The sequence below is a fragment of the Bartonella sp. W8167 genome (genome assembly GCF_016100335.1).
Taxonomy (GTDB): domain Bacteria; phylum Pseudomonadota; class Alphaproteobacteria; order Rhizobiales; family Rhizobiaceae; genus Bartonella; species Bartonella apis.
In genome coordinates this window covers 1,268,773-1,326,443 of sequence record NZ_JACFSQ010000001.1, presented here as the reverse complement: position 1 = coordinate 1,326,443, position 57,671 = coordinate 1,268,773, and the positions used below count along the sequence as shown (strand labels likewise).

52 protein-coding genes, 1 pseudogene and 1 riboswitch (2 of these 54 only partly in view) are annotated in these 57,671 nt (G+C 44.7%); of the genes and pseudogenes, 35 read left to right on the top strand and 18 right to left on the bottom strand.

Going from position 1 to position 57,671, the window contains the following annotated elements:
- A riboswitch (cobalamin riboswitch) is annotated at positions 1–102 on the top strand (it extends 117 nt beyond the left edge of the window).
- Positions 103–332: 230 nt separating this feature from the next.
- Genes nrdH through nrdF form a run of 4 tightly spaced genes read left to right on the top strand, consistent with a single transcriptional unit; the run spans position 333 to position 4,098 of the window.
- Positions 333–554 carry a glutaredoxin-like protein NrdH gene (nrdH, locus tag H3V12_RS05560; RefSeq protein ID WP_075870203.1) on the top strand — a complete coding sequence of 74 codons (222 nt, stop codon included), beginning with the start codon at positions 333–335 and terminating at the stop codon, positions 552–554.
- 1 nt (position 555) lies between these two features.
- The gene (nrdI, locus tag H3V12_RS05555) at positions 556–972 is read left to right on the top strand and encodes a class Ib ribonucleoside-diphosphate reductase assembly flavoprotein NrdI (protein ID WP_198213384.1); all 417 of its coding nucleotides are present in this window, start codon (positions 556–558) and stop codon (positions 970–972) included.
- Entirely contained in the window at positions 936–3,116 is a 2,181-nt protein-coding gene (nrdE, locus tag H3V12_RS05550; RefSeq protein WP_198213382.1) for a class 1b ribonucleoside-diphosphate reductase subunit alpha, read from the top strand. Before nrdI ends, nrdE begins: the two co-directional genes overlap by 37 nt.
- 13 nt (positions 3,117–3,129) lie before the next feature.
- Positions 3,130–4,098 (top strand): class 1b ribonucleoside-diphosphate reductase subunit beta, encoded by a 969-nt coding sequence (gene nrdF / locus H3V12_RS05545; protein WP_198213380.1) that lies wholly within the window; start codon positions 3,130–3,132, stop codon positions 4,096–4,098.
- Between the two features lie 324 nt (positions 4,099–4,422).
- On the opposite strand, the gene H3V12_RS05540 is transcribed toward nrdF, so the two are convergent.
- The 9 genes from H3V12_RS05540 to H3V12_RS05500 all read right to left on the bottom strand — a co-directional run bounded on the left by H3V12_RS05540 (position 4,423) and on the right by H3V12_RS05500 (position 17,425).
- Positions 4,423–5,331, bottom strand: a complete 909-nt coding sequence (locus H3V12_RS05540) for a hypothetical protein (protein ID WP_198213378.1) — start codon at positions 5,329–5,331, stop codon at positions 4,423–4,425.
- 576 nt (positions 5,332–5,907) lie between these two features.
- A complete protein-coding gene (locus H3V12_RS05535) occupies positions 5,908–6,213 on the bottom strand; it encodes a hypothetical protein (protein WP_198213376.1) in 306 nt (101 codons plus the stop codon).
- 285 nt (positions 6,214–6,498) lie between these two features.
- The gene (locus H3V12_RS05530; RefSeq protein WP_198213374.1) at positions 6,499–7,974 is read right to left on the bottom strand and encodes a UdgX family uracil-DNA binding protein; all 1,476 of its coding nucleotides are present in this window, start codon (positions 7,972–7,974) and stop codon (positions 6,499–6,501) included.
- Positions 7,971–9,206 carry a putative DNA modification/repair radical SAM protein gene (locus H3V12_RS05525; RefSeq protein WP_198213372.1) on the bottom strand — a complete coding sequence of 412 codons (1,236 nt, stop codon included), beginning with the start codon at positions 9,204–9,206 and terminating at the stop codon, positions 7,971–7,973. Before H3V12_RS05525 ends, H3V12_RS05530 begins: the two co-directional genes overlap by 4 nt.
- A 300-nt stretch (positions 9,207–9,506) precedes the next feature.
- Entirely contained in the window at positions 9,507–10,865 is a 1,359-nt protein-coding gene (gene nhaA, locus H3V12_RS05520) for a Na+/H+ antiporter NhaA (protein WP_198213370.1), read from the bottom strand.
- 340 nt (positions 10,866–11,205) lie between these two features.
- Positions 11,206–12,903: a hypothetical protein gene (locus H3V12_RS05515; protein ID WP_198213368.1), complete on the bottom strand. Its 1,698-nt coding sequence runs from the start codon at positions 12,901–12,903 to the stop codon at positions 11,206–11,208.
- Between the two features lie 15 nt (positions 12,904–12,918).
- Positions 12,919–14,967, bottom strand: a complete 2,049-nt coding sequence (locus H3V12_RS05510) for a hypothetical protein (RefSeq protein ID WP_198213366.1) — start codon at positions 14,965–14,967, stop codon at positions 12,919–12,921.
- A 411-nt stretch (positions 14,968–15,378) separates the two neighbouring features.
- A complete protein-coding gene (locus H3V12_RS05505; protein ID WP_198213364.1) occupies positions 15,379–15,552 on the bottom strand; it encodes a hypothetical protein in 174 nt (57 codons plus the stop codon).
- Positions 15,553–15,709: 157 nt separating this feature from the next.
- Positions 15,710–17,425: a SulP family inorganic anion transporter gene (locus H3V12_RS05500; RefSeq protein ID WP_198213362.1), complete on the bottom strand. Its 1,716-nt coding sequence runs from the start codon at positions 17,423–17,425 to the stop codon at positions 15,710–15,712.
- Positions 17,426–17,588: 163 nt separating this feature from the next.
- Between H3V12_RS05500 and H3V12_RS05495 the strand changes: the two genes are divergently transcribed.
- From H3V12_RS05495 to H3V12_RS05435, 13 genes and pseudogenes are all read left to right on the top strand, one after another.
- The gene (locus H3V12_RS05495) at positions 17,589–19,040 is read left to right on the top strand and encodes a DHA2 family efflux MFS transporter permease subunit (RefSeq protein WP_246787486.1); all 1,452 of its coding nucleotides are present in this window, start codon (positions 17,589–17,591) and stop codon (positions 19,038–19,040) included.
- Positions 19,041–19,115: 75 nt separating this feature from the next.
- Positions 19,116–20,888: an SLC13 family permease gene (locus H3V12_RS05490; protein ID WP_198213844.1), complete on the top strand. Its 1,773-nt coding sequence runs from the start codon at positions 19,116–19,118 to the stop codon at positions 20,886–20,888.
- Positions 20,885–22,027, top strand: a complete 1,143-nt coding sequence (locus H3V12_RS05485) for an FUSC family protein (RefSeq protein ID WP_198213358.1) — start codon at positions 20,885–20,887, stop codon at positions 22,025–22,027. The genes H3V12_RS05490 and H3V12_RS05485 overlap by 4 nt, the downstream gene beginning before the upstream one ends.
- Before the next feature lie 110 nt (positions 22,028–22,137).
- Positions 22,138–22,809 (top strand): tetratricopeptide repeat protein, encoded by a 672-nt coding sequence (locus tag H3V12_RS05480; RefSeq protein ID WP_075870191.1) that lies wholly within the window; start codon positions 22,138–22,140, stop codon positions 22,807–22,809.
- A gap of 3 nt (positions 22,810–22,812) precedes the next feature.
- Positions 22,813–24,240, top strand: coding sequence for a ribosome biogenesis GTPase Der (gene der / locus H3V12_RS05475; protein WP_198213356.1), 1,428 nt, complete (start codon positions 22,813–22,815; stop codon positions 24,238–24,240).
- A 964-nt stretch (positions 24,241–25,204) separates the two neighbouring features.
- Positions 25,205–25,810: pseudogene (locus tag H3V12_RS11180) on the top strand (cell wall hydrolase); the annotation flags it as partial.
- 233 nt (positions 25,811–26,043) lie between these two features.
- Positions 26,044–26,463 (top strand): AtpZ/AtpI family protein, encoded by a 420-nt coding sequence (locus H3V12_RS05465; protein WP_075870189.1) that lies wholly within the window; start codon positions 26,044–26,046, stop codon positions 26,461–26,463.
- Between the two features lie 11 nt (positions 26,464–26,474).
- Positions 26,475–27,233 carry a F0F1 ATP synthase subunit A gene (locus H3V12_RS05460; protein WP_075870188.1) on the top strand — a complete coding sequence of 253 codons (759 nt, stop codon included), beginning with the start codon at positions 26,475–26,477 and terminating at the stop codon, positions 27,231–27,233.
- Positions 27,234–27,290: 57 nt separating this feature from the next.
- Positions 27,291–27,521: a F0F1 ATP synthase subunit C gene (locus H3V12_RS05455; protein ID WP_075870187.1), complete on the top strand. Its 231-nt coding sequence runs from the start codon at positions 27,291–27,293 to the stop codon at positions 27,519–27,521.
- A gap of 158 nt (positions 27,522–27,679) precedes the next feature.
- On the top strand, positions 27,680–28,252 hold the full coding sequence (locus H3V12_RS05450; RefSeq protein WP_075870186.1) for a F0F1 ATP synthase subunit B: 573 nt from the start codon (positions 27,680–27,682) through the stop codon (positions 28,250–28,252).
- 9 nt (positions 28,253–28,261) lie between these two features.
- The gene (locus H3V12_RS05445; RefSeq protein ID WP_198213840.1) at positions 28,262–28,741 is read left to right on the top strand and encodes a F0F1 ATP synthase subunit B; all 480 of its coding nucleotides are present in this window, start codon (positions 28,262–28,264) and stop codon (positions 28,739–28,741) included.
- Positions 28,742–29,939: 1,198 nt separating this feature from the next.
- Positions 29,940–30,083, top strand: coding sequence for a hypothetical protein (locus H3V12_RS05440; RefSeq protein WP_178391790.1), 144 nt, complete (start codon positions 29,940–29,942; stop codon positions 30,081–30,083).
- Positions 30,084–30,668: 585 nt separating this feature from the next.
- Positions 30,669–30,935, top strand: coding sequence for a DUF2158 domain-containing protein (locus tag H3V12_RS05435; protein ID WP_198213354.1), 267 nt, complete (start codon positions 30,669–30,671; stop codon positions 30,933–30,935).
- 1,033 nt (positions 30,936–31,968) lie between these two features.
- On the opposite strand, the gene H3V12_RS05430 is transcribed toward H3V12_RS05435, so the two are convergent.
- The 5 genes from H3V12_RS05430 to H3V12_RS05410 all read right to left on the bottom strand — a co-directional run bounded on the left by H3V12_RS05430 (position 31,969) and on the right by H3V12_RS05410 (position 39,435).
- Complete coding sequence (locus H3V12_RS05430) at positions 31,969–32,880, bottom strand: bestrophin family protein (RefSeq protein WP_075870429.1); 912 nt, start codon at positions 32,878–32,880, stop codon at positions 31,969–31,971.
- Positions 32,881–33,046: 166 nt separating this feature from the next.
- Positions 33,047–35,341, bottom strand: a complete 2,295-nt coding sequence (glyS, locus tag H3V12_RS05425; RefSeq protein ID WP_198213352.1) for a glycine--tRNA ligase subunit beta — start codon at positions 35,339–35,341, stop codon at positions 33,047–33,049.
- Entirely contained in the window at positions 35,341–36,285 is a 945-nt protein-coding gene (locus H3V12_RS05420; RefSeq protein WP_075870183.1) for a glycine--tRNA ligase subunit alpha, read from the bottom strand. Before H3V12_RS05420 ends, glyS begins: the two co-directional genes overlap by 1 nt.
- A gap of 251 nt (positions 36,286–36,536) precedes the next feature.
- Entirely contained in the window at positions 36,537–38,297 is a 1,761-nt protein-coding gene (locus tag H3V12_RS05415; RefSeq protein ID WP_198213350.1) for a tetratricopeptide repeat protein, read from the bottom strand.
- Between the two features lie 121 nt (positions 38,298–38,418).
- Positions 38,419–39,435, bottom strand: coding sequence for a polyprenyl synthetase family protein (locus tag H3V12_RS05410; protein WP_075870181.1), 1,017 nt, complete (start codon positions 39,433–39,435; stop codon positions 38,419–38,421).
- Between the two features lie 172 nt (positions 39,436–39,607).
- Here H3V12_RS05410 and H3V12_RS05405 point away from each other — a divergent pair, with 172 nt between their 5' ends.
- The 6 genes from H3V12_RS05405 (at position 39,608) to moaB (ending at position 43,304) form a co-directional block, all read left to right on the top strand.
- Complete coding sequence (locus H3V12_RS05405; protein WP_075870180.1) at positions 39,608–39,829, top strand: DUF2007 domain-containing protein; 222 nt, start codon at positions 39,608–39,610, stop codon at positions 39,827–39,829.
- Complete coding sequence (locus H3V12_RS05400) at positions 39,813–40,619, top strand: methyltransferase (RefSeq protein WP_246787485.1); 807 nt, start codon at positions 39,813–39,815, stop codon at positions 40,617–40,619. Before H3V12_RS05405 ends, H3V12_RS05400 begins: the two co-directional genes overlap by 17 nt.
- Positions 40,620–40,723: 104 nt before the next feature.
- Positions 40,724–41,572 (top strand): S49 family peptidase, encoded by an 849-nt coding sequence (locus H3V12_RS05395; protein ID WP_246787484.1) that lies wholly within the window; start codon positions 40,724–40,726, stop codon positions 41,570–41,572.
- 98 nt (positions 41,573–41,670) lie between these two features.
- Positions 41,671–41,856, top strand: coding sequence for a hypothetical protein (locus H3V12_RS05390; protein ID WP_077970738.1), 186 nt, complete (start codon positions 41,671–41,673; stop codon positions 41,854–41,856).
- A gap of 2 nt (positions 41,857–41,858) precedes the next feature.
- Entirely contained in the window at positions 41,859–42,758 is a 900-nt protein-coding gene (locus H3V12_RS05385) for a 4-(cytidine 5'-diphospho)-2-C-methyl-D-erythritol kinase (protein ID WP_198213348.1), read from the top strand.
- 15 nt (positions 42,759–42,773) lie between these two features.
- Positions 42,774–43,304 (top strand): molybdenum cofactor biosynthesis protein B, encoded by a 531-nt coding sequence (gene moaB, locus H3V12_RS05380; protein ID WP_078039214.1) that lies wholly within the window; start codon positions 42,774–42,776, stop codon positions 43,302–43,304.
- A 66-nt stretch (positions 43,305–43,370) separates the two neighbouring features.
- Here moaB and H3V12_RS05375 read toward each other — a convergent pair whose 3' ends face one another.
- The gene (locus H3V12_RS05375) at positions 43,371–43,880 is read right to left on the bottom strand and encodes a hypothetical protein (protein ID WP_198213346.1); all 510 of its coding nucleotides are present in this window, start codon (positions 43,878–43,880) and stop codon (positions 43,371–43,373) included.
- Positions 43,881–43,965: 85 nt separating this feature from the next.
- Between H3V12_RS05375 and H3V12_RS05370 the strand changes: the two genes are divergently transcribed.
- The 6 genes from H3V12_RS05370 to H3V12_RS05345 all read left to right on the top strand — a co-directional run bounded on the left by H3V12_RS05370 (position 43,966) and on the right by H3V12_RS05345 (position 49,856).
- The gene (locus tag H3V12_RS05370) at positions 43,966–45,165 is read left to right on the top strand and encodes a PA0069 family radical SAM protein (RefSeq protein ID WP_198213344.1); all 1,200 of its coding nucleotides are present in this window, start codon (positions 43,966–43,968) and stop codon (positions 45,163–45,165) included.
- 71 nt (positions 45,166–45,236) lie between these two features.
- On the top strand, positions 45,237–45,893 hold the full coding sequence (locus H3V12_RS05365; RefSeq protein ID WP_198213342.1) for a ribonuclease HII: 657 nt from the start codon (positions 45,237–45,239) through the stop codon (positions 45,891–45,893).
- Positions 45,894–45,905: 12 nt separating this feature from the next.
- Complete coding sequence (locus H3V12_RS05360; RefSeq protein WP_198213834.1) at positions 45,906–46,865, top strand: L-threonylcarbamoyladenylate synthase; 960 nt, start codon at positions 45,906–45,908, stop codon at positions 46,863–46,865.
- A gap of 4 nt (positions 46,866–46,869) precedes the next feature.
- Entirely contained in the window at positions 46,870–48,279 is a 1,410-nt protein-coding gene (locus tag H3V12_RS05355) for an FAD-binding oxidoreductase (RefSeq protein WP_198213340.1), read from the top strand.
- 152 nt (positions 48,280–48,431) lie between these two features.
- Entirely contained in the window at positions 48,432–48,968 is a 537-nt protein-coding gene (locus H3V12_RS05350) for a DUF6101 family protein (protein WP_075870173.1), read from the top strand.
- A 345-nt stretch (positions 48,969–49,313) separates the two neighbouring features.
- Positions 49,314–49,856, top strand: a complete 543-nt coding sequence (locus H3V12_RS05345; protein WP_075870172.1) for a YcxB family protein — start codon at positions 49,314–49,316, stop codon at positions 49,854–49,856.
- A 417-nt stretch (positions 49,857–50,273) separates the two neighbouring features.
- On the opposite strand, the gene purD is transcribed toward H3V12_RS05345, so the two are convergent.
- Positions 50,274–51,560 (bottom strand): phosphoribosylamine--glycine ligase, encoded by a 1,287-nt coding sequence (gene purD / locus H3V12_RS05340; RefSeq protein ID WP_198213338.1) that lies wholly within the window; start codon positions 51,558–51,560, stop codon positions 50,274–50,276.
- 92 nt (positions 51,561–51,652) lie between these two features.
- Here purD and ubiA point away from each other — a divergent pair, with 92 nt between their 5' ends.
- Positions 51,653–52,672 (top strand): 4-hydroxybenzoate octaprenyltransferase, encoded by a 1,020-nt coding sequence (gene ubiA / locus H3V12_RS05335; RefSeq protein WP_198213336.1) that lies wholly within the window; start codon positions 51,653–51,655, stop codon positions 52,670–52,672.
- Between the two features lie 90 nt (positions 52,673–52,762).
- Here the strand turns inward: ubiA and pdxH are convergent, their stop codons facing one another.
- Positions 52,763–53,386: a pyridoxamine 5'-phosphate oxidase gene (pdxH, locus tag H3V12_RS05330; protein WP_075914840.1), complete on the bottom strand. Its 624-nt coding sequence runs from the start codon at positions 53,384–53,386 to the stop codon at positions 52,763–52,765.
- Between the two features lie 76 nt (positions 53,387–53,462).
- On the opposite strand from pdxH, the gene H3V12_RS05325 reads away from it, so the two are divergent.
- From H3V12_RS05325 to H3V12_RS05305, 5 genes are all read left to right on the top strand, one after another.
- The gene (locus H3V12_RS05325) at positions 53,463–53,936 is read left to right on the top strand and encodes an RT0821/Lpp0805 family surface protein (protein ID WP_198213334.1); all 474 of its coding nucleotides are present in this window, start codon (positions 53,463–53,465) and stop codon (positions 53,934–53,936) included.
- 174 nt (positions 53,937–54,110) lie between these two features.
- Entirely contained in the window at positions 54,111–55,061 is a 951-nt protein-coding gene (locus tag H3V12_RS05320; protein ID WP_198213332.1) for a J domain-containing protein, read from the top strand.
- Positions 55,062–55,117: 56 nt separating this feature from the next.
- Positions 55,118–55,582, top strand: a complete 465-nt coding sequence (locus tag H3V12_RS05315) for a copper chaperone PCu(A)C (RefSeq protein ID WP_198213329.1) — start codon at positions 55,118–55,120, stop codon at positions 55,580–55,582.
- Positions 55,583–56,152: 570 nt separating this feature from the next.
- Positions 56,153–56,971 carry an enoyl-ACP reductase FabI gene (fabI, locus tag H3V12_RS05310; protein WP_075870166.1) on the top strand — a complete coding sequence of 273 codons (819 nt, stop codon included), beginning with the start codon at positions 56,153–56,155 and terminating at the stop codon, positions 56,969–56,971.
- 4 nt (positions 56,972–56,975) lie between these two features.
- Positions 56,976–57,569, top strand: coding sequence for a histidine phosphatase family protein (locus tag H3V12_RS05305; protein WP_075870165.1), 594 nt, complete (start codon positions 56,976–56,978; stop codon positions 57,567–57,569).
- A gap of 98 nt (positions 57,570–57,667) precedes the next feature.
- On the opposite strand, the gene H3V12_RS05300 is transcribed toward H3V12_RS05305, so the two are convergent.
- Positions 57,668–57,671 carry the 3' end of a DUF1344 domain-containing protein gene (locus H3V12_RS05300; RefSeq protein ID WP_198213327.1) on the bottom strand. Its footprint extends 251 nt past the window's final position, so the window shows 4 of its 255 coding nt (coding positions 252–255); the start codon falls outside the window, past its right edge; its stop codon occupies positions 57,668–57,670.

Below are 57,671 nucleotides of genomic sequence, written 5' to 3'. Positions count from 1 at the left end.
AAATGGTAAGTCAAAATCGTATGCCACTGGGGTCACCCGGGAAGGTGGTTTTGGCGCTTCAAGCCATGAGCCAGGAGACCTGCCTTGAATTGAATGTCAACAGACGGGGTGTTCTGGTTATGGCCTTTCCGGCCGTGTTTTGTGCGGATGTGGGCTTAGCCATATCCCCCACATTGCTTCGGGAAGGAAGTTTTATGTTCAAGATTCTTAATCATTTTTCCTGACCGGCTGAAGTTTGCCTTATCGGCGCAACTTTTAAAAAACGTCTCTTATGCTGCTTTCTCAAGGAAGAAAGCAGGCGGGACTTTGCAACCAAAAATCAGGAAAAAATCATGACAATTACAATTTACAGCCGACCATCTTGCGTACAATGCAAAGCAACATACAAGGCATTGGATAATAAACATATTTCTTACGATATTGTGGATATTTCCAAAGATGCGGAGGCTTTATCCTATATCGAAAGTTTGGGTTATAAAATGTTGCCGGTGGTTATTGCCGGAAACAATCACTGGGCCGGTTTCCAACCTGATAAAATAAACGGGCTCGAATGATATGGCACTTCTTGTTTATTATTCGAGTGCCACCGGCAATACCGATTATTTTGTGCAACAAATCGGTGAACCGTCTTTAAGACTTTTCAAAAAAACGGCAATTCCGAAAGTGGTTGAACCTTATGTTCTGGTGGTACCGACTTACGCCGGTGCCAAAGGCGATGGTGCAGTGCCTAAAACAATCATCAATTTTCTCAATGATCAAGAAAACCGGCAATTTCTTAAAGGCGTTATTGCTGGCGGCAATCGTAATTTCGGCTGGGCTTATGCGCTTGCCGGAAAAGTCATTTCTCAAAAGTGTCGTGTGCCCTGGCTTTATAGTTTCGAGCTCAGGGGGACAACAGAAGACGTGAACCTTGTCAGACAAGGATTAGGAAAATTATGGAAACAGATAGCGCAGAAAAAACAGAAACTTTAGATAGTGACAAAAATTATCATTCCCAAAATGATCATTCCCAAAATTATCACTCATTGAATGCAATGCTCAATCTTTTTGACGATAACGGGCTTATCCAGTTCGATAAAGACCGTGAAGCCGTGCGGCAATATTTTTTGCAGCACGTCAATCAGAATACGGTATTTTTCCATGATCTTGAAGAGAAGATCGATTACCTCGTGCGTGAAGGATATTACGAAAAAGCCGTTTTCGATTGTTACGACTTTGCTTTTATAAAAAAAGTTTTCAAACGTGCCTATGCGTTCAAATTCCGCTTTCCCACGTTTTTGGGTGCCTTCAAATATTATACGAGCTACACGCTCAAGACCTTCGACGGGAAAAGATATCTCGAACGTTACGAAGATCGTGTCGTTATGGTGGCGTTGACACTTGCACGAGGCGACAAGAAATTTTGTGAAAAACTTGTCGATGAAATGATGACCGGCCGCTTTCAACCTGCAACGCCAACATTTCTCAATGCCGGCAAAAAACAGCGCGGCGAACTTGTTTCCTGTTTTCTTCTGCGGGTTGAAGACAACATGGAATCTATCGGTCGCGCAATCAATTCTTCTTTGCAACTTTCAAAGCGCGGTGGTGGAGTTGCTTTGTGTCTCACCAATATCAGAGAACAAGGCGCGCCGATCAAAAAAATACAAAATCAGTCGTCCGGAATTGTGCCGGTCATGAAACTTCTTGAAGATGCATTTTCTTACGCCAATCAATTGGGCGCAAGGCAGGGGGCAGGGGCGGTTTATTTAAGTGCCCATCACCCCGATATTATGCGTTTTCTGGATACCAAGCGGGAAAATGCCGACGAAAAAATTCGCATTAAAACGCTCTCCCTTGGTGTGGTCATCCCTGATATTACTTTCGAGCTTGCGCGCAATAACGAGGATATGTACCTCTTTTCACCCTATGATGTAGAAAGGGTCACGGGCAAAGCTTTATCCGACATATCTTTGAGCGAATACTATCGCAAATTCGTTGATGACCCGCGCATAACCAAGAAAAAAATCAATGCCCGTGATTTTTTTCAAACTTTGGCTGAAATCCAGTTTGAATCGGGTTATCCCTATATTGTGTTCGAAGATGCGGTCAATCGCGCTAACCCCATTGCCGGACGCATCAATATGAGCAATCTTTGCTCCGAAATTCTTCAGGTCAATGAGCCGAGCACATTGAATGCCGATTTGAGCTATCGTCACATCGGTAACGATATTTCGTGCAATCTCGGTTCGCTCAATATCGCTCAAGCCTTCCAGTCCAACGATTTCGGAAAAACGGTTGAAACAGCGGTCCGGGCTTTAACAGCGGTTTCCGAAATGAGCGATATTGTCTGTGTACCATCCATTGAAAAGGGCAATCGCGAGGCGCACGCTATCGGCCTCGGTCAAATGAATTTGCATGGCTTTCTTGCCAAGGAGCATATTTATTATGGCTCTCCGGAAGCACTCGATTTCACCAATCTCTATTTTTATACAGTTGCCTATCATGCATTGAGAAGCTCGAACCTTATTGCCAAAGAAAAGGGCAAAACATTTCAAGGTTTTGAACAATCAGCCTATGCCGATGGGCGTGCGTTTAGAAAATATCTTACTCAAAAGTTCGAGCCGGAAACACAACGCATTAAAAAGCTTTTTGCCGATCGCCATTTCATAATTCCCAATGTGAAAGACTGGCAGGAGCTTGAGCAATCGGTAAAAAAATGGGGGCTTTACAACCGTTATTTACAGGCGGTTCCGCCCACCGGCTCGATTTCCTATATCAATAATGCCACAGCGTCCATTCACCCGATTGTTGCAAAAATAGAAATACGCAAAGAAGGCAAGATCGGTCGGGTTTATTATCCGGCACCTTATATGACCAATGATAATCTTGAATATTATCAGGACGCCTATGAAATAGGTCCTGAAAAGATCATTGATACTTATGCCGCAGCCGGTCAACATGTCGATCAGGGCTTGTCATTAACGCTGTTCTTTCCGGATACTGCCACGACGCGCGATATCAACAAAGCGCAAATCTACGCGTGGAAGAAAAAACTCAAAACCATCTATTATGTACGGCTACGCCAAAAGGCCTTGAGCGGGACCGAAGTCGAAACCTGTGTTTCCTGTAGCCTTTAAGGATAAATTTCTGATGCTAACAAACTATTTAAAAACCATTCCGGCTATCAACTGGAATAAGATTGAAGACGAAAAAGATCTCGAGGTCTGGAACAGATTGACAGGAAATTTCTGGCTTCCTGAAAAAGTACCGCTTTCCAATGATGTCTCGTCATGGGCAAGTTTGACACCAGAAGAACAGCAATTGACCATCCGCGTATTCACCGGACTTACTCTTCTTGACACAATGCAAAATTTTGTTGGCGCCATTTCGCTTTTGCCGGATGCAATCACTCCGCACGAGGAAGCGGTGCTCACCAACATTGCTTTTATGGAAGCAGTCCATGCCCGTTCCTATTCGTCAATTTTTTCGACGTTATGCCTGACAAAGGATGTCGACGAAGCCTATCGCTGGTCGGAAGACAATGCTTGTCTCCAGAAAAAGGCGGCACTCGTTCTTGATTATTATAATGGCAGTGATGCTTTGAAGCGAAAAATTGCTTCGGTTTTTCTGGAAAGCTTTTTGTTTTATTCCGGCTTTTATTTGCCGATGTATTGGTCAAGTCGGGCAAAACTTACCAATACTGCCGACCTTATCAGGCTGATCATTCGTGATGAGGCGGTGCATGGTTATTATATCGGTTACAAATTTCAAATCGGCTTCAACAAACTTCCTCAAAGCAAGCAGAATGAAATCAGGGATTTTACCTATACGCTTTTAATGGAGCTTTACGACATAGAAACAAAATATACCGAACAGCTTTATGACGGAGTAAATTTGAGCGAAGAAGTGAAGGTATTTTTACACTATAACGCGAATAAGGCATTAATGAATCTGGGATTTGAGCCTCTGTTTCCTCCAGATATTTGCAAAGTCAATCCGGCCATTCTTTCAGCTCTCTCACCAAATGCAGATGAAAACCATGATTTCTTTTCAGGCTCCGGTTCATCTTATGTGATCGGTAAAGCGGTAGCGACAGAAGACGCTGATTGGGATTTTTAAAACTTTAAAGAAAAATAGAAGAGAAGAGTGCTCCTCTTCTCTTCTTAAAGAAAATGCAACACGCAATTTGCCAAAACGTAATGCCCATTAAAATCTATGGACAACGAAACTAAACACTAGCGCCGCGGCAAATATTGGGCACCAAAGCTGCCGCCTCATCAGAGGGCTGGCGCTTGATCATGTAAAAAACCGATTGCTTGAAAACAGCTTAAAGCGCGGTTTGTTCAGTTTGTTCAATGGCATCAGAGGGGGTGAAACTATTGCGCATCAAACCATTGCAGACAACAGAGTTTTGACCATAAGTTATCTAATGGGGACGTCGCGTCATGAACGTGCAATCGGAAAACGGGAAAGCGAGATGACGCAGGACTCGATAATCTCTTGCCGATAACGATATAACTTAGCGGGTCTGCCACCGGTTTTTGTCTCGAATTCCCCGACTTCTTCAATAATACCTTGTTGTTCGGTCAAGCGACGGAAGTTCGGCTTATGAAGGCGCCTTCCAATAATGGCCTCAACTGTCTTTTGTAACTGCAATAAGGTAAATTTTTCAGGTAAAAGCTCGAATATAACAGCACGATATTTGATTTTTCTTCTAAGTCTTGCAATTGCTGTTGCCAAAATCCGGCGGTCATCAGCAAACATCGGCGTGCCAGCAAATAGGCTCCCACCTGCTTCGGCAATCAATCCTGCTTCATACAAAAGTTCGTATCTTTGAAGTATGAAATCTTCATTCCATGAAAAACCGTTACAGCCGAAGAGAAAAGAAATCCTACGCTTTTTAAAGGCGCATGTCTCCGGATCTTTTTCCGCCCACGCGTTAAGTGCATCGATAATTTTATCAACGCATGAATGTTTCCCGTTGCGACAATCATCCCACGGAAAATGTTCGTACCAGTCATGCCACTCGACTTCAGGCAAAAACCCGTCATGCTCGCGTACCAACCCCAAATAGCTAATCGAGACAGTAGGCATATTGCCTTCCGATATAATACGGTCGCGATTGGTAAAAGTATAAAGTTGTTCGAGAAAACCGACGGGATGCCCTGTTCGTGTGTTCACCCAATCGCGCAGAGTTGATTGTAAACTCTGTTTATAGTTTTTGAGCGGTCCTGACGGTAATTTTTGTTGAGGTCCGACGGTAATAACTTTCGGATTGTCATCAGTAACCGAGACTATGACTCCGATAAGTTCAATCTTGGAAAGAGCTGTCTGTTTGGTTGCAATTGTCATTTTTCAAATATTTAGCTTTAGTTTAGGGCCTAAAGAAATATAATTCGCGCCCGATGCCAGTTTTATATTCCTTCTTATTTTTGTCTCCAAGCAATTAGGGGCATGGATTTTCTGCCATATAGAGCAGCAAACTGAATAGCCAAGATTAAAAAACAGCGAAATAGCAATTTAAAGCCAATTGGAGATTATCCGGTTCTTGAAAGAGTTCGCATGCGAGGAGGAAGAATAATTTTCAAATCTCATTTTCGAGTGCTCTCCAACAATTTTATTTAATATTGTTGTGATTGTTCGATTGAATGCTTTCCGTTGGATACCATAAAATCCGGATTAAAAGGTAGTTTAAAATTTTTTTAAAAAATGCGCAAAATAAAAAATTATTTTTTCAGAATACAAAACTCTTTATCACTTCGGTTTAAAACATCCAAACAATTGGAATTAGTGAAAATTTCCGTTAAATAATCTTGAACAAAAATCTCGTTGGCATCGATTTTAAAATTTTAATACAACCTGAAGATGGTAAATAAAAACCGGCTTTAAAGCCGGTTTTTAATGAAGGGATATTATGCGATTATTTTATTAATGGTGGTTTACAGGCGAACCATCGCCAAAATGCGCTTCATTTGCCAAAACTCCGTGCGTTGCTTCACCGGATTTTTGCGCATGACCGATAATATAACTGTCTTCGACCGAACCATCGCCGAATCCATTTGCCCGTGTATAAGCACGTGAATTACCAGTGTAACCATGGTTGACACCTGATTGGGCACTTGCACCGATGACAAAAGTGTTGACCGGCGAACCATCGTCAAAAGCATAACCACTGGCATAGGCGCTGCTTACACCACATAAACTTGCAAGCGCAATAAACATTAATTTTTTCATTTCATTCACCGTTTTTATGAGCCCTTAGCTTTGGCTAACGGCTTTAATTGCAATTGGATTAATCTGGATAAATTTTCCAAACTCTCTATCGCTTATATCTTCATCACGGCAATCAATCTCAAATCACTTTAAAATGTGTTGATCACGGAAAAGTGATAATTTAAAATACAGCAAAAACAACAGGTTAATATTCATTAATCCCCGTCCAATAGAGGTTTATCAAGTCGGGATCACGGTTGTTGTGAAGTGGCTTTAAGAAGGGCTGAATGGTGTCTTTCTGGCCTATCAAAAGTTGATTTTTGCCTTCGCAAGTTGCAAGCTTTGTTCGAATCTTGCAGTCTCTTGTTTCTTCAATTCTTCCGATTTGATCCGGAGAAGATATGACGGGTGAAAAGTGACAAGAACCGGTATTTTTTCTTCTGTCTCGATTATTTTACCCACCAAACCGCTTAACGGCTCGTTCAAATCTGTGAGTGAAAACAGGGCGGTTTTCCCCATGGCAACGATAAGCTTCGGTTTGACGATGTCAATTTCTTTCATGAGCCACCAGCGACAATGCTCGATCTCGCAGCGATCAGCTCTTTTATGAAGGCGTTTACGACCTTTGAGTTCATATTTGAAATGCTTGACGGCGTTAGTGATGTAAACTTCGTTTCGTTGGATGTGGGCTTTGTAAGCCGCCTTTTCAAAGATTTGCCCTGCCGGACCGATAAATGGCCGACCAACAAGATCTTCACGGTCGCCCGGTTGTTCTCCAACAATCATAAGAGAAGCATTTTCAGGCCCCTCGCCACAGACGGCCTGCGTTGCTGAACAATGCAAAGGGCAACGTTTGCATGATCTGATGCTGTCATTGAGAATATCCGATGTTTCAGGTGTTGTTCTAGAACGAAAATTTGTTTGAACGCTATTTTGCGCATGCTTTTCCGATAAGCGGGAATGAAAGAGCGGAGGTTGAAGAACCGGTTGTCTTTCCATCGTTTCGATGCGCGTTTCCGCATCGCCTATGAGACTATCGATAATTTCTGCTTCCGGAAGGTTGCTCCAGTATTTTTTCGGCATATGACTTTGCATGGTTTTGACTTTCAGTCTTGCCGGATTGAAAATACTGGAAAAGTAGGTTTTCCACAGCTCTTCGATTTCATCTTTATTTTGTGGCTTTTTAAATATCGGTTCGCCAAAAAACAGTCTTTTGTTAAAATAAAACGCACTGCCTTTCGGTGTAAGAATTTGCCAATCCATGTCGGTAAAACGCCGGCAGAAAAACGGTATAGCTTCTGCGATAATGAAATGCTGAGGTTCATACCAGGCAGTAAAACAACGCCTGAAGTTATCATTGCCGAGACTGCAAATTTCTTTGAACCGTAAAAATGCATGCATATGATGGATATCATGGCAAACAGCCTTTTGCCGTGATAAAGCTGTGGCGGTATCAATGTCGTAAATTTTTTCAAGAAGCGTTTTGTCCCGCTGCAAGCGGTAAAGAAGGCGGTATAAAAGGGCTGCCGAACCTTTGCCTTCATGGCAGATGACATTTTTCGCAAGATTGATGAACTGCTTTGGCACCAGAAATTCTTGGCTTTGTTGTGCAGGTGAATATTTTTCTGAAGGCGAAGAGGCAGGTTCTCCGTCAAATAAAGTTGGAGCCGAAAGGTAATGCCAAAAAACATCTTCCGGACGCATTTCGTCTTGCAATAGCAAACGTGCCGTTGTTCGCCACTCGTCGAAATCCCCCTGTTTTTTCAAAATAATCGTTTTCATGATGAAAAAAGATCAAGTTGGGTCGGTCGCGCACGAAAACGGTCGGCAAGGTGTGAACTATCGAGAAGGTTTTTAGGCGTCCAACGTTCGGCAGTCACGAACGGTTTTATTTTTTCAAGGCTGATATGAAAGGTTTTCAAATCTGAAAAATCAAGCCGTTTGAACCGGCGCGCTACCAATATCCGTTTCACATTGCGCACTCCAAGGCCTGGAACACGTAACAACATTTCTTTGTCGGCCCTGTTGATGTCAACCGGAAAAAGATGCCGGTTTTGTAATGCCCAAGCAAGTTTCGGGTCAAATTCAAGTTCGAGCATGCCGCCATTTGTTTTCGTAGTCAGCTCTTCCATTGCAAATCCGTAAAACCGGAAAAGCCAATCAGCTTGATAAAGCCTGTGTTCTCTTAAAAGCGGCGGGCGCTTGACAGGAAGCAGGTTCGATGCATCCGGAATCGGACTGAACGCCGAATAATAAACGCGTTTCAGCCGATAGCCTGAATAAAGCTCGGCGCTTGATTGCAAGATTGTTGCATCATTGGCGTCGTCGGCACCGATGATCATTTGGGTGGATTGGCCTGCGGGCGCAAAACGTTGCGTCTTTTTCGTCTGCAATGTCGCGTCCTTCGAGGCTTCAATATCAATCCTTACATTTGCCATAGCTTGTTTGATTGTCAGGATCTTTTTTTGCGGAGCAAAGCGGTTAATGCTTTTTTCTGTTGGCAGTTCGACATTGATTGAAAGTCGATCTGCATAACGTCCCGCCTCCTTGATAAGCGCTTCCGAAGCATCCGGAATGGTTTTCAAATGGATATAACCGCCAAAATGGTGAATGGTTCGCAAATCGCGGGCAATTTTAACCAATTCCTCCATTGTTTGGTCCGGAGAACGGATAATGCCGGAAGAAAGAAACAAGCCTTCAATGTAATTTCTGCGGTAAAATTCGAGCGTCAAAAACACCACCTCGTCAGTGGTGAAACGCGCCCGCTCGACATTGCTCGAAGACCGGTTGACACAATAGGCGCAGTCAAAGATACAAAAATTGGTGAGTAGAATTTTTAACAAAGAAACGCAGCGCCCGTCAGGCGTGAAGGAATGGCAAATTCCCATATTTTCCGTTGTCCCCAAGCCAATTTTTGTGGGTGACTGGCGCGTCGAACCGCTTGATGCACAGGAGGCATCATATTTGGCAGCATCAGCCAGAATTGCCAATTTTTGTTTAAGCGTTTTGACCATTATGTTCACTATTTGTTCTATTTTGGAATATAGACATGGAACCGAGGAAGTAAAGGAAAAATAGCGTTTCACCACGAGCTGAAATTAACAATTCTGCTAAATATCAGTGTCATTCCGGATAAAGCCGGCTTAATCGGTCAAATTGTTCCTCATTGTGTTCCACTTTGTAACGTTACCGCTGCAAATGATCTGAGCCAAACGTTAATAATAAGCCCTGAATGAACAATCTATCGAATAAAAATGCTGTCGCCTGAACTTCCATAAAACAAATAGTCCTTTGATAATTCGGGTGAGGAGACCTCATAAGGTTTTGCGTGGCTTATGTGTTGCGCGCCATTTTTGCGATAAGCCGTAAGCCAGTCCGAAGATAGCCGACACCAGAGATCCGCAAAGAATCGCGCATTTTGCTGCTTCCAATTGTTCAGGATGGCTGAACGCTAATGTCGCTGTAAAAATAGCCATAGTAAAACCGATCCCGCCCAGTAAACCGACAAGAATCATTCCGCGCCAGTTTACACCCGAAGGGAGATTGCAAAGGCCAAAACGTACGGCAATGAAACTTATAAGCACAATGCCTAGCGGCTTACCGATAATGAGACCAAGTCCAGTTCCAATCATGATAATGAAGGAAGAATGATCTGCAAAATCGACATTGGAAATATTGATACCCGCATTGGCCAGAGCAAAGAGTGGCATAATGACAAACAATACCCAAGGACTAAAGGCGGCAACGAGTCGGGATACGGGAGCGTCAACCGCAGCTTCGCTCTTCTTTATTTCAAGAAGAGCAAAACGGTGCTTTGAAGCGCTATCTTCAGGCTTTTCATTTTTCAATATCTCCAAAGCGTAAGACATACGGTCGATAGGCGAAATCAATGAGCGGGGCGGAAGCGCCGGCGTCAATAGTCCCAATATAACGCCTGAAAGGGAAGGATGGATTCCGCATATCATCAGTCCAAGCCAGAGGAGAGCAGCAGGAAGGACGTAAATCAGAGCCGAATTAATTCCTATCCATTGCAAAAAAACGAGGATGATAATTGCAAAACACGCAATTGGCAGTCCTGTCACGTCAAAGCCGTTAGAATAAAAAATCGCAATAATCAAAATGGCGATAATGTCATCAATAGTGGCAAGCGCAAGCAAAACAATTCTTAAGTTGTTTGGAACCGATTTACCCAGAAGGGCCAAAATGCCGATTGCAAAAGCGATGTCAGTTGCAGTGGGCACTGCCCAACCATGGCTGGTCTCTGGCCCATGATTGATAGAAAAATAAATGATTGCCGGCATAATAACGCCGCCGACAGCTGCAACCAGAGGCAACAGCGCCTGACTTAGTTTTGACAATGCCCCATCGTAAATTTCCCGCCTTATTTCCATACCTGCGACAAGGAAAAACAGAGTCATGAAACCGTCATTGACCAGAAAGTGCAGGTCTTTGGAAAAGGAGTATCCAAAGGCTTCTATTGAAATCCTTTGGTGCCAGAAATTTTGGTAAGCGGTTCCATAAGTTGAATTGGCAAGGATGAGAGCAACCATTGTTGCAATAACGAGAGCAACACCCGCCATTGCATCAATATGAAGTAAATTGCGACAGCTTAAAAATATTTTTTCGGCAATAACTGATGCACGATTGGGCAAGCGGTGGGAAACATTTTTCATGGCAAGTTCCTTTTTGCTGGCGGCCCGACCAGCTTGAAACCTGCCCGAAACGATTTCCCGGACACCCGTTGGCAACTATATAAAATTGACTGGAAACTACAATAACAATTTTCTATCTTTCTTATCCGACAGTTGTCAGAGCAGAATAAATTTCCGCTTATCACTCTTTGAACGCTTTGTTAAATTATATAAAAATAAATTATTTTATATACATAAAATTATAAATAAAAAAAGCAAAACAAATATAATTGAATATTTTATTCAATATAAAATAATATATCCTGAATTAATTTATTATAAAGGGGATGAGATCTCCTTTATAAATCGGAATTTATGTCCTTTAATTTTCGTTTTTTACCGTAAGGTTTACTTTGTTGAGCGCAGTTGCAAGATCGTTTTGCAAGGCGGTTTCAAGATCGGTAGCTGTTAGCCCTTGATTATCCTTGGCTTCAAGCGATATTTTGAGCGTTCCGGGTTTTTTAGCAAAAGCGCCGAACGCAGATGAAATCTTTTGTGCTTCTTCGTGATCTTTCAAAAGCATTGCCGGACTCTTCGTCATAACGACATAAAAGTCTTCATACAGTTCCTGTTTGAGATCATGTTTACTGTCATTCAGATTTTGGGCAAGATAGGTAAACAATTTATCTATGAAGCCGAAATCGGAATAACGCATATCTGCTTTGGTAATGCCAATCTGGTTTGCAGCATCAAGAGCCGCTTCTTTATCGCCGGAAAATAGTGCAGATCCGGCATTGATAATTGTAGCTGACATCTGACCCGAACCGATACCGTTGGCGGTGAAAGAAAGGTCGTTCAAAGACAGAATTTTTCGACTGGAATTATACGAAAAATCAATCTTCCCCGAGAGATCCAACGTATTGAATCCCATATTTTTCAACATTTCAAAATCTTTTTGCGGCATTTCGGATGTGTTGAGCGAAAAGCCATCGAGCGACACCAGCAGACTTTCGGGAACCGGTTGATTCCATTCGCGAGGCAGAAGCTGAAACGAATTGAGGCTCGCCTTGATTTTCGGCAAATCAATATCAGCTTTTTCAACCTGCGCATCAATAGCTGTTATCGCTGAAACAAGTGTTACAACCAATGCATTTCTTGCAGCCTTTTCATTTTTTTCATCCCCGCTCTTTTTGGCTTCCAGATAGGCTCGTGCAAGATTTTCCGGCACTGCTTCCATCGGATGCATTTTCAGTCCGTTGGTTTTGAACTTATCAAGCGAAAAATGCGCATTGCGGTTTGTGCCTTCAAAAACGTCAATTGCGATATCTCCGAGTTCTACCGGTCCGAAGACAGTCCGTCCGACCTTATCGGGTTTGATTTTACCGGCGAGTATTGAATAAGCATAACCGACATCAATATCATCCGCCCGCATGGCATTGCTTTTACCGATGAGACGAAGACCGTTGGTACTATTTGTATCGGAATTTTTTAAACCGACATTGGTACTCATGCCTTCAATGCCGACAGAGCCGATATTGCCGCCCTTCAAACTTGAAAGCCAAAAGCCTTTAACGTTGAGTTTTTCTGTTTCGCCATTCGGATTGTCTAGTGAAACCTCTATGTTCGGTGCATTGACGGATGATACGTCAACCCTCATTAAGGCCTGTAAAACATTGGATTCAATTGATGTATCCTTGTCTTTCAGCGTGATACCATTGAGAGTAACTTCCGGAACTTCAATGTGGATATTGTCGCGTTTCAAATCGATATTATAAATAGTAAACGAGCCAGGCACAAAACCGACTGGCGGACGGCCGGAAATGGCTCCGATTTTAAGGCTGACGCCTTCAGGTACAGGAAATGTCACATTTTTGAGGTTGACATTCCCGGCAACTGTTACTTCCGATTGATCGGCCTTGACGCCATGTTTTACCATCTCGTCTTTGACAAAGCTGTTAAGGTAGGGGGCGGCCATATAAAAAGCGCCAACAGCCAATATGGCCAGGATGACCACGCCTCCGATAATATAAATTAACCAGCGTTTGAGTGTTGCTATCAACCAGCCACCGAAATTGGCCATTCTTTTCTTCCAGTCTTAATGTTGTATATCTGCGCTCAAGTCGATTTTATCGAACAGGCTCAACGGAGCAAGTCGAGCCGCTAAAAAGTCTGCTAATCCGATACCTTGTTTGGATCTTGCTTTGGCATGGATATTAAGAGTTCCACCGCTTTCTATAAAGTTTTGCAGTGCTTCTCCAAATTTTTGTGAATTTTCCGCACCAAGGAAAAGTGCAATAGCCAATCTGGCTTTGACAGCCTCCTCCTTGCGTTTATCAGCAAAATTTTCGTCTGTATTCGCATTATAAAATTTTGCAAAACGATCAAGAAAGTTATCAGCGTTTACAGTCAAGTCCATGCTCTTTGCATGTATAACCAAACCTGCTGCGGCAATAGTCATGACATTATCCGAAAAAAATGCCGGATCGACATTGATGAACGAGCCTTTAAGAGACCAACTTCCCATGTCGGGATAATTCATAGTCAACTCCTTAATATCAAGAGTTTCATTGTCGGCATTCCATGAACCATCAAAAATAAAATCCTCCGATATTGTCTTATAGCCGAGCTGATTGAGCAATCCGCCGTTCGTGACCTCAGAAAAGCCGAGCTCGGTTAAAATGGGGAATTCCTTATCCCAATCTGTCGCGGAGCCTTCCACCCCTTTCAATTCTATTTTCAGTGATGTCGGAATAGCTCCCAGGCTGAAATTCGTTTTCACGTCCAGAGAATTTATTGTGACAGGGGAGTTGTCAGCGCCGTTTTCCGAAGGCGGCGGCAATAATGAAAAACCGGACAGATGAATAGTGTCGAATTGCGGCATCAAAGGGAGGTTCTCACTTTGAAGAAAAGCTGTAAATACACGGCTGATACTATCAAGATCGCCTTTGTCCGATTTGTCCAATTTAGTCAGCAAGTCATTAATATGAGGAAAACGCAGTTGCGAGATTGAAAAATCGTCAAGCGTTGTCGTGTTGTTGTCTCTGTCTATGTTTTTAATGCCTTTCAACGCGATGTCGAATTTGCCATTATTGTAAATGAAAGCGCTATCTTGAACATCTGTGCTGTTATCGGGGTGTTTTATAGCAAGTCCGGTTAAATGAATATCGGCAAAACCGATAGACGGAATGATAGCAAGTTTCTCGGTGAGCAATTTTGCCTCATCGGATTTGTCAATGCTGTTAACGCCATCGGCATTGTCAAGCTGTTTGACCATTTCCGAAATAGAAAATGGCAGTTGGCGCACTGAAAATTTTGTTCCGGAAATTTTTTCGAGTGTTGTATTGCCAGCGTTTTCCTTATCTATAACGTCGTCAATCGACAATTTTTCAACCGACCAGTTGCCCGTTATATCTTTAAACGGGTTTTCTGTTTCGCCAGCAGAAGACGGCTCACTATAATAGCGAACGAGATAACCGATATTGAAATTTTCAATTTCAGCCATGCCGGTTTTGGTCGATATAATACGATCTATTGTGGAAGCATCACGTTCGTTAGCCAAACGGATTTCCCCCGAAAGACCATCGCTCGTCAATTTTTTGACAATTCCTTTATCAAAATCATTGAACACAACATTGTTGTACGTCATCGACTCGCCGCCGTGACCGGTTTTGCTTGTCACAGTCATTGAAGGGGCAACAATTTTTTTTACTGCAATATTTGTAACGTCAAAAAAGACGTTTCCATTATTGGCACTGGTCTTATCATTAAGCGCAAAGTTTTGCACGTTCATCGAGGGAACCGAGACTTCGGTTTTACCGAATTGATAAGAAAGGTTTTCCAATTTTAGATTTTTACTGGTTTTACCAGAAAAATTGACCTCACCTTTGATTGTTTCGATGTTCAAGCTTTCTTCAGACGAGAGTTTTACTTTCGCATTATGGGCAGTGAAATGACGCCTCCAATTGACGTCAAGTGAACCAACGCTGACACCATTGGCTTTCAGAAAATTTTCAACATGCTTTTGTGCCGAGCGTGCAAGATAAAAAACAAAGCCGCCACAAATAAGGGCAATAATAACAAGGCCTGTAATGATCTTTTTCCAAGGCATTTTTTTTGTAGCCTGATCGGCGGTCTGTTCACTCATTGAATTCACCCTCAATTGACAAAAAAATTTGTTGCAATACGGCTTGTCCCATTTCTTTTAATGCCAAACAATCGCGACTTTTTTCTGGCAAAACAATCCTTAATATAAGCGGGCTCAGGAGTCTCGTTCTTTTTTAAAACCTTAGCCCATCAATTTCCGGTTGATAAAAGGATTTTGCATGGTTTAACCGGATTCGGGCAGAAATCTATGGTTGCAGGGGCTTGATCCATATCCCGACGTGGTTTTCAATACGCTAGCCGGTTCTGATTGATTATCCGGCATCTCATAAAGCGGAAAATTGGTCGCGGAATTGATAAAAGTCTGTTTTGTCGGAAATCTTGAATGGGACGCGGTTGTTGAAAAGGCTTAATTCCTCAAATATCTACACAGGATCAATTATTTTACCGGCAATTATTTTACCGGTAATGCAGTCTTGCTGTTTTCCTCCGTCGGATTGGCCGTCATTAGACTGTTATAGGAGCTAAACAAACCGATCATACTTTGAGGAGCGTATCTACCAAGCAATTCAAAGACAATCAGGAGAGCAACAGCAACAACGACGCCGCCGATCAAAAACTGACGCATTCTGGTTCTGGACTTTCGTTGATACATGAATTCCCACCTTGATCATAATTTATATGAATTATTATCAGAAAATAATAAATTATACTGTTTTCGAGAAACAGCGAAAATTTAGTGAAACGTCAAGTTTTGTGATAATGAACGGATGAAACTTCCGAACCTAAGCAGCAACATATTCGGGTTTGATGTATTTTTTTACGGCTTTTTCCAAACTTTTTTCAAAGTGAACCGAAGGTGGCTTAATTCCGTGCGAAAGAAAGTCTTTCAATACCTGTTCTGAAGCTCCACAAATAACAAGGGTAATTCCTTGTTTTTTTGCTTTTTCAGCGAGGCTTTCAATTGTATTCGCACCTGTCGCATCAAGAAATGGAACCTGCACGAAATCAAGGATCATTGTGCGATAATTATCGCCGATCCGGTCAAGAACGGAGCCGATAGATGCAGCAGCACCGAAAAAGAATGCGCCGGAAATGTGGTAGATGACTGTATTGCTATCCTTTTGGATGTTGCCTTCATAGTGCGAGTTTGGCTGATTTTTAGCGTCTGCAATGTCTTCGGCAACCAGCGGACGATCGGCGGTAACACTGGCAGCTTTCGACATGCGATGGATAAACAGTAATGCACCCAAAGCAAAGCCGATAATGATGGCTTCGGTAACATTGCGGAAAATTGTCAACGATAACGAAACAAGGAGAACGACAGCATCGCCTGCCGATGCCTTAAGAAGAATCAGGATTGCATGCTTGTCAATCATGTTCCACGAGATAATGGCAAGAATTCCGGCAAGGCACGCCAATGGAATAAAATTTGCAAGAGGAGCCAAAATTACCAGAAATAGAAGCAAAAAGACGGAATGGAAAATTCCGGAGATCGGACTTCTTGCACCGGCACGTATATTGGTGGCTGTACGTGCGACAGCACCCGTAACGCAAATACCGGTAAAAAGCGCAGAGGCTATATTGGCCACACCTTGCGCGACCAGCTCGCAATTCGAACGATGTCTTCTTCCGGTCATGCCGTCGGCAACAACTGCCGATAATAGGGATTCAATTGCGCCGAGCAATGTAAATGTCATGGCATTGGGAAAAACCGCTTGAACCTTGTCGAAATTGAATTCTGGCAGTCGTGGTGAAGGGAGTGTCGAAGGCATTGTGCCGAATTTTGAACCGATGGTTACAATATCAAGGTTGAAAAACGCGGTAACCGCACCGCCGATAATGATTGAAAGCACCATGCCCGGCCAATTCGGACGTAATTTTTTCAAGCTTGTAATGAATATGATCGTGGCCACACAAAAGATGATAGAAAGCAGGCTGTACGTCCCGATATTATTCCAGATAACCGGTAGTTTTTCCAAAATCGGCCCGGGCTCTTTCTCGTTAAGCTCAAGTCCAAGCATATTGATAAGTTGGCTTGAAACAATAATAACGGCAATACCGGCGGTAAATCCCACTGTAACAGGATAGGGGATGAATTTGATATAAGTGCCAAGCCTGAGATAGCCGAGCGCCATAAGCATCATTCCCGACATCAGTGTAGCAAGTAAGAGCCCGTCCATACCGTGTTCGGCAACAGTCGTTGAAACTACGATAATAAAGGCGCCTGCAGGGCCGCCGATTTGAAAACGGCTTCCGCCAAGAAGAGCAATGAAAAATCCCCCGACTATCGATGTGTATAATCCCTGTACCGGCGATGCACCGGAGGCGATTGCGATTGCGATGGAAAGGGGCAGGGCGACAATGGCGACTGTAAGACCGGCAACCACATCGGCACGAAAATCAACAAAATGATAACCTTCGCGCAAGACTGTTATAAGCTTTGGCTGGAAAAGCTCGCTAAAGGATATTTTTTCAACAGCCTTTTTGGATCGCGCCATGATTGAACACAAAGAACCTGAAAGAGTAGTTCAATTTTGATAGCATAGTTGTTTTTGTCTATCTACTTTCTTCAACGATAATAAAGCGCCGATCACATAAGTTTTATAATGTTTTTCAAGTAAAAAATTGTTTTCTGTTTATTATCATTGAAGCAACAATGACATGAAAGTTAACCTAATGCCAAAAACAAAGGGTGAGCATCAAAAAGTTAGCAAAAATAATAATAGCGTTGCCCGAGTCGTTGCAATTCTTGTCGCTGCTGCGTTTTTTATGGAAAATCTTGATGCAACCGTCATCGCAACGGCTTTGCCGCAAATGGGGGAAACATTTGCGACAGATCCGGTCAACATCAATGTTGGCATGAGTGCCTATATGCTAACGCTAGGCGTATTCATTCCGGCAAGTGGCTGGTTGACAGACCGGTTCGGTTCGCGTGCCATGTTTTCGTTAGCAGTTTTTGTTTTTACACTTGCATCATTCTTGTGCGGACTGTCACCGAATTTGACTGTTTTTATTTTGGCCCGTATTCTGCAAGGAATAGGAGGCGCACTTATGGTTCCCGTCGGCCGCCTCGTCGTTTTGCGTGAAACTCCAAAAAACAAGCTTGTCGAAACAATTGCTCTTCTTACCTGGCCGGGATTGGTTGCACCGATTTTGGGGCCGCCTCTTGGCGGTTTCATTGCACAATATTTCCACTGGAGCATCATTTTCTTCCTCAATATTCCTTTAGGACTGATTATCCTTTTGTTGAGTCTGAAAATTTTTCCTGATGAAAAATTGAAAACATCGCGATCTTTCGATCTTATGGGGTTCCTGCTTACAGGTATAGGGCTGGCAACCCTTCTTTTTGCTGCAGAAAAAGTCGGTGATAGCCACGGTTTGTCGGCGCTTGTCATGGCTTGTTTTATAATTGGTGTGACATTGCTTTTGTGGAGTATTTTTCATCTCAAGCGTGCCGAGGCGCCGCTGGTTTCGCTAAAAGCACTTTCCTATCAAACATTCGCCGTGTCGATATATGGAGGAACAGCCTTCAGGATGACAACCAATGCCGTTCTCTTTATCCTGCCGCTGATGGCCCAATTGGCAATGGGGTTTTCGCCGACAGAGGCGGGGCTTTTATTAATGCCGATCTTTATCGGTACTCTTGCAATTAAACCATTTACAACTCCGCTGCTGCGCTATTTCGGTTTCAAGCGCACGCTCGTTGTCAATTGTCTTTTCAATGCGTTATTCTTGGCACTTTTTGGCACATTCTCGCGTGATATGCCGCTTTCTGTCATGGTTGGAATATCGGCTTTAAGTGGCGTTTTCCGTTCGGTACAGTTTACAGCGCTCAATACAATTGCATTTGCCGATATTCCCGATGACGAAATGAATGGTGCGAACACGCTGTTTTCAACAGTTTTCCAATTGGGAATAGGTCTTGGTATCGCTCTGGGTGCAATTTCGTTGCGTGCCGGTGTCGCCTTAACAGGTGTCGAGCTTGAAACGTCTATAGAGCCATTCAAAATTGCGCTTTATCTCGTTGCGTTTATCAGTCTGTTGCCACTATGGGGATTGATGCGGTTGAAACAGGGTGCGGGAGATCTTGTCGCCGGACATGTGAAGAGCTAGATTAAAATAAGCCGTAGGCCATCCTGGGGAACAGATAGGCCGGAAGGATGAATGGAGAGTGGGCAGCATCTTATCATGACAGCAGATCAGGTTATGGCTTTTTCCATCATCGGTTTGATGATGGCCATCTTCATTTGGGATCGCTTTCGCTATGACGTCGTTGCAGTTTTGACGCTGCTGCTTGCTTGTGCCGTCGGTATTGTCAGTCCTAAAGACGCTTTCAAAGGATTTAGTGACGACATTGTCATTATTGTCGCCAGCGCATTATTGGTGAGTGCCGGAGTAGCCCGTTCCGGAATCATGGAGCTGATCATCCAGCGTGTCTGGCCGGATGTCAAATCTGTGCGCTTACAACTCTGTTTTCTTGTCATAGTGGTGACAGTACTTTCGGCCTTCGTCAAAAATATCGGCGCTCTGGCAATTATGCTGCCGATTGCGTTCCAGTTTGCCCGCCGTTCGAACGTCTCGCCTTCTGTCTTTTTAATGCCTATGTCGTTTGGTGCCTTGCTCGGTGGGTTGATGACACAAATCGGCACCTCGCCAAATGTGGTGGTTTCTGCGATGAGAGAACATCTTGTCGGCAAAAGTTTTACAATGTTCGATTTTACGCCTGTGGGTGCAACTGTTGCTGCTGTCGGTGTTTTATACCTTGTATTTTTTTCGTGGCTGGTGCCGGCTCGTGCCCGCAAGTCTTTAACAACCGATAGCAGTTTTTCCAACCGCGACTACATTGCCGAAGCACGCGTGGAGAGCGGATCAACCGTGATCGGCAAACAGATTTCCGACCTTGTCAAACCGGCGGCAGGAGATGCAATGGTTTTACAGGTCATAAGGAACAAGAACCTTATTTCACCATTGCCGGATTTTTTGCTTGCTGAAGGTGACACTATTGTCCTTGAAGGTACACATGGTGGCCTCGATTCCGTTATCAACACCGCAAAACTTGATATTGCCAAAGGACGAGACGTCCAGACGGGAGACAAGCTACAGCAGGTTGAAGTTGTCGAAGCTGTTGTCACAGATAACTCGCCCTTGATTGGCATCAACGCCAAAAGGCTCAATCTGTTTGATCGCTATGATGTCAATTTGTTAGCTTTAAGCAGGCCGCAGGAACGGGTGAGGCAACGGCTTGGAGATATTGTTTTCAGGCTCGGCGATGTTATCGTTTTGCAGGGAAGGGATGATGTTATCCCCAATCTTTTGCAGGAATTGAAATGTTTGCCGCTCGCCAAACGTAACATCATGTTCGGTAGCCTTCGTCACGGCCTCGTGCCGTTAACGATATTGTTTGTCGCAATTGCTGCAACAGCATTGCAAATTGTGCCGGTCGCGCTTGCTTTTTTTGCGGCAGCCGTTGCCATGATTGTTTTTCGTGTCATCCCTGCAAGAGACGCTTATCAAGCACTCGACGGCCAGATATTGGTGATGCTGGCGGCGCTTATACCGGTAAGCGAGACGCTGGAAAAAACCGGTTGCACAAAAATTATCGGACATTGGCTGAGTGTATTTGCCTCGTCCCTGCCGCCATCAGGCGCGCTCGCCGTTATACTGGTTGCGGCTATGCTTGTGACACCTTTTCTTAACAATGCGGCTACGGTTATGGTCATGGCACCTATCGCCTCAAGTTTTGCCGATTCACTCAACTTCAAGCCCGAAGCTTTTCTGATGGCTGTTGCTATCGGGGCGGGATGTGATTTTCTCACCCCGATAGGCCATCAGTGTAATATGTTGGTTATGGGGCCGGGTGGCTATCATTTCAGTGACTATCCCCGCCTTGGCGCACCTTTGAGTATCATTATCGCACTTGTTTCTGTTCCAATGTTGATGTGGGTATGGCCGCTCACATGATGACAATCGATTTAAAATTAAAATTTATTCAGGCCTTGAACCAGGTAAAATCAAGCTGGAAAGACGCTTTATGCGCTGGTCTAGCTTCGGGTCTTGCCTGGTTTGTTGCCGTCCATTTTCTTGACCATGAACACCCGATCTATGCGGCAATGACGGCGCTTATTTGCTTGTCTCCGGGGGTGCCCAGCCATGGGCGTCAGGCAATTTATGTATTGATCGGCGTATTGACAGGTGTGGCGGTTGGAGAATTGACGTTGCTCCTTCCCCCTATGCCTACCGAAGTGCGTATTGCCATTGTGGGATTTGCGGGGATGACAATTGCTTCGGCTTATTCCATCGTTCCCGCCATTGTCATTCAAGCGGGCATTTCAGCAGTTATGGTTTTTGCTCTCGGTGCGGATGTTGCCGGTTGGACGCGTGCAATTGACGTTGCAGTTGGAACCTCTATCGGATTGATTTTCAGCCAGATCCTTTTTACGCCCGACCCTTTAAAAACTCTTCATTCTGCCGTCGAGCGGTTTTTTAAAGAAATGGCTTTAAACTACACATTGGCTGAAGATGCACTTCAAAGAAACGACGTGGCCGCAGCAATCAAAGCAATGAAAAGCTGTAGTAGAACCCATACAGCCCTTATCGGACTTATCGGAGCAATTGATGTTGCTAGATCGAACGCCCGTTGGACATTGCGCGGAAGATTATCTTCACGCGAAGTTGTGTCACTTTCCGCCCGTTATGACCAGTCAGGCATCAGACTTTATGCCTCCTCGCTTCTTTTTTGTGAGGCATTGGTCAATGCTATTCGTAAAGGTCGGGAAGCGCCTCCGGAATGGTTGGTCAATGCTTTGAAACTTATTGCCGAAAATTGTCAATTTATCGCTGGCGAAGCACAACTCGGGCAGGAATTTGTTTTTCCAGATCGCTCAGGCAGAGCCGAAGCGTCACTCACATGGCGCGAATGTGTGATTGACATCGAAATGGTAGAGACGACACTTGCTCGTTTTTATAAAAGCAGGACACGCCGAAATCGTCTTGCGGCCTATCGAAAAAAGCAGATTCTTGATGCCGTGAGAGAACAGATTGCCGAACGTAAAAGGGCCGAAGCTTTGTTATCGGATGAAGAAGACGGTAAAAATCGTTGAAATTATCGATCAATCGGTCTTATTTAACCCTTTTTTCGTGATAAGGGCTACCATCTTCGCTAAATTATGCTTAAAAGCCCTGAAACCCCATTTTTGACAGGAACAATATAATGTCGGATGAAAGTTTTATTCGTGAAGTCAATGAAGAAATCCGTCAGGAAAAGGCAAAAGCCTTATGGGGAAATTACGGTCCATATCTAATTCTTGCAGCTGTCCTGCTTGTTTTGGGAACAGGCATATATCAGTTTTATGACCATTGGCAGTCGTCAAAGGCAGGGCGCATCGGGGATACATTACTTACAAGTCTGGACCTTGCCAATGAACATAATTTTGACGAGTCCTTGAAAAAGCTTGATGAAGTGGAAAAATCGGGTTTTGGCGATTATCCGTTTTTGGCAGGTTTGAGAAAAGCATCCATATTTATGGAACAAGGGGACGCCAAAAAGGCGGTTGCCGAATTTGACAAAATCGCCGATGACAAAAAAGCTCCGGAAATTATTCAAAAAGTAGCAAAACTTCGTGCTGCTTATATTCTCGTCGATAACGGTTCTTTTGAGGACGTTGAAAAACGTGTGAAGGATCTTGCGACCGATGTAGATCCGACGCGCATTATGGCTCGCGAGGCCTTGGGGCTTTCGGCCTATAAAGCCGGGAAAATGGACGAAGCACGTTATTACTTCCAGAAAATTGCCGATGAAGGGCTTGAAGGAATCAAGGCCACAGAACGTTCTCGTCTCATGCTTGATTTGATGCAGAGTTCCGGTGATGCAGCAAGGAAATAGAAAATGGGCTTGACCATTGCAATCGTCGGCCGTCCGAATGTGGGCAAATCGACACTATTTAACCGGCTTGTCGGGCAGAAGCTTGCTCTCGTTGATGATACCCCCGGTGTGACACGTGATCGTCGCCGTCATGAAGCGCGTTTGATGGATTTGCGTTTTGATGTCATTGATACAGCCGGCTTGGAAGAAGCTAAAAGTGATACTTTGGAAGGGCGCATGCGCGCCCAGACAAAAGCAGCCATTGATGAAGCCGATCTCATTCTTTTTGTGCTTGATGCAAAAAGCGGCATGACATCGAGTGATCTTAATTTTGCTGCGCTTGTTCGCAAGTCGGGTAAGCCGATTGTATTGGTTGCCAACAAATCGGAATCGAAACAGGCAACAGCAGGCTTTTATGAAGCATGGTCACTCGGCCTTGGCGAGCCTTGTCCGATTTCTGCCGAGCACGGTTTGGGATTACAGGATTTACGCGACGCTATTGTAGATGCCGTTGGCAAACAAAAAGCTTTCGACAAGACAGGAACCGATAAGGAAAATAGGCAAAGCGATGATGAGTTTGGCGAGGAAATTGATGATCCGGAAGCTGAAGAACCAGCTTACGACAAGACCAAACCTTTGCACATTGCAATTGTCGGTCGGCCGAACGCCGGTAAATCGACCCTTATCAATACCATGCTCGGGCAGGATCGTTTATTGACCGGTCCGGAAGCCGGAATAACCCGCGATTCTATTTCGGTGGATTGGCAGTGGAAAGGGCGTCAGATAAAGCTTTTTGACACCGCCGGTTTGCGTCGTAAGTCGAAGGTTGATGGAAAGCTTGAAAAACTCTCTGTTGCAGAAACCTTGCGCGCGATTCGCTTTGCCGAAGTCGTCATTATTGTGCTCGATGCAACCATTCCATTTGAAAAACAGGATTTGCAAATTGCCGATCTCGTCATCAGAGAGGGAAGGGCACCCGTTATTGCTTTCAATAAATGGGATTTGATCGAAAACAGGCAGGAAACGCTTGCCCGATTACATGAAGAATGTGCGCGTCTATTGCCGCAAGTGCGCGGTTTGAGAGCAGTGCCGGTTGCCGGCGAGCGTGGTGAGGGAATTGACCGGCTCATGGAAAATGTCGAAATGGTCCATCGTATCTGGAACCGGCGTGTCTCGACGGGCAAGCTTAATAGATGGCTTGCAGAAATCACTGCTTATCATCCGGCACCAGCGGTTTCGGGGCGACGTTTGAAGGTGAAATATATCACCCAGATAAAAACGCGCCCTCCGGTTTTTGTTATTTCCTGTTCCCGACCGGAAGCGATGCCGCAATCCTATCTGCGTTATCTTGTAAACAGTCTGCGTGATTCTTTCGATATGCCGGGTGTTCCTATCCGGTTGACGATGACAACCTCCGATAATCCGTTTGCCGGTCGCGCCAAAAAACGCTGAGTCGTTTTTTTAAAAAAATAGTGTTTGCACTCTATTCAGAAACATTAACAAATCGGCTTTGCTTTTTTTAAGAAAGCCGATAAATGCGCTATTTTTGCGTTAACCATTCTGATAAATTAAGGAAAAATTAATCAATAAAATCAACGAATAAGGGTGTTTTTGTTAACCATAAATAAAGGTTGATGAGGCAATCTTCAAACCACAGAAAACAAGTTTTTCTTTTTGTTTTGCGTAAGCGTATTTGCGTTGGAGTGATGTGGTGTTTGAAGTGTCTTTCATACCGTCTTTGCGCCGTTCCGGTAACGAAGGTGAGCAGACCTTGATGCTTCGCACCGCATCCTCTTATTACATGCCGGAGGGGCGGTTTTATGAAGCGCCGGCGGTTTTAAAACAGAAGAAGCGTAAATCCCGAGTTTTGCCGGTTTTCCTTGGTGCAAGCCTTTCGGCTTTAGCTGCAACAACTATTCACAAAACCGATTTTTCTCATGCGGTTCTGTCTTATAAAGCTGCTTTTGTCGATAATGCTGAAAACGGAGCCGGCGAAGTTGTCGCCTCACTTGGTCAGGCGAATGCTTCAACCGTTGCCCAATCACATAATGAGCGGGCATTGGAGGATGAACAAAGAAAAGCCGACAATCACCTTCAAGGAAATAATACCGAACAGAAATCGACTCATGTTGATGAAGTCGAGGCCAATAGTCGGCAAGATCTTTCAAACAATTCGTTTCAATCGCTGGCATCGGAATTTCCGAAATTCAGCATGACGGTCACACCGTTCCCAGAAAAATTCCGGCAAGTCGGTGTCTTTGAAGTTGCCCGGAATATCGAAACCGGAAACGAGAAGCCAAAAAGCGTGGGCGAAAACAGCAACAAGACAGGAAATAAATCCGAAGCAAAAATTGCTCTTGTCGTGCCACAGAAGAAACCGGTCTCGAAACTTCCTGTGCCGAAGATTCTCAAAAATCTTGTAACCAATGATAATCCGGATGTTTTGGCATTAGGTTACGCACCGGCCAATGCGAAAGTCGATACAAGCGCATTTGATAGCGTATTGACGGAAAAGCAAAACTCGCCAATCGACCGGAACGGACGTTTTATTCCGCCTATCGGGCGTAACGACCATGCCTGGGCTGCAACACCTCTGCCTCCTGAAGCCTTTACAGCAAAAGAACAGAAGTGTTTGGCCGAAGCGGTTTATTTCGAGTCTCGCGGAGAATCAATCAAAGGGCAGGCGGCTGTTGCACAAGTCGTTTTGAACAGAGTAAGAAACCCTGCCTATCCGAAAACAATTTGCGGCGTCGTTTACCAGAACACCAACTGGATCAATCATTGCCAGTTTTCATTTGCTTGCGATGGACGCAAACACAGAGTAACCGAGATGGCGCAATGGACCGTGGCCCAGCAGGTTGCCAGAGCTGTTACGGCTGGTCAGATATGGTTTCCCGAAGTAGGCTCGGCCACCCATTATCATGCGGTCTATGTCCGTCCTCGCTGGGCACGCACAATGATCAAGGTTGACAAGATCGGATTGCATATTTTTTACCGTACGCGCTATGGCGGGTGGATTTGACATAAAGACTATTTTTCAAGATAGAAAATTCATAAAATACAATATGATAATAGATGTTTCAGACATCAATTCCGAGAAAAAACAAGTTCAACCATGCCGTTACTTTCCTTTTTGAAGAAATTTCCTTTTGATCTTGGGGGCTAGCGGCTTGACGAATGCTTCAGGTAACAATATGTTGCGCCCAACTCTAGAGGTCAGACCTTTACTTTGCATTTGGGATCAAGGGGCCAAATATGGCGAAAGGTGATAAACCTGTTAAGCCTGAGAGGGGTACTCGAATACCGGAGCAGGGGAACAGTCCTGAAACTTTGGATCTGGAAACACGCAGACGCAATCTGCAGGAAAAATTGGCTCGCTATCAAGCGGACAAGAAGCCGGATCCTGAAAAACAGGAAGCGGGACCGTCGAAAGGGATGGCGCAGGCAATCAGACTGTCCAGCGAATTTTTGGCTGGCGTTGTGGTTGGTGTTATACTAGGGTTAGGATTTGATCAATTGGCAGGAACATCGCCGTGGGGATTAATTATTTTTCTTTTCCTTGGTTTTTCTGCCGGAGTATTGAATATATTACGGTCGGTGGGGGCTGTCGCTCCCAGTCAAATTGGCAAAAACGGCGCGTCGCGCCAAGATGAAGGGCCCGATAAGCCCGAGTAAAAGAGGTTAAGGTGTCAGCGAGCGGTCCAGATCCTATTCATCAGTTTCAGATGTCTAAGCTGATCAATATTTCTGTCGGAAATATGGATTTATCATTTACCAATGTTTCGCTCTTCATGGCTATAACAGTGGTATTTTCCTCGTTGTTTTTGTTTGCGTCATCGTCGAGTCGGGGTATCATTCCGACAAGGATGCAATCCATTTCGGAAATTACCTATGAATTTGTTGCCAATATGTTGCGCGGATCGGCGGGGGCACAGGGCATGCGGTTTTTCCCGCTTGTGTTTTCTATATTCGTCTTTGTGCTGGTAGCAAATTTCTTGGGGCTATTTCCGTATTTCTATACGGTTACGTCGCAAATTGCGATTACCTTCGCTCTTGCCATGCTCGTCATTTTTACGGTTGTCATATACGGTTTTATTAAGAACGGATTCGGCTTTTTAAGATTGTTTGTTCCTTCAGGTGTGCCGGTCATCATCCTACCTCTGGTAACAATTATCGAAGTTATCTCGTTTCTTTCCCGTCCGATCAGCCTGTCTGTTCGTCTTTTTGCCAACATGTTGGCAGGGCACATTACCCTTAAAGTTTTTGCCGGTTTCGTCGTATCTATGATAAGTCTTGGTGCGGCAGGCATTGGCGGTTCAATTTTACCTCTTATCATGACTGTGGCAGTCACTGCCCTTGAAGTTCTTGTGGCGTTCCTTCAAGCCTATGTCTTTACTATTCTAACCTGTATGTACCTTGCTGATGCGGTGCATCCCGGACATTGATGAAACTGGTGGGGTTCCACCGCTTTTAAATGCGATTTTGCTTCAAAGGAGAATGAAATGGAATTAGCACTCGCAGCAAAATATATAGGCGCCGGTCTCGCCTGCTTTGGTATGGCAGGTACAGCCCTTGGCCTCGGTAATATCTTCGGTAGCTATCTTTCGGGTGCGCTTCGCAATCCGTCTGCTGCTGATGGTCAGTTTGCACGTTTGGTCTTTGGCTTTGCTGTTACAGAAGCGTTGGGCATTTTCTCTTTGCTCGTTGCCATTCTGCTTCTGTTCGCTGTCTGATAATTTGAATGCCTTTGGCTATTGCATTTGACGAGGCAGGCCCAAGGCCTGCCATTCGTTCTTGGCAGTGAGCCAATTGTTTATAATAAACCTTGAGCTGCCGGAAGGTTGTTACCAATTGTGTTAAAACATTGGAGCTTGTGAGAGGGTAAAACGGGATGTTTCTATCAAGCGCATTTGCGCAAACTGTCGAAACGCCAGTAGAACATGCGGGCGAAGCTGCACAACATGCAGGGCGTGTTTTTCCGCCTTTTGATTTTTCATATTACGAGTCGCACATTTTCTGGCTCATTATTTGTTTTGGCCTGTTTTATATAATCATATCGAGGATCATTGTGCCACGAATAGGCGGCACAATCGAGATTCGTCGTGACAGGATTGCATCCGACCACGATAAAGCCGAACGCATGAATATGGAACGCGAAAGTGCCATTGCTTCATATGAACGCGAGCTTTCCGAAGCCCGTGCAAGAGCTATTGCGATTGCTCAAACGTCTGCCGATGAAATACGTAACAAGGTCGATGAGGAACGTAAAAAGTCGGAAGCCGAGCTTGATAAAAAACTTGCGGAATCGGAAGAGCGGATTAAAAAAATACGTAACAGCGCGATGGGCAATGTGAATAAAATTGCTGAAACAACAGCGGCCGAAATTGTCGAAAAACTTATCGGCTCGAAAGTCAGTGCTTCGCATGCGACTGCGGCTGTCAAGTCTGTAAGCGGTTTGGAGTAAAAGACCATGATGACAGATACGTTCTGGGCGCTGATAGGATTGCTTCTCTTTATAGCCGTTCTTGTCTACTACAAAGTGCCTGCACTCCTTAACCGTTTTCTTGATAAAAGAGCAGAGCTTATAAGAAGCGAGCTTGATGAGGCGCGTCGTACACGCGAAGAAGCACAAGAGCTTCTTGCAGTCTATCAGGCAAAGCGCGAGCAAGCCGAAAAGGAAGCTAAAGAGATTATTGCCGCTGCCAAGCGTGAAGCCGAATTGCTTGCAAAAGATGCCCACCAGAAAATGGCTGATTATGTTGCCCGTCGTAACAAAATGGCAGAGCAGAAGATCGCCCAAGCAGAAGCGGAAGCTGTTGGCGCAGTAAAATCCATGGTTGTTGATATCGCTGTAGCAGCAGCAAAAGAAATTCTCGTGAAAGAAATCGATAACAAGAAGTCTTCAAGCCTCATTGAAAAATCACTTGAGGACGTCAAGGCTCATCTCAACTAGATTTCTCTTTTTATGAAATGACGATGACCACGCTCTGATCAGGCGTGGTTTTTTTTGCCGTCAAATAATCTTCAGCTGTTGCTTAGCCAACGATATTTATCTCTTTTGTCTATTGAATGCATTCAAGCTAACGGCATAAACAATTCGGCGATTTGTTCGTTGCGTTAGCGGATAATGCTGCACTTTGTTTTTGGGCGTCTTATTTCATTAAAAGGCAAAGTTTTTTAGACGTTCCCAGTGACGAAGCCGTTTGAACGGTCTGCCGAGAATATTGAGTTCCCGAACTTTGTCGCGCGGGAACGAAGTGCCGTAAAGGTTAAGTAAATTTTCCTTATACGGCCGACAGACCCTTTTTATCGATGTCAAATCCGTTCGCCGCTCGACAAAAGTTGGCTTGACTATTGCTTTTCAAATCGGAGATATAACTTTATGTGGGACGTGTCATGTCCCCGCCCATTTTGTATGGGTAACCTTCTTAAAAATTAAGTAAGGCGATCCTTTTGTCTAGGCATTATTCTTGGGGCATTTGTGGCGCCTTCATAATGTCGCGTTTGACAAAAATAAACAGACTCTCTTCAGAAGAATTCAGTCACCAAGTGTAGTTAGCATGTGATCCAACGAAGTACTTTTACTGAAATTTCAAGCGGCGGGAGTAAACAAAAGTACTGATAGAGTTTCTTTGATGACGTTCTTGATGTGTTTCCTCTCATTCAAATTCGCGGAATTCCTAAGGATAAGAAGTTCAGAAGCAATGGCTACCAGAATCCAAAACAAGCTTTAATTAGACAAAAACCCACCCTTATTGGCGTTCGTTTGTGAGAGAATGGCTTGTTTCAGTTATCACGAGCCACGCTATTATCCGTTTAGGCTCATTCAAGAAGATCACGAGGATAGAACCTATTCTCAACTATTACCCCTATTATTTTGGGTGCCCTTAAAACTCAATCGACAAAAGCAATTCTGTTAATAAAAACAAGTTGTAAAATTTTTATCACACTTTTTATAAGACAGTTATTGATAAATAGAAATTAATTCAATTTAACTTATATTCAAATTGATAATATTGATATCTGTTAATTATGTAACGAATTATATTTAAAATATACAATAATGACAATTAAAATATATTTATTAAATTCAGAAAACGAATTATATTTTGTTAGAACTTTAAAATCACTAACTTCAAAGGGTTTTTATTATGGCTAAAAATGAAAAAACTTCATCAGAAAAAGTGGCTAAAGAAGCATCGAAACAATTGAAAGATCCCAAGTCGACAAAAGCACAAAAGTCGGTTGCAGGATCCGCTTTGACACAAGCCGCCGGAAAAAAGAAGTCCAAATAAACGTTAAAGACTGCTCTTTATCATCTTCTTGAAGTGCAGATAAAGCAATATAACTGCTACATTCCTCCATCAAGTTTTTAGGCGGGGTGAGTTGTAAATATTGTAGATTATTGTGCAATCTCATCATGCTTGTAAAACAGGCTTTTAAGCATTGAAATCGCGCCGAACTTTTTCGACAAGCGTTCGGGAAGGCATAGAATCCTTGATGATCTGGGTGGGTACCGCCCTTTAAGGGTAGGATTTTTATAAATAAGACCGGTCAAAAACGGGATGGATAGCGCTTTCCGCGAAGCGGGTGACGTAGTGGCATCGTTGTTTATGAATACCGGACGATTACGGGAAGGTCGAACGGAATAATTTATCTCCACTATTGACCCGTTTCTATCGTTGGCCGTCTTAATGACAAGGCTCGTCAAATTAAAAATAATTCTCTGATCGATTTTTTCTTTCTTGCATAAACAAGTAAAATAACACAATCTAAAATATCTACTGGTCTTAACCTATATATAGTTAGGCACGCTAGGATGCGGGGGTGCGTTCGTCGCGGTTGTTGGCAAAGTTAACAAACGTTTAGAGGGATTTAAAATGTTTAAAGCTGGCAATATTGTTCGGTTGAAATCCGGTGGTCCTAAAATGACTGTCGATAAGGTCAACAATAGTAAAATTTCTTGCGTATGGTTCAAGGAAGAACATTTGAAGACTGCCATCTTCCGCAAGGATACATTGGAACTCGTGAGCGAAGGCGAGAAGCATAAATCTTCAAAAACCAAGGGCAAAACCAAGATTGAAGAAAATGGCAGAGCGATGGCAACGTTTAAAGCAGCTAAAAAGGCAGACAAAAAGTCGCTCTGATATTATCTGATAGTTATCCTCTAACGATGAACCATTCCCTTTAAACTTTTCCGATCCTCGTTTCACGCTAGGTTTTAAAGCGGGATTTTCGGGGGCAACTCACAGGTCAAGGATTTATCGGGAATTGTGGCTCACTTTGTTTGCAATGATATCGCTGCAACTCAGAGGTATAAAACAAGGGGAATGGTTAGGCATTGACCACAGACGAGGGATAGAGCTCCAACTGTTCTTAAAGGGAGGAATGATTGCTAAATAGGGAGTTCTGCCAACCATTGTTACCATTGAACAAGTTGGCGGGATATGACCTTTGTTGGTTAACCAAATGTTCCGATATATCTCGGATGAGGTCTGGTCAGAATGGCGTTTCAGCAAAAATATTGTCTGTAGAGTGACGTAAAATCTGCAAATGACACTCAAACGGATGCACGACGGTTGCGACTTCAGGCTTTGGCAGGCTTAAGCATTACATAAATATGGTTCCATCAGTTGGTTATGATCATTTGAACACCCGTGGATGCCCTTTAACAACGAAGATTGATCGTAAAAAGATTCCGCGTTGAACTGTTGACGGGTTTAACCGGATCGTTAAAATATCTTAAAGTTCCTTGAAGGTCTTTCTGATAAATCGTTACGCCATAAAGTGCAAATTTGCTTTTTGGTGAACGAGCCCGCGAATGAACAGCAAAATTGTGTGGCTTATGAAGCCGCTTGCTTTGGTAAGTTTAAGCATTATCCCGATATGAGCCGTTATCCGAGTAGGTAGTGAACGACCTTGAACACTTCTAAAACGAAAGATTGACCACTAGGTAGGTAACGAGTTTAACAATTGTTGCCGTTGAATGAAGTAGCAAAACATCACCTTTATTGCTCATAATTAGTTTGCGTCGCATTTCTTAATGGCGTTCAGGTCAAATGGCTTTCTGTAGAAGCAATCCCCTAGATTCATGCCGTATCAGCAAATACCCCGTAAGACGATGCCTGACATGATGAAGCCACACGCTTTCGGGGCTTAAATCATTAACCGATTGGCTCATTACCTGAGTATGAAGTGGACGACTTCGACAGGTTTTGGAAGCGGAAGCCCTATAGCTGCGCAAACGTCACGCTCGATTATTGTTGCCATTGCATGAATTGGAAGAACATTATCAAGGTTGCTGAACGGTCTTTCCAATTCGTCGCTCAGAGCGTCAAGGCCAAATAGCGTATAAGCAACAAGAAGGCTTGCAACTGGTGTCCACCAACCAAGTATATCGGTAAAACCGAACGGAATGAGAAAACAATATATATAAGCCGTGCGATGGAGGAGAAGCGTATAAGCGAAGGGTACGCGCGTATTATTCAATCTCTCGCATGAAGTCTGGTTTTCATTAAGCTCGGTCAAGCTTTTATCAAACATTTGATATTGAATATCGCTCAGAGCTTTTTGTTGCTGCAAAGTTGCAAGATACTTCGAAATCTGGTTGAGGATGAATGAAGGCTTATTATGGCTTGCCTGATAGGCTTTAACAAACTCTTCCGGAAAGTTTGAAATTAACGAGGGGAGGGATGATGTCCCTTTCAGATGGTCAACAAGGCTTTGGGAAAAGGCGGAAGTAAGTTCCAATATTGTTTTTCGTTCCGCATCATTACCGGTCAGGACAGCCGATTGGCGAATAAGATCGCGCGAACCGGAAATAATTTTTCCCCAAACCTTTCGCCCTTCCCACCACCGGTCATAACAGGCGTTATTGCGGAAGCCCAGAAAGGTCGACAGCGCAATGCCAAGCATCATGAACGCTGTCCCGTTATTATAGGTAGGTATGACGCGGGGATAAAAATGGTGGGCTAATACCAAGGCTGTTGAAAGAATTAGAATTGCAACAAGTTGTGGTGCTATGGCAGGAAGAATAGAGCCATGCAATACAAAAAAAAGCCGTAAGAATCCCGGCCGTTTACGGATAATCATATCATTCTCCGCTGCCGGCAAGCATCGAATAATCACCGGCAACACTTAAATTTTTATAATATTCTTTGTGGCAGTTTAAGGGCAATGCACGTAGGCACCGCCGGACAAATCCATTTTTGAAAACAATTCAAATCAGATCTGTTTCAGGCGGATTCCCACGTAACTTTCAACCGGCAAGTTTGGAAAAATCTGCCACCCTTCCGGTCACTGTCGTGATGCGTTGCAGAATTGATAATCTGTTCGCACGCACGGCATTATTGTCATCATTGACGAGCACTTTTTCAAAAAATGCGTCGACAGGTTTGCGCAATCCCGCCAGCACGAGCAAAGCGCCCGAAAAATCATTGGATTCAATGTGGGATTTCACCTTGCTTTCAGCATCAACAATTGCCTTGAAAAGTGATTTCTCTTCTTCTTCAATGAACAGCTCGGGATCGACATTGTCTGCTATCGGAGTTTTTTTCTTGATTTCAGCTTCAAGAATATTGAAAGCGCGTTTGAAACCGGCAATCAGATTATTCCCGTCATCTGTATTAATGAAGGAAATTAAAGCTTCGACGCGGCGGGCAACCTGCAGGAGGTCATCTGCGTCATTTTGCATGACGGCATCAATTGCGTCGTGGCGCGCTCCTTCGTCCTTAAGATAAACTTTGAGGCGTTCATGGAAGAAGGATAAAAGATCGTCAAGAACCGGACCGGTCTTTGCCGCCACTTCCTTCTCGAGCTTCTTTTCCTCCATTGAAAGTGCATTGTCGACATCTTCTCCGGCATCGGTTTCTGTTGCGTTTTCATGACGCAAACCGGATTCGTAAAGGCTTAAAGTACGCTCTATCGTGTGGCGAGAAATAAGACCGATAGCCTGTTTGAAAATCGGCATAAGATGGATTGTCCAATCACGTGCAAGAAGCAGGCGAATGACACCCAAACACGCGCGTCGAAGGGCAAAAGGATCTTTTGAACCGGTCGGCTTTTCGTCAATAAGCCAGAAGCCTACAAGCGTGTCAATTTTGTCGGCAAGGGCAACGGCAATGGAAACGGGGGCACGTGGAACGCTGTCTGTCGGCCCTTGAGGCTTATAGTGCTCTTCTATAGCGGTAGCAACGCTTTCATCTTCGCCTTGAAGAAGAGCATATTTGTGCCCCATGACACCTTGCAATTCGGGAAATTCGCCAACAGCTTCTGTTTGCAAATCGGCTTTTGCAAGGAGCGCGGCGCGTTTCGCCAGTTTAACATCGGCGCCAACCAGCGGAGCAATGATTGAAGAAAGAGCGGCAATACGCTCTACTCTTGCGCCTTGTGTGCCGAGTTTTGCGTGAAAAGTTACAGTCAAATGGTCAAGGCGTGCCATACGTTGGTCAAGCGGCTTCTTCAAATCAAGGCCAAGTTTTTCAGCCGACAGAGAAAGCTCTGAAAGATCGGGCAGATTGTGTTGGTCGGTATGCCAGAAATACAAGGCATCCGACAAACGCGCACGCACAACTTTTGCATTGCCGCGCGCAATTTCCTTGCCACCATCAGGTGCGACAATATTGGACACCAATATGAAGTGATTGGAAAGTTTCCTCTCTTCACCTTGTTTGCGGGTGACAAAGCATTTTTGATTGATGCGGATGGTGAGCCGGATAATTTCGGCAGGAATTTGCAAAAAGCTTTCCTCGAATTCCCCCATCAGAACCACCGGCCATTCAACAAGGTTTGATACTTCTTCGGCCAGTCCATCGTCTTCGACCAGATCAAGCCCCTTGGCAAAACAAAGATTGCGTGCATCTGCAAGGATTATCTCCTTGCGGCGATCGCCGTCCAGAATGACTTTCGCATTTTCAAGTTTGGTGACGTAATCGTCAAAGCGGCGAACTTCGATCGGCTTGCCGTCGCTCAAGAAGCGGTGACCATATGTTATGTTGTTGCTCTTAAGTCCTGCAACCTCGAAAGGAACGACTTCCGTTGCGTCATTTTCAGGCCCGAAAACACACAGAATGTTTTTGAGGGGACGGACCCAGCGCAAGGCATTCTGTTTTGTCGATTGCTTGCCCCAGCGCATGGATTTCGGCCAAGGAAAATTGCGAATGATATCAGGCATGATATCGGCTATAATTTCTTCGGCACTGCGACCTTTTTTGGTAATCCGGGCGATATAGAAATCCCCTTTTTTGGGATCGGCTTTGATTTCGGCTTCGCTAATATTGGAAAGACCAGCCGAACGTAAAAAACCGTTTATAGCTTGCTCGGGAGCTTTTACGCTCGGGCCCTTGCGTTCTTCATGGACATCCTTCGAACGGGCACTCAAACCTCTTATATCAAGTGTTAGGCGCCGCGGTGTCCAATATTCCCGTGCTGCTTCATAAACAAGACCATTGTCAACAAGTCCGTTGGTGATGAGCTTTTTCAAGTCACCTGCAGCTTTACGCTGCATACGGGCCGGAATTTCTTCACTAAAAAGTTCCAGAAGAAGATCGGGCATCAGGCTTCCCCTTTATAATTTGCGCCACCGGCATCGGTTAAAAGAAAAGCTTCGCCACAACGGCGCGCGAGATCGCGAACCCGTAAAATATAGCTTTGTCTTTCGGTAACAGATATGACACCGCGTGCTTGTAAAAGATTGAAGACATGACTGGCTTTGATGCATTGGTCATAAGCAGGCATGACACAAAGGTGAAGCCCGCCTTTTTCTTGCGGTCTTCCTGCTTCAAGAATAGCAGCACACTCGCGTTCGGCATCAATAAAGTGGCGGTGTAAAAGTTCGGTATCGGCAAATTCGAAATTAAAACGCGAATATTCCTGCTCGGCTTGCAGGAATATATCCCCATAGCTGATTTTATCACTTCCCTTGCGGCCGTTGAAATTCAAATCATAAACATTGTCAACGCCTTGAATATACATTGCCAACCGTTCCAGACCATAGGTGAGCTCTCCGGAAACGGGCGAACATTCGATACCGCAAATCTGTTGGAAGTAAGTGAACTGGGATACTTCCATGCCGTCGCACCAGCATTCCCAGCCTAGCCCCCATGCCCCCAATGTCGGGCTTTCCCAATCATCTTCGACAAAGCGGACATCATGGAGATTTGTATCGAGTCCGATAGCTCGCAAGGATCCCAGATAAAGATCCTGTAAATCATCTGGCGAAGGTTTGAGCAAAACCTGGAATTGATAATAATGTTGCAAGCGGTTCGGATTTTCGCCATAGCGCCCGTCGGTCGGACGGCGGGAAGGTTGTACATAGGCAGCTTTCCACGGGCGTGGCCCCAATGACCGCAGGGTCGTAGCCGGATGGAAAGTACCAGCTCCCACTTCCATGTCATAAGGTTGCAAAACAGCGCAACCATATTGCGCCCAATAGTTCTGCAATGTCAGGATAAGCCCCTGAAAAGAGCATTTCGGATCAAGATATTCGGGTAGGCTCACGATATTACCCTTTTGAGATTGATAAAAACATATCCGGAAAGAGAAAATCCGGCACAAAACGTCTATTCTTTCACGCCCCCATGGTCAAGGGACGAGGCGATTCAAAAAGCCATTTGGTGAAAAACTGTTTAGTTCAAAAAGTCGTTTGGTGAAATCGACCGTCTGCCCAAAATATTCATTTGATTAAAACTTGCCATCCGGTAAAAGCGGCGTGCGGATCAAGAAATCTCACGAATTATAGCTTTTCTGTTTCAATGCTTTGTATTATCGGTTTTTTCGGGCGTTTTTTCAGTGCCTTTTTCCGCGGTGGGTGTTTTTAATCCTGATTTCAGTTTTTCCTGAATTTTTGCAAGTTCTTCCGGCTCGGGTTTTCCGGCAATTGCGTGGTTCCACTGGAATGTGGCTTCGAGTTTGCGTCCGACCATCCAATAAGCATCGCCAAGGTGGTCATTGATGGTTGCATCTTCAGGACGCAATTTTATGGCATTTTCCAATGTTTTGACGGCCTCGTCATAACGACCGAGTTTGTAATAGGCCCATCCGAGGGAGTCGACGATATAACCGTCTTGTGCACGCAACTCGGCTGCCTTTTTGACCATATTCAAAGCTTCGTCAAGTTTTTCATTACGATCAATGAGCGAATAGCCAAGATAGTTCAAAACCTGCGGCTGGTTAGGATAGAGTTCAAGTGCTTTACGAAAATCCGGTTCGGCTTTATCCCATTCTTTCAAGCGCTCTTCGGCCATGCCTCGTTGATAAAGCATCAGCCAATTTTCTTTTTCGAGGTGTGGAATGCGAGCAATTGCTCGATCCATGACGGCGGCGGCTTTGTCATATGACTTTTCTTGCATATAAACGCCCGTCATTGCCATCGAGATGCGCTGGTCTTCGGGATAGTCTGTTTCAAGGGCTGCCAAATGGCGAATTGATTCATCACTTTTCCCGGTGTCAGCCAGAATAAGGGCTAGTCTTAATTCTGCATCGCGATAGTAAGGGGATTTGACCGGTATTTCCTGATAAATATCAATTGCCCGTTCGTTTTCTTCCAATTTTGAAGAAATATCGGCAAGCTGGAATAGCGTTGCGTCATTATGCGGGCGCAGCGCTTCATCAAGCTGGAGGAAAATACGGGCAAATGCTTCAGCCCCGCCACGATTGATAGCTGTGCCGAGATCATAGAATACTTCACCAGCACCCTCTTGAGGCGTTTTGATCAGCATATCAAGCGAACCGCCTTCCTCGACCCTTTGGCGAATGTTTTTCAAGGCATCGCGTCCGGTAAGCATTTTTTCACCGTCGCGCAGTGTAGCGAGGGCTTCATCACGCTTGTTGTTGCGTAGTTCAAAAGAAGCGTAGGAAACGATAATGCGTTCATAGGTATCAGGGGCTGCGGCACCCCCTTGTTGGTCATTCAAAGCCTGCTTGTAATATTTTTCCGCATCATCCCTGTGTCCGGCAAGATCGCTCATCAACGCCATATGATAGCTTAGAAATAAATCGTACCAGACCGGTCCGAGCAGCTTTTTAACATCCTCGACAGCACCGGTTGTATTGCCACGACCGAATGTTGCCCATGCCCCCAATAAACCGGATGAAAGTGTATCCATGTCGGAAGGTTCGGAAAATTTGAGCTCGCTTTTTGCAGTAATATAATTTTTTCTGATAAAGGCATCGCTTGCAAGTGTAAGCCTGACATAGCGTTCAACGTCGGGATTACCTTTCAGCCGTTTTGCCTGTTTGACAGCGTCTTTGAATTCGCCTGCTGACAAAAGGGTTAAAAGCATATCCTGCTGCATGGATACGTTATCCGGTTCAAAACCGAGAGCCTGTTTGAAATAGGAAATAGCAAGATCGACATTGTTGTCACTTGCAGCAATGCGGCCAGCCAGATACGCTCCGGCAAATGATCCTGCTTTGACAGGTTCTTCCTTTTTTGCAAAGGAAGGTTCTGTCATCAATATTGTACCCGCTAAACAAAGCGCAATCAGGCGGGTAACTTTTGCGGCTTGCATGAAAAGATCCTCTTTCCGACTTAAAACAGGTTGGCCACCTTTATAGGATATATCCAGCCAATATGTTCAAAAATATCATCTGTTTCGGGTCATTTTTACGAGAAAACAACCCGACGGAAACTCAGTTGACACGTGAAATACAAAATTCGATAACTTCACACAATGCTGCTTTTTCCTTACTTGGTGCCAGTCCATCAAGAGCTTTCAATGCTTCATTGCCGTGATGACGTGCTGCTTTTATTGTATCTTCAAGACTATGATGTTGCTTCATGAGCTTTTGCGCATGGGCTAACGCTTCATCGTCATTTTTTCCGTCTTCAAGAGATTGTTTCCAGAAAGCTTTTTCTGTTTCGTCGCCGCGAATATAGGAAAGAATAACCGGCATGGTTATTTTGCCTTCGCGGAAATCATCACCCGTATTTTTACCCAGATTTTTGGAATTGCCGCCATAGTCGAGTGCATCGTCGACAAGCTGGAACGCGAGTCCTAAAGAGGTTCCGTAATGTCTTAAAGCCTGACGTTCTTTTTCTCCGTAGCCTGCAATGATAGGTCCCACTTCTGCTGCAGCCGAAAAGAGGGCTGCAGTCTTGGCATTGATAACTTTCAAGTATTCATCTTCGGTTGTTGTCAAATGTTTTGCAGCCGCAAGCTGCATGACTTCACCTTCGGCAATAATCGCAGCAGCATTTGCAAGCACTGAAAGAGCATCCATCGAATTAACTTCGACCATCATTTTGAAGGCCTGGCCCAACAGAAAATCTCCGACAAGGACGCTTGCTTCATTGCCCCAGATCATTCTGGCAGTCGATGTGCCGCGCCGCATATCGCTGTCATCGACAACATCGTCATGAAGCAGAGTTGCCGTGTGCATAAATTCGACCGCTGTTGCCAGTTTGATGTGCCCTGATCCCTCATAGCCGAACAAGCGGGCGGAAGCCAATGTCAACATCGGTCTTAATCTTTTGCCCCCAGAAGAAATAAGGTGGTTTGAAACTTCAGGAATCATTTCCACATCCGAACCGGCCATGGCAATGATAAGTTCGTTTACTTTTTCCATATCACTTTTGGTAATATTGATAAGTGGCGTTATCGAAGCCTGATTGTCGGCTTTTTTATTTGAATTTTTCTCAGCAACCAATGCCCATACTCCTGAAAAATCTCTTGATTTTTGCCAGCACCTTAATGAAGCAAGAGGATCAACTCAAGCGTGATATTGCTTGAGATAGCGCGTTTCAAAAAATATTTAAGGAAAAATACCATTTTCTCGTGTAATTGCATGTTATGCCGATAAAAATAGGTGACTTGACTTTATGATCGAACTATTTGCCACCAATGATATTGTGCTCATCTCATTTGTCGAAAGTCTTATGAAATCGGCAGGCATACTTTATTTTGTGACCGATCAGAATACCAGTGTCGCAGAAGGTTCGCTCGGCGCAATCCGTCGTCGATTTCTGGTGGATCAAGAAAGTGCTGAAGAAGCAAGAGAAATCATGATAGACGCAGGTTTGGCTCATGAGCTATCACAATGACAACAAAGCGGATATGACCTCGCTTGATGAAACGATAGATGTTTTTCATCGGGGCGGCTTTTATCTGGTGCAACCCAAAAGTGGCGGACATCGTTCGGGCATGGACGCAATGTTGCTCGGCGGGCTCGTGCCAACCGGTTTCAAGGGCAAGATTGCAGATCTCGGAGCTGGTGCCGGTGCTGCAGGTTTTGCCGTTGCCGCACGTTGCAAAAAAGCTGAAGTTACACTTGTTGAACGCGAATCCGGAATGGTTGCTTTTGCCCAAAAGAGTATTGCACTTACCGAAAATCGGGAAGTTGCAAAGCGGATGAATATAATTTTGGCCGATGTCACATTAAGGGGTAAAGAAAGACGGGAAGCGGGGCTTTTAGACAATGCCTTCGATTTCGCAATAATGAATCCGCCTTTTAATTCTCCATTCGACCGAAAAACTCCCGATGATTTGAAAGCCGCAGCCCATGTTATGTCCGATCATATGTTTGAAGACTGGATTCGTACTGCCTCGGCCATTGTAAAACCATCCGGTTTTTTAGGCTTGATCGCCCGGCCACAATCTTTGTCCGAAATACTGCAATCATGTGAGGGGCGGTTTGGTAATATAATGGTATTTCCTGTCCACTCACGTAAAAATAGTCCCGCAATCCGCATTCTGATCCACGCTAAAAAAGCAAGCAAAGCGCAACTGTCACTCATGCCTGCACTTTATATTCATGAGACCGACCTTCATGCTTTTTCGCCGATAGTTGATGCAATCAATAATGGCAAAAAGAGCATCTGGCAGAGTATTTGAACGGGATTTTAACAAAATATTGCTTTTTGCCATTTACATCTTAAATGACAGTAGTGCAGTTTTTTAGGCTATAAAAGCAGATTTTCTTATCAGGAGTTCAAACTTTGTCAGGCTTTTTTAAACGTTTTATTCCACGCCGTTTTCGTTCCAATGCTGTTGAAATTCCGGTTGTGCGGTTGCAAGGAATGATTATGGAAGCTTCTTCCCCTTTGCGTCAAACTTTATCACTGAGTTCTTGTGCAAATGCTTTGGAAAAAGCTTTTTCCGACAAAGAAGCGCCGGCTGTCGCTATTTCTCTCAACTCTCCGGGTGGCTCTCCTGTTCAATCGCGCCTGATTTATCGTCGCATTCGTGACCTTGCGGAAGAAAAGCACAAACGCGTTCTGGTTTTTGTTGAAGATGTTGCTGCATCCGGCGGCTATATGATTGCTTGTGCCGGCGATGAAATTTTTGCCGATCCGTCTTCGGTTGTTGGCTCAATCGGCGTAGTTTCCGCGTCATTCGGTTTTCCTGAGTTGCTCAAAAAAATCGGCGTTGAACGCCGTGTTTACACAGCTGGCAAAAACAAAGTTTCGCTTGATCCGTTCCAGCCTGAAAAAAAGGCAGACGTCGATCATTTGAAGGCTCTGCAACTCGAAATTCATGAAACCTTCATCAATCTCGTAAAGGAAAGTCGGGGTTCCAAACTGGTTGATGACCCCAATCTGTTTACCGGCATGTTCTGGACGGGCAAAAAGGGCAAGGAGCTCGGGCTTGTTGATGAACTTTCCGATTTGCGTTCTTTGATCAAACAACGCTATGGTCACGATGCCAAAATGCGTCTTGTTTCAGCCTCCAGAAGCTTGCTGGGACGCAAAACTCCGGCCATTTCGGCGGGCTTGGTCTCTTCGGCTGTCGATGGTCTTATCCAATCGGCAGAAGAACGGGCTTTATGGCAGCGCTATGGACTTTAAAAAGACAAATTTTTGCAGGAGGATACAACGATAGTCGTTTCAAGACTTGATTTGCGCTCATTAATTATCAAATAATGACATGGGAGCGAAAGGTGAAAATGTTGAGATTAGTTATTTATGGTCTGATTTGTGCAGCCGCACTTTATGCCTATCGTGCTTTCAAGCGCGAATCTGAACGCGTTGCTCTGCGTGTAAAACATGCCGAGGATGAACGCCGCACAGGTGCAAATGGTACATTGGTGAAAGATCCCGAAACGGGTGAATATTACGTTGAACGGGATTAAACGTGCCTTTCAAGGTTGCAAAATCCGCAACAATTGTAACACCGATTAAAATCAATCTGGCGCTCCATGTGGTGGGGGAGCGCAACGATGGTTATCACCTTCTTGATAGTCTGGTCTGTTTCAGCTTTGAGGGTGATGTTCTCTCTTATAAACCCGCCAAAACAAATAGTTTTTCCATTGTCGGGTCTCAATCTGTCGCGCTCCCGGCAGATGCGAACAATCTGGTTTCAAGAGCGCGCGATGTTTTTGTTAAAAAATTTCCATCAAAGTCCGAACCTTGTCAGCTCATTCTTGAAAAAAATCTGCCTGTTGCTTCCGGTATCGGCGGTGGTTCCGGCGATGCTGCCGGTGTCTTTGTGCTTTTAAAACAGCAATGGCAAATTGAAGCATCCGATCAAGAGCTTTTTGAACTCGGTTTGACATTGGGTGCCGATGTACCGATGTGCCTGTCGGCTTTTTTAAATCGTCAATCGATTCGTGTGTCGGGTATCGGCGAAAAACTTCAGCCGGTTGATTGTTGTAGAATTCCGATGGTGCTTGTCAATCACAGGCAAGCCATTTCGACACCGGAAATTTTTAAGCTTCTAGGCAATAAAAAAAGCCTGCCTCTTGATATTAATTTTGACAAATTGGCAAATCTTCATTCACTTGTGAATGAACTCAAAAAAACGCATAACGATCTTTATGATTGTGCGCGCTCGCTTGCACCAGAGCTTGATGACGTGCTGGGGATACTTGATGGAAATGGCGCACTTCTCTCACGTATGTCGGGGTCAGGTGCGACGTGTTTCGGCATTTACGAAAATATCAAGAGAGCGCAAGAGGCGGCAAGAAAGATAAAATCACAACAACCGGACTGGTTTGTAAAAGCAGTCGAGACAACGGGTAAAATAAACGAATAATCAGGAATGAAAATCATGAGTCATATTGATGAAAAAGCCAAGATGGAATCGCTCAATATTGCGGTTTTGTCAGTGTCGGATACACGTAATTCTAGCGATGACCGGTCCGGAGATGTTCTGGAAGAACGTATCAAATCCGCAGGCCATAATTTGGCGAAACGTGATATTGTTCGCGATGAAATTCCTGAAATTCGCAAAAAAATTGTTGATTGGGCAGCCGACCCTGACGTTGAAATTATTATCACCACCGGTGGCACCGGTTTTACCGGACGCGATGTTACACCGGAAGCAATAGAACCGTTGTTTGACAAGCGGATGGACGGATTTTCGGCTATGTTTCATAAAGTTTCCTATGAGACAATCGGCATGGTAACAATACAGTCGCGTGCAACAGCAGGACTTATCAATGGAACATTCGTCTTCTGCCTGCCCGGTTCAACCGGTGCCTGCAAGGATGCGTGGGATAATATATTGAAAGGCGAGCTTGATAGCCGCCAGCGCCCGCATAATCTGGTTATGCTTATGCCGCGCTTGACAGAACGATAAGAAAACGAACGATTTTGTTTGTAATCTTTTAATGGAAACGGCTCTTTTAAAAAACAAAAGAGCCGTTTATTTTTGTTTCGTGGGGACAAAAATCTGAATCGGTAAAACCACCGGCCTAAGACTGTTTATCGCTTTCTTTAACGCTGCTTCATTGTCGGCATTGTCAATAAGCTTTTCTTTCAACACAACTAAGCCGCATTCCATCAAGCGGGTTTTTTTGAAAAATTTGGGCAGGAGAGATGTTTTTGATAAATCGACAGAGCGGAAACTTGCAGGATTTGTCTCCTTCTCTACATAACGACTTAAAATTTCCCGCCATTGGTCGAGTAACCGTGCACCTGGTGTAAGAAAAAGCAACCATTTGCTTTTTGCCGACATAATCGCTTCACCTAGTGTGCTTTTGGGGAGATAGCGACAGCCGGTATCATTCGCAACAGTCTGCAAGACATTGCTGTGATTTTCCGACCATAAAATGACCTCGCTAACAAGACCGAAAACGCTCCCCGATACAAGCATTGCTAGTGTATCGGCAAGAGGATCAATATCTTCATTTGCGTGAATAATTACACTAACCATAGTGTTTCAATTAAAGCATTATTCTTGCAAAAGCACGATAATTTATGTTCTTGTTTTGTTCGAATTAGCGTGATAAATCGCGGGAATGGGAAAAGCAGTGATCAATCAACATCTGGCAAATGTCATGGCAAAGGCCGACCGATTGGCTTTCAACGCGATGTCGACCGATGGCGGAAGAATGTTGATTGATCAATCTTTACTTCATGCAGAGGCAGAAAAAATAAGGGGAAGGGGAGCTGCGCTCAATCCTGCCGGAAGGTTCGAGAAACAGTCAGGCGAACGGTTTTATGATGGTTGGGATTTGGATGAACAGCTTTGTCCGCTTCAAACGTCTGTAGAAACCGAAAAAGCCCGTACGATTATTACCCATAATGATTCGCCCGATATTTTCTTTGATCGCTCGATCAATCCATATCGGGGATGCGAACATGGTTGTATTTATTGTTTTGCGCGCCCCACCCATTCTTATATGGGGCTCTCGGCAGGGATTGATTTTGAAACAAAATTATTTGCCAAACCCGATGCTGCAAAACTTCTTGAACGGGAATTATCAAAACCCGATTATAAGGTTCGGCCAATTGCTATCGGAACCAATACAGACCCTTATCAGCCAATTGAAAAAAAATGGCAGATTATGAGGCAAATTCTTAATGTATTGGATAAATGCGGTCATCCGGTTTGCATTACAACAAAATCTGCACTTATTGTAAGGGATTGCGATATTCTTGAAAGAATGACTGAGCGAAAGCTTGTCCGCGTGGCGTTATCCATCACAACATTGGACAGAAAGCTTGCCCGCCTCATGGAACCGCGTGCTGCAACACCCGAGCGACGCCTATGGGCAATCGAAGAATTGACAAAAAAAGGCGTGCCCGTAAGCGTTATGATGGCGCCGGTTATTCCCGGATTAAACGACCACGAAATAGAAACTGTTTTGATGAGAGCGAAAGAGGCCGGTGTGATTGACGCCGGTTATGTCATGCTCAGACTGCCTTATGAAGTTGCTCCGCTCTTTAAAGATTGGCTATTGCGCGAATATCCTGATCGTTACAGGCGGGTTATGCAATTAACCCGTGATATGCGTGGCGGCAAAGATTACGATGCGGATTGGAAAACGCGCATGTCCGGCGAGGGGCCGTTTGCCAAACTTGTTGCCGACCGTTTTCGTCTGGCACGACAAAGACTGGAATTACATGAACGCCATCAAAAGCTTGAGACGGGGCTTTTTAGACCACCATTGAAAGTAGCAAAGCAATTGTCGTTTCTTTTTGATGACAAAATTTGACGAACGTTTTTCTTAACGTTTTCGAATTGCCGGACTTGCGCAAAAACTCTCGTAATGCAATTAGATTGTCCATGTCTCACAAAAACAACGATTTGCCGTTATTTGATGATTTTCCTTTAATGCCCGATTATTCGATTGAGGAACATCTTATTGCAAAAGGCTACCGGAATATAGCCGGAGTGGATGAAGTCGGGCGTGGCCCATTGGCCGGTCCTGTCGTAACGGCAGCCGTTATTTTTGACGGGAACAATATTCCCGATGGCTTAAATGATTCCAAAAAACTTTCGGCAAAAAAACGCGTTAAACTCTATGATTTGATTTTTGACAGAGCCGTTGCAGTTTCGATTTGTAGTCTTTCAGCAACAGAAATAGATCGTACAGATATCAGGAAAGCAGCCCTTGAAGCCATGAGAAGAGCGGTGCACAGTCTTTCTGTCAAGGCCGAGTATGTTCTGGTTGACGGGCGGGATATACCACCACATCTTGGATATCCGGCGCAAGCTTTGATTAAAGGTGACGGGCGATCCCAATCTATTGCGGCAGCATCCATTATAGCAAAAGTCACCCGCGACCGGCTAATGGAAAAGGTGGGAAAAGTTTATCCTGCTTACGGTTTTGAAAAACATGCCGGATATGCAACAGCGTTCCACCGCGCAGCAATAGAACATGAAGGGCCTGTCAAAAGATTGCATCGCTTCAGTTTTGCCCCGATCAAGGGGGCGTTCTAGAGGATTGGTATGATGATTGTTATTGCCTCGTCAAAAGACGCTGTTTCAAAGGCTGTTTCCTATCTTGATAAAGGGGAGCTCGTGGCTTTACCGACCGAGACTGTCTACGGACTTGCGGCAGACGCAACAAATGGCAAAGCGGTTGCCAATATATTCAAAACCAAAGGACGCCCCCAATTCAACCCGCTTATTGCGCATATCAGCGGTATGGATATGGCGGCAGATATTGTCGAGATTGACGAGATTTCGAAAATGCTGATGGACACTTTCTGGCCAGGACCTTTAACATTCGTTTTGCCGCTTAAAAATAAAACTTCGATAGACCCGCTTACCAGTGCGGGTTTGAAAACTTTGGCGGTTCGCAATCCTGTCGGTATATTCGCAACAATAGTAAAAGAACTCGGCCGGCCGGTTGCAGCACCGAGCGCAAATATTTCCGGCCGTTTGAGTAGCACATCCGCCAAAGATGTTGCCGATATGTTTGGTGAAAAAGTGCCGCTTATCATTGATGGCGGCCCGACACGTGTCGGTGTTGAATCGACCATTATCAAAGTGGTAGGCGACCATATTTATCTGCTTCGTCCGGGCGGGCTTGCAGCTGAAAAAATTGAAAAAATATCAGGAATTAAGCTGGAACGTGTAGACCAGCGAGCAGCCATTGAAGCGCCTGGTATGTTAAAATCACATTATGCACCCAATGCATTTGTGAGGCTTGATGCCAAAGATGTTAAAAACGATGAAGCACTTTTAGCTTTTGGAAAACAACAAACCATAAATGCCGGAAGTGCAGTGGCAATGCTCAACTTAAGCGAAAAAGGTAATCTTGAGGAGGCGGCCAGCAATCTGTTCCATTATTTGAAGGAACTTGATAGAAAAGATGTTAAATGTATAGCTGTCGAGCCGATACCGTTTACGGGCTTGGGCGAGGCTATCAATGACCGGCTTCAACGCGCAGCCGCACCAAGGAAATAGGATTATGGACAAAAAGCTGATTGATCGTTTTATAGAAATTGTTGGTGTCAATCACGCTTTGGTGGATCAGGATGTGATTTCATCCTATCTTGTCGAACAACGCGGTCTTTATCACGGGCGTACCCCTCTTGTTTTGCGCCCTTCCTCTCCACAAGAAGTTTCGGAAATTATGAAGCTTGCGAGCGAGACTTTGACCCCCATTGTTCCACAAGGGGGAAATACAGGTCTTGTCGGCGCACAACAACCGGACGAAAGTGCTAATGAGATTATTGTTTCGATGGAGCGTTTGAACAGAATCCGCTCGATAGATTTCGAAGGTAATCTGGCATTGGTCGAAGCCGGAGTGGTTCTCCATACATTACAGGAAAAAGTTGATGAAAAGGGGCGCTTTTTTCCTTTATCACTTGGTTCGGAAGGCTCTTGCCAGATCGGGGGCAATCTTTCATCCAATGCCGGAGGCACGGATGTTCTTGCTTATGGCAACACGCGTGAACTCTGCCTCGGGCTTGAAGTTGTCCTGCCGGATGGGCGCATTCTTGATGATTTACGCTATGTCAAAAAAGATAATAGCGGCTATGATTTGAAAGACTTGTTTATCGGAGCAGAAGGAACGCTTGGTATTATAACAGCTGCCGTCATGAAACTTTTCCCGAAACCACAAGGAAAAGCGGTTGCTTATGCGGGCATGAAAAGTCCGGAAAAAGCGTTAGAGCTTCTACTCCTTGCCCAGAAAAAAGCCGGTTCCATGCTTACCGGTTTTGAACTTATGGCAAAGGTTGGAATGGAAATGTCTTTGCGCTACGTCAAAGGTGCTCATGCACCACTTGAGCATGAAAGCGAATGGTATGTACTTCTTGATCTGTCTTCGTCCCATAGTGACGGTGAAGCTGCAAATACGATGGAAGATATTCTGGCAGATGCACTTCAACAGGGAGTTATAGAAGATGCATCCATTGCCCGGTCGGTGAGCCAGCAGAAGGAATTCTGGCGGCTTCGCGAAGATATGTCACCAGCGCAAAAATTGGAAGGCGGGTCGATCAAACATGATATTTCGGTTCCGATAGCTTCTATTCCCGATTTTATCAGCGAGGCGGCAAAAATTATCGAAACGATCTCGCCTGGTGCCCGCATTGTCTGCTTTGGTCATATGGGCGATGGAAACCTGCATTATAATGTCTCGCAACCGGTTGGTGCCGACAAGCAAGCCTATCTTTCCCTTTGGGGAGAAATGAATCACCGTATCCATACATTGGTTATGAGCTATAATGGGTCATTTTCGGCCGAACATGGCATCGGACAATTAAAGCGCAAGGAACTTGTTGCCTTCAAATCTCCGGTAGCACTTTCTCTCATGCGTTCGATCAAACAGCTATTTGACCCGAAAAACATCATGAATCCGGGTAAAATGCTATAAGTCTTGGTGAACAATAGCTTAAAGGGCCGTTTGTAATTCGATAACCAAAAAACAAACCAATAATTTTTTAACCTAACCTTTTAACAAACCGATTAACAAAGGTCGCTAAGGTGTTCCCAGTTGAATTGAAGAGGATATTGGGGACAAAATATATGGCCACTCAATGGGCTAATCGGGCAAAAGCAGGACTTGAACTGAGGCTGGATCCCTGCCATTTGCCACAATATGTTTCTTTCGACGTTCAGGATAAGACAATTGTCTGTTCATTGAACGAGCGTGGCGCAGCGTTAAAAATCGAAAATGAAAACGGTACATCGCAATTGTCGCGCCTGGTGCTCGCCCATCAATTCAGAGGTGTTGCTGCGCGTGCGGTTGTCACCTCTTCAGGACAAAAAGCGGTTTCACTTGAATTGTTACACCGAAATCATGAAGCGTGCATTCCGCTTCTTGTTTCGCGCGATCTTGATGATGTGCTCCTTGATTGGCGACTTTGGGCAGATACTTATGATTTGCCGATGCTTCTTCTCAACGACGATGGTTCGGCTATTCCTGTAAAAGACCGTTCGCCGCTTGAACATTTTTTCGGAAAACAATCGCACGAACATATAAAGAAGAATTTCTCGTTGCGATGCCGCGGGTGCTCTTTAGGCATAAGGTTGGTTATCAACAATCAGGTTATGCTTGGATAACATTGTGGCTCACACAAGAATTGACGCCGTTATTTTATTGTTTTCTCCGATTTGGTGGTCGATCGCATTTAAAGCCGGTTTTTCGAGAAAAAATAAAAGCCTTGAAAGATTTATTTTTTCGTCCGTGTTTTTGATGGAACGGGGCCAGAAGGCTCGTGATTTTTAACGTGGGCTTATATTGCTTTAAAAAAATAGCTGTTGAGTTTTTGACGAAATTGGAAGCCGGTTTTATCCGTATTTATCCGCGCAAACAAAATTCCCGAAAATTTTCCTTTAAAAATTTTCTTTGCCATTTGACAATGAACCGGTGTTAAGCTTACGAGGAGGTTATATCCGGAGGACTGAATGACGCGGCAGATTGTTTTTATACTTGAAAAGCAGGATGCGATCGAGGCGCTCAAAGCTTATTATCGCGACCATGCGCTATCAAGACGAACATTTATGCGTCTTTTCCTGCTCTGGATCATTGCAGTTGCTCTGATGTCGGCGGTTCTTGTGATGATTGACGGTTCTGACTGGTACCAGAATTGGGGGCGTTCTCTCTATCGCATCTCGGCCATTTATGCAGCTATTATCATTGCTATCTGGGCGTTGAACTATTGCGTTCTCATTCCCCACCATGTCCAACAATTGGTAAAAAATGATAAACAGATCGGGCTTGAACAAAGCTGGGTATGGGATGATCATGCAGTGGCAATAAAGAGCTCTTATATCAGAGGGACATACCCGTTTCGTCTGTTTTCCGGCTGGCGAGAATATCCGACGTTTATTGCACTTTATATATCGCCCAAGAAATTCAATGTATTGCCGAAAGCGCCTATGAATGACGAGCAACTTGAAGATCTGCGGACTATTTTCAAACGCGAAATAGCTGCCGAAGAGAAGTAGACGTGTTTTATTTGACATCTCCTTCAAAATCACATGGCAGATGCCGCCACAATGACAATGAGTAGCATTTCGAGAACAGCATTTTTTGATAACTATCGGCAAAGGCGGGCTTGTCAGCAAAAAAATGCGCAAGCATAAAGCGATTATTTTGATTTGATGTCGGCAGCGGACAAATCCGATATGCTTGAATTTTGAAATGTTTTTTTGGAAAAACAAGTATCCGATTTTTTAACCCGCTTTATCCGGTCAGGTTTGAATGCGGGTATCCCTTTAAATTATCGCGGGGACTACAATTCTCCCGATCAAGTTGCGGTTAGTTGCGCAATCGTTCAATGTCTCATACTGCGCTCCGATATGCTGAAAAACCGTTATTCGGCAGATTTATGCCGGACCCATCGCATGCCAAGTGCTGAAATTTCAGTTTGCATCGGCTTCTTCCCGTTCAATGGCACGCCAGCCGATGTCATGGCGATAAAAGCCTTCGGGCCAATCAATCAATTTTATTGCTTGATAGGCTTTCTGTTGTGCCTGTTTTACAGTTTTTCCTGTTGCTGTAACATCAAGCACTCTTCCGCCATTGGCTATGACCTTTCCGTCTTTCAATGCAGTCCCGGCGTGGAAAACTTTGACGTCCGGCAGTTTATCCGCTTTTTCTATACCTGAAATAACGCTTCCACGCTTCGGCGCTTCCGGATAACCTTTAGAGGCCATAACCACAGTCAAAGCTTTGTCGGTGTTCCAGTCGAGTGTGACACCTTCAAGATTTCCTTTTGCAACAGAATAAAGGACAGGCAGCAAATCGCTTTTTAACCGCATCATCAGAACCTGACATTCAGGGTCGCCGAAGCGGACATTGAATTCAATAAGTTCCGGGCCTCTTTTTGTAATTATCAAGCCTACAAACAGAACGCCAATAAACGGGCAACCAAGATCGGCCATTCCATGCATCGTCGGTTCGACAATCTCTTTCATAACCCGCTTTGTCATTTCATCGGTCATGACAGGTGCCGGTGAATAGGCACCCATGCCACCGGTATTGGCACCTTTATCACCATCAAAGACGCGTTTGTGATCTTGTGCAGAGCCAAAAGGAATGGCAGTTTTACCATCACAAAGGCAAAAGAAACTTGCTTCTTCACCCTCAAGAAATTCTTCCACAACAATTTCAATTCCGGCTTTTCCGAATGCCCCTTCAAAGCAGGCATCGACGGCGCGGAATGCTTCTTCGATTGTGGTTGCAACGGTGACACCTTTACCGGCAGCCAAACCATCGGCTTTAATGACGATAGGTGCACCTTTCTTTTCAATATAGTCCCTGGCTTTTTCAGCATTATCAAAACGCTGATAGCCACCGGTCGGAATATTGTATTTGGCGCATAAATCTTTTGTAAAACCTTTCGAGCCTTCAAGCCTCGCTGCTCGTTTATTTGGTCCTACAACCGGAATCATAGCTTTGCGTAGAGCATCTGCAAGGCCATCGACAAGTGGCGCTTCCGGCCCGACAACCACGAGTTCTACCGAATTTTTCTTGCAAAATTCGACGACAGCTTTATGGTTTTTTGCATCAAGATCAACATTATCTCCCAATTCAAGAGTGCCCGGATTACCCGGAGCACAAAAGAGCTTTCCAAGAAGTGGGGATGACGAAATTTTATATGCCAATGCATGTTCGCGTCCACCTGAACCAATGAGAAGAACGTTCATTGCTTGCTCCTATTGAAGAAGATGTTAAAACCCTTGCTCTTGTCATAGAAATGAAATGCTTTAGCTTCAAGGTAAAAGGTGTGCGCTCGTAAATGGTAAACAACAAAAATATTGTTCCCGACAGCTTGAGAGCCGATGAAACGCTTCAACAACAAGGCGTGAGAGGGCGTGTCTTCGACGCACCGTCAGGCCATTGGGTTTATCGCTTGTTGCCGCGTTCCCTTTGGCCTTACGCCCAATTGGCACGCTGGGACCGACCAATCGGTTGGAAACTTCTGATGTGGCCGTGTTTCTGGTCTCTAATTTTGGCAATGGATGCAAAGGGCTTTTCTTCCGAAACGCATCCATATCCGGTTGCCTTGGCAATATGGTATCTTTTTCTTTTCTTTATCGGTGCTGTTGCCATGCGGGGTGCAGGGTGCACCTGGAACGATCTTGTTGACCAGAAAATCGATAACAAAGTCGAGCGTACTCGTTCAAGGCCTTTGCCATCGGGGCAGGTCAGCCGTTTACAGGCCAAAATCTTTATGGGGTTGCAATGCCTGGTCGGGCTTATCGTGCTTGTTGAATTCAATCTTTTCAGCATTATTCTGGGCATTTCATCGCTTGTTGTTGTTGCGATTTACCCGTTCATGAAACGTGTGACCGACTGGCCGCAGTTCTTTTTAGGTCTTGCCTTCAATTGGGGAGCGTTGATGGGGTGGGCGACAATTTACGGTCGTCTTGATTTTGCACCCTTGAGCCTTTATTTCGGCTCGGTCTTATGGACAATCGGCTATGACACAATCTATGCCCATCAGGATAAGGAAGATGATGCAATTGTCGGAGTGCACTCGACAGCACGGCTTTTTGGGGAAAAAACCAAATCCGCGCTTGTTTTTCTTTATAGCGGGTTTCTCGTATTAAGCCTCATTGCATTTCTTCTGGCTGGTGTTCCTGCCTTTGCCTATCTTGGCCTTTTACTTGCCGCAATACACATGTTTTACCAGATAATTACGATCGACATCGACAATAATAGTGAGTGTCTGAGGTTATTTAAATCGAATTCGACAGTCGGCTGTTTGATCTTTCTCGGTCTCGTACTCGGTGCGGCGACACGTTATTTCCAGTGACAACCGTCGCCCATAATTGAAGCCGACTTTTTTAAAGCCGGCTTTAAAACTGCCCGGCTTGCCGGAAAATGTTGCCGATAACGACGCCTCTCAAGGATAGAGGCGGTGTTTTTCCCATGATTTTGCATCGGGGGAAGGACGTGAAAAAACCACGCGGTCGTGAAGTCTGAACGGCCTGTCATGCCAGAATTCGATTGAAAGTGGTTTGATTCTGAAGCCGGACCAATAAGGAGGGCGCGGAATATTGCCGATTGCATATTTTGCAGTGTATTCGGCAACGGCTTTTTCCAGCGCAAAGCGACTTTCCAACGGGCGTGACTGTTTGGAAGCCCATGCGCCGATACGGCTTCCACGTGCGCGTGATTGATAATAGGCATCAGCTTCTTCATCACTTACCTTTTCAACCAGTCCACGCACTCTTACTTGCCTGCGCAAGGATTTCCAGTGAAAACATAAAGCCGCTTTCATGGAAGAAAGGATTTCTCGTCCCTTGTTGCTTTCATAATTGGTGTAAAAGACAAAACCGTCCGCACCAAAAGCTTTCAAAAGCACCATACGCACATCTGGAAGACCCGTCGGATCCACTGTAGCAAGTGCCATGGCATTCGGGTCGTTAATTTCGCTTTTTGTCGCGTCATCCATCCATGTCGTGAAAAGTGCGAAAGGTTCATTTGCTTCAACAAAGTCACCAGTTGTTAACGTTTCATCTGTCATAATGCACCTGAATTATGTGTTTTGCGTATTATAGTGTGTTGTCAAACTACCTGGCCGACACAGAAAAAAGTGAACTATGGAAGCTTTTTTTAACTTGAAAAGCCGGCTTGGTCGTTTTGTTATTTGTGTCACGATCATATTGCCAATGCAAGGCTGTATCATATCGGGTGATAAACTTGATAATATGGCTTCAGCAGCTGCACCAACGGAAAATAATGTTGATGCTTCGCTTGTAACCGGCTCTATTCCTTCTCAATCAACGCCACTCACGACTGATCCTATTTTACAGTCTGATGAACTCGTCATACGCGACGAGATCAGAGTGATCGAAAATTTGAAGACCTCGGACAAAGAATTGAAATGGGATAATACCATAACCGGAAGCGAAGGGACGATCAGTGCCATTGTCGAAAATTCGGATAAAGGGCGCAAGTGCCGCAAATTCAAAGCGACCCGTTCAGCCTTCGATGGTGAAAATCTCTATCATGGTGAACTTTGTGAAGTCGCTCCCGATGTCTGGACAATGACAGCCTTTGATGTGGTGCATTGAAGTTCATAATCGGGTCATTCAAAAACGCTTAAAAAAACATTTAATGATCTGGTATTTTTGCTGTTTCATAGGCATATAGAGAATTAGATATTTTTCTGCCCTTCGAGGTGGAACAGATTTTTTATAAAGCCGTCTTGAGGGAATGCCCTTTTTTCGGCTGGAAAGAGGATAAATATGCGTGATCCCTATACGGTTCTGGGTGTGGCGCGCACTGCCAAACCGCAAGAGATTAAGTCTGCATTCAGAAAGCTGGCAAAACAATATCACCCCGATCTTCACAAGGGCGATAAGACTGCTCAGGACAAATTTGCCGAGGTCAATCAGGCCTATGAAATTCTGGGGGATAAGGAAAAGAAAGAAAAATTTGATCGTGGCGAAATTGATGCCGAAGGCAAGCCTGTTTTTCAAGGCTTTGCCGGTGGTGGTCAGGGCTTTGGCGGAGCGCAAGGCTTTGGTGGCCGCGGCAATCCATTCGGTAATGGTACCAGCCATTTCGAATTCCGTTCAGGCGGCGGCAAAGGTGGCTTTGACGCGAGCGATATTTTTCGCGATCTTTTCGGTGCAGGAACCGGTGCCAATCGAGGTGGCGGTTTTTCCGGCTTTGGCAGCCGCAGCCGTGCTCAAGCTCCCCAACAGGGGGCTGATATTCACGCAAGCCTGGACGTAACGCTGGAACAGCTCGTTGGTGCCGAAAAGGTTGAAGCTATTTTCCCTAATGGCAAAAAACTTAAAATCAAGCTTCCCGATTATGTCGAGGATGGACAAACAATTCGTTTGAAAGGTCAGGGAGAAAGCATTCCTTACGGTCGTGCAGGAGATGCGTTGGTGACAATTCACATCAAACCTCATCCCCACATTCACGTTGAAGGAAGAGCACTTCATCTTGATTTACCGGTATCTCTTAAAGATGCAGTTTTGGGCGCTAAAAAGCCTGTTGATACGCTTGACGGGCGTATCATGTTGACGATCCCTGCATGGTCAAGTTCCGATAAGGTATTACGGTTGAAGGGGCGGGGTTTGCCATTAAAAACAGGTGGACGGGACGACCTTTATGTTCATGTACGCATTATGCTGCCGGAAGGTGGAGATGCCGGACTTGAACAATTCATGAAATTGCAATCATGAAAAACGCAGATTGATGAAGGCAACATACAGGAATAAAAGCGGGATAGAGGATTGTCATGAAGATCAATTTTTGTCTCGCTTTTTTGCTACTGCCGGTTTTTTGTTCATCGGCATTAGGTGAAAATTTTACCAAAGGCGATATTACTGTCGAAAGCCCGTGGGTACAAAAATCCGATACAGGTGAGAATCGTGCAGAAGGATATGCTCTTATCCATAATGGAGGCTTCAATGAAGATCGCTTGTTATCAATCAGCGCGGATATTTCCGATCACGTGGTGATTCACGAGACGATTAGACAATATGGCAAGGTCAAGATGCAAAAACTCGCGGAGCCTCTCACGATCGAGCCAAACGGTTATCTCGAATTAAAGCCGGGTGACTATCATTTTATGTTTTTCAATTGTCAGGATGAGTTACGTGAAGGTGAAATGATTCCGGCTGTTTTGCATTTTGAAAAAAATGGTGACGTAAAAATCAACTTCACAATAGAAACGCCGGACGATAAACCTGATAATCCTTGATTGCCGGTATCTTCACTTTATAATTCTTACAGCTTGTCGGGCGCGCTTCCTGATTTGACGGGGCGCACCTTTCTAAAGGCCTGCTTATCCATCGTACCAAAACACTTTGAAAATAGTAAAGAATACCAATCGCGTGTTTCTGTATCAGGGCTTTTTACGTGTCTTTAGGGTATCGGTCGCATTTATTTGTCACGATAAGGAAAGCGCAAAGGATTACTAAACCAACGATTGCCTATCAAAAACACTGTTTTTTTTATTTCACTCCAATGCGCTGCTGTTTTCGATTGTTCAATTGGAACCGCCGGTTTTAATTCTAGCAAAAACTTTGTTACAATCGCATTGATGGGTTTGCCGGAATGGACGCCGGTTCAAATAGACTGACCTTAGCGAATGCTGGAATCTATTCGTCACGAACGAAAAAACGGACTGCTTTTCACAGCTTTTCTATGTTAGCGTTGCATAATTAAAGGTTTTAACCGACAAATTGCACCAATTACTTGAAGAAACGTGCGAGCTATGTCATAGGGCAAAAAGCGAAAACTGATATCAAGCAATTATGAGGCAATACCAATGGGTGACAGTAACGGTTTGTTGCGTGGCAAGCGCGGTTTAATTCTCGGGCTTGCAAATAATCATTCAATTGCATGGGGTATCGCAAAAGCTGCACACAAAGCAGGTGCGGAACTTGCTTTTACCTATCAGGGGGAAGCACTGAAAAAACGTGTTGTACCGCTTGCAGAAGAGGTCGGCGGATTTGTTTGTGGCCATTGTGATGTAACAGATGCGGCATCAATTGACGCAGCATTCGATGCGGTAAAACAGAAATGGGGAAAAATCGACTTTCTCGTTCATGCAATCGGCTTTTCCGACAAGGATGAATTGACAGGACGTTATGTTGATACATCGGAAGCAAACTTCAACATGACAATGAATATTTCTGTCTATTCCCTTACAGCAGTTACCCAGCGGGCAGAAAAACTGATGCCCGACGGCGGTTCGATTTTGACATTGACCTATTATGGCTCGGAAAAGGTCATGCCGAATTATAATGTTATGGGTGTTGCCAAGGCTGCTCTTGAAGCAAGTGTCAAATATCTTGCGGTCGACCTTGGGCCTAAGAAAATTCGTGTCAATGCTGTGTCGGCTGGCCCGATCAAGACATTGGCTGCTTCGGGTATCGGTGACTTCCGGTATATTCTCAAATGGAATGAATATAACGCGCCTCTTCGTCGGACGGTTACAATTGATGAGGTTGGTGATTCAGCGCTTTATCTTCTTTCGGATTTGTCCCGTTCGGTAACTGGCGAAGTTCACCATGTTGATGCCGGTTATCATGTCATTGGCATGAAAGCAGTCGATGCACCGGATATTTCTGTTGTAAAGGATTGATAAAGTGTCCAAGCGTCCACTTATTTATTTTTCCCGTCACGGTCAGACGGACTGGAACATTACCAAACGCATTCAAGGCCAGATAGATCGGGATATCACCGAATATGGCCGCCAACAAGCTGCCCGTAACGGACGGTTGTTGAAAGAACTGTTGGGCGATGCAAAGGGATTTGATTTTGTTGCAAGCCCGTTGCGTCGCACCCGCGAAACTATGGAAATTATCCGCGGGGAAATGGGGCTCGATATTCGTGGCTATCGCACAGATCCGCAATTGATGGAGATGCATTTCGGTGATTGGCAGGGTACTACCGAGGATGATATTGCCAAAGTCCACCCTGAACTCATTGCTGCCCGTGTTGCCGACAAGTGGAATTTTTTGCCACCCGGTGAAAAGGCAGAAAGTTATGCCATGCTTGCCAAGCGTGTAAAAGACTGGGTCGAAAAGGTTGAAGGCGATACAGTTTGTGTCACCCATGGCGGGTGCCTGCGTTCAATTATGCATATTTACGGTGGATTGAGCGAAGCGGAAGCTGCCAACTTTATGGTCGATCAGGATCGTATTTTGCGATTTGATGAAAACGGACTGGAATGGCTCTGAGCCAAGTTCAAATTCTCAATAATTGATGACACACCAAATTCACGAGTTGGATCTGGTGTGTCTTTTTTTAATTTATAACAGTGTCATGAAAAAGATAATCAG

Bases quoted from the DNA above. Each gene is read 5' to 3' on its own strand.
- nrdH (WP_075870203.1), top strand. From the start codon at position 333: ATGACAATTACAATTTACAGCCGACCATCTTGCGTACAATGCAAAGCA.
- nrdI (WP_198213384.1), top strand. From the start codon at position 556: ATGGCACTTCTTGTTTATTATTCGAGTGCCACCGGCAATACCGATTAT.
- nrdE (WP_198213382.1), top strand. From the start codon at position 936: ATGGAAACAGATAGCGCAGAAAAAACAGAAACTTTAGATAGTGACAAA.
- nrdF (WP_198213380.1), top strand. From the start codon at position 3,130: ATGCTAACAAACTATTTAAAAACCATTCCGGCTATCAACTGGAATAAG.
- H3V12_RS05540 (WP_198213378.1), bottom strand. From the start codon at position 5,331: ATGACAATTGCAACCAAACAGACAGCTCTTTCCAAGATTGAACTTATC.
- H3V12_RS05535 (WP_198213376.1), bottom strand. From the start codon at position 6,213: ATGAAAAAATTAATGTTTATTGCGCTTGCAAGTTTATGTGGTGTAAGC.
- H3V12_RS05530 (WP_198213374.1), bottom strand. From the start codon at position 7,974: ATGAAAACGATTATTTTGAAAAAACAGGGGGATTTCGACGAGTGGCGA.
- H3V12_RS05525 (WP_198213372.1), bottom strand. From the start codon at position 9,206: ATGGTCAAAACGCTTAAACAAAAATTGGCAATTCTGGCTGATGCTGCC.
- nhaA (WP_198213370.1), bottom strand. From the start codon at position 10,865: ATGAAAAATGTTTCCCACCGCTTGCCCAATCGTGCATCAGTTATTGCC.
- H3V12_RS05515 (WP_198213368.1), bottom strand. From the start codon at position 12,903: ATGGCCAATTTCGGTGGCTGGTTGATAGCAACACTCAAACGCTGGTTA.
- H3V12_RS05510 (WP_198213366.1), bottom strand. From the start codon at position 14,967: ATGAGTGAACAGACCGCCGATCAGGCTACAAAAAAAATGCCTTGGAAA.
- H3V12_RS05505 (WP_198213364.1), bottom strand. From the start codon at position 15,552: ATGCGTCAGTTTTTGATCGGCGGCGTCGTTGTTGCTGTTGCTCTCCTG.
- H3V12_RS05500 (WP_198213362.1), bottom strand. From the start codon at position 17,425: ATGGCGCGATCCAAAAAGGCTGTTGAAAAAATATCCTTTAGCGAGCTT.
- H3V12_RS05495 (WP_246787486.1), top strand. From the start codon at position 17,589: ATGAAAGTTAACCTAATGCCAAAAACAAAGGGTGAGCATCAAAAAGTT.
- H3V12_RS05490 (WP_198213844.1), top strand. From the start codon at position 19,116: ATGACAGCAGATCAGGTTATGGCTTTTTCCATCATCGGTTTGATGATG.
- H3V12_RS05485 (WP_198213358.1), top strand. From the start codon at position 20,885: ATGATGACAATCGATTTAAAATTAAAATTTATTCAGGCCTTGAACCAG.
- H3V12_RS05480 (WP_075870191.1), top strand. From the start codon at position 22,138: ATGTCGGATGAAAGTTTTATTCGTGAAGTCAATGAAGAAATCCGTCAG.
- der (WP_198213356.1), top strand. From the start codon at position 22,813: ATGGGCTTGACCATTGCAATCGTCGGCCGTCCGAATGTGGGCAAATCG.
- H3V12_RS05465 (WP_075870189.1), top strand. From the start codon at position 26,044: ATGGCGAAAGGTGATAAACCTGTTAAGCCTGAGAGGGGTACTCGAATA.
- H3V12_RS05455 (WP_075870187.1), top strand. From the start codon at position 27,291: ATGGAATTAGCACTCGCAGCAAAATATATAGGCGCCGGTCTCGCCTGC.
- H3V12_RS05450 (WP_075870186.1), top strand. From the start codon at position 27,680: ATGTTTCTATCAAGCGCATTTGCGCAAACTGTCGAAACGCCAGTAGAA.
- H3V12_RS05445 (WP_198213840.1), top strand. From the start codon at position 28,262: ATGACAGATACGTTCTGGGCGCTGATAGGATTGCTTCTCTTTATAGCC.
- H3V12_RS05440 (WP_178391790.1), top strand. From the start codon at position 29,940: ATGGCTAAAAATGAAAAAACTTCATCAGAAAAAGTGGCTAAAGAAGCA.
- H3V12_RS05435 (WP_198213354.1), top strand. From the start codon at position 30,669: ATGTTTAAAGCTGGCAATATTGTTCGGTTGAAATCCGGTGGTCCTAAA.
- H3V12_RS05430 (WP_075870429.1), bottom strand. From the start codon at position 32,880: ATGATTATCCGTAAACGGCCGGGATTCTTACGGCTTTTTTTTGTATTG.
- glyS (WP_198213352.1), bottom strand. From the start codon at position 35,341: ATGCCCGATCTTCTTCTGGAACTTTTTAGTGAAGAAATTCCGGCCCGT.
- H3V12_RS05415 (WP_198213350.1), bottom strand. From the start codon at position 38,297: ATGCAAGCCGCAAAAGTTACCCGCCTGATTGCGCTTTGTTTAGCGGGT.
- H3V12_RS05405 (WP_075870180.1), top strand. From the start codon at position 39,608: ATGATCGAACTATTTGCCACCAATGATATTGTGCTCATCTCATTTGTC.
- H3V12_RS05400 (WP_246787485.1), top strand. From the start codon at position 39,813: ATGAGCTATCACAATGACAACAAAGCGGATATGACCTCGCTTGATGAA.
- H3V12_RS05390 (WP_077970738.1), top strand. From the start codon at position 41,671: ATGTTGAGATTAGTTATTTATGGTCTGATTTGTGCAGCCGCACTTTAT.
- moaB (WP_078039214.1), top strand. From the start codon at position 42,774: ATGAGTCATATTGATGAAAAAGCCAAGATGGAATCGCTCAATATTGCG.
- H3V12_RS05375 (WP_198213346.1), bottom strand. From the start codon at position 43,880: ATGGTTAGTGTAATTATTCACGCAAATGAAGATATTGATCCTCTTGCC.
- H3V12_RS05370 (WP_198213344.1), top strand. From the start codon at position 43,966: ATGGGAAAAGCAGTGATCAATCAACATCTGGCAAATGTCATGGCAAAG.
- H3V12_RS05365 (WP_198213342.1), top strand. From the start codon at position 45,237: ATGTCTCACAAAAACAACGATTTGCCGTTATTTGATGATTTTCCTTTA.
- H3V12_RS05360 (WP_198213834.1), top strand. From the start codon at position 45,906: ATGATTGTTATTGCCTCGTCAAAAGACGCTGTTTCAAAGGCTGTTTCC.
- H3V12_RS05355 (WP_198213340.1), top strand. From the start codon at position 46,870: ATGGACAAAAAGCTGATTGATCGTTTTATAGAAATTGTTGGTGTCAAT.
- H3V12_RS05350 (WP_075870173.1), top strand. From the start codon at position 48,432: ATGGCCACTCAATGGGCTAATCGGGCAAAAGCAGGACTTGAACTGAGG.
- H3V12_RS05345 (WP_075870172.1), top strand. From the start codon at position 49,314: ATGACGCGGCAGATTGTTTTTATACTTGAAAAGCAGGATGCGATCGAG.
- purD (WP_198213338.1), bottom strand. From the start codon at position 51,560: ATGAACGTTCTTCTCATTGGTTCAGGTGGACGCGAACATGCATTGGCA.
- ubiA (WP_198213336.1), top strand. From the start codon at position 51,653: ATGGTAAACAACAAAAATATTGTTCCCGACAGCTTGAGAGCCGATGAA.
- pdxH (WP_075914840.1), bottom strand. From the start codon at position 53,386: ATGACAGATGAAACGTTAACAACTGGTGACTTTGTTGAAGCAAATGAA.
- H3V12_RS05325 (WP_198213334.1), top strand. From the start codon at position 53,463: ATGGAAGCTTTTTTTAACTTGAAAAGCCGGCTTGGTCGTTTTGTTATT.
- H3V12_RS05320 (WP_198213332.1), top strand. From the start codon at position 54,111: ATGCGTGATCCCTATACGGTTCTGGGTGTGGCGCGCACTGCCAAACCG.
- H3V12_RS05315 (WP_198213329.1), top strand. From the start codon at position 55,118: ATGAAGATCAATTTTTGTCTCGCTTTTTTGCTACTGCCGGTTTTTTGT.
- fabI (WP_075870166.1), top strand. From the start codon at position 56,153: ATGGGTGACAGTAACGGTTTGTTGCGTGGCAAGCGCGGTTTAATTCTC.